A 50,625-nucleotide genomic window follows, 5' to 3' on the forward strand; every position below is an offset into this window, starting at 1 on the left:
CTGCGAAACAGAAGCCCAAGCACAACAGGTACAGCAGCAAGTTAGACAGTCAATTCTTGACCCCAATTTAGACTTGTGGGCAACTGCGGTAACAACTAACGGTATTCATGTTTCAACTTAAAATTTATGACTGACCCTACTCCTACACAAAATCCAGCTGTCCAACCAACCGAAACGCCAACGAGTCCTCTACGCTGTTTGACTGGGGCGTTGATTGCAGGAGGAATGGCATATTGCCTCTACTTGCTCACCGTCTCAATTTCTCAAACTTTTGCCGCTAAGCCTATTTCATCGGATAACGTTACTGCGATCAATATTGCGATCGCTGTTCGTACTCTCGTTGTTGGTATGAGCGCACTGGGAACGTGTATCTTTGGTTTAGTAACTCTTGGTCTTCTTGCCTTAGCTATTCAAATTACCTTTCAACGCCTGACAAACCGCACACCACCAACTCAATAGTATAAGTAGGTAGACATAATTCAACTTGAATAGCAAGGAGTCCCCTACCATATCTGTATTCGGATTGGTGGAGGGAGGCATTGCGCGTAAATTACGAAACGTCCTCCAACTAATATTCGCGCCCCCGGCGGATCAGGAAAGGAAGACAGTTAAGTAATTTACAATTTTCATCTATTGAAATATCCTGAGAGGATAAAGTTTTCCTTTCCCTAATTTTATTTGTTCTTTTTTGCACACCTTAAAAAAATATTTATTTATTCTTTATAATTGATGGTGAATGTTTCATCATTTCTTTAAAAATTATGCTAATAGATGATGACTAATAGCAGATGATAGTAATATAAGAAGCATTGAGTGGTTAACAGGGAAAATTAAGCTGAGATATTAGTAGGTTAACAGATGAAATCAAAGACGGCCAAAATAAACCGATCTTTGCCCCTCGCTAGTTAGAAGTTGAGCAGGGAAAAATTTTTATAAGTAAAATAACTTGACTGTAATCAAAGGGTGCAATAACTATGACGGTTTCCCATTGCCAGACAACAACTAAAAACCAGATGTATCTGCCCCAAATAGAGCAACCAGCAGAACTAATTGAGCAACTTTTGGCGATAGGGACAGCACTTTCGGGCAGTCAAGATTTAGGAGAATTACTAAATCTGATTTTATCTAAGAGTCGGGAGATTACTTGTAGCGATGCGGGAAGCGTTTATTTAATAGATCGAACTGGAGACACTCCCAAGTTGGTATTTAAGGTCGCCCAGAATGATTCTCGATCGAGCGATTCCTTTCGAGAGTTCTGCGTGCCGTTAACTCCAAAAAGTTTGGCGGGGTACGTGGCGCTGACGGGTGAAAGCTTAAATTTGCCAGATGCTTATAATTTACCTCCAGATGTTCCCTACCAGCTGGATCGCAGTTTTGACCGCAGTATTCCCTACCACACGCGCTCAGTGTTGGTGCTGCCAATGCAAGACGCTGAAGGAGAAATTATCGGGGTGCTTCAGCTGATCAATCGCAAAATTAATATTAACGCGGTTGTAACTCCGGAAAATGTGCGGGATGTTACTCAACCTTATTCGGCTTGGGAAGAATACGTTGTGCGAAGTCTTGCTTCTCAGGCGGCGATCTCTATTGAACGCAATCAATTACAAAAGAGTATTGAAAATCTGTTCGAGGGCTTTGTCAGAGCTTCTGTTCAGATTATTGAAGCGCGAGATCCCACAACATCGGGGCATTCTGAGCGAGTTGCAGACTTGGTGGTGCGTCTGGCTCAAGAAACGAGTACAGTCACCACAGGGCCATTGCGGTTGATTTATTTTAGCGATCGCCAAATCCAAGAAATTCGTTATGCAGCACTGTTGCATGACTTTGGCAAAGTAAGTACACCAGAAGCTATTTTAGGCAAGCAGAAAAAACTTTATCCAGCCCAGCTGGAGGTGATTCGTAACCGCTTTGCTGTAGCGCAGCGCACCTTAGAAATGGAATGCGCCCAGAGTAAGTTTAAATATTTAATTGAGCATCCCAGCCACCGCCACAATGATTCCGAAAACGTCTGTTCCCACTGCCAACAACTGCAACAATTAGATAGCCAAGTTGAAGATGCGATCGCTAAACTCAATGAATATTGGCAGCTATTACTAGAAGCAAACGAACCCCATATTCTAGCCCAAGAGCTTCCAGAACGACTCAGAGAGTTGTCTGAATACACCTATCAAGATGTAGATGGTGAGATGAAGCCGCTGATGTCACCTCCAGAATTGTCTCAACTTATGGTGCCTAGAGGTAATTTGACAACCGCAGAGCGCTCGATAATCGAAGCCCACGTCACCCACACCTACGAATTTCTCAAGCGGATTCCCTGGACAAAGCATCTAAAAAATGTTCCTCTGATTGCTGCTTTGCATCACGAAAAACTCGATGGTAGTGGCTATCCCCAAGCCTTAACACAGGCAGAAATTCCCATTCAAACCCAGATTTTGACGATTGCAGATATTTACGATGCACTCACAGCAAGCGATCGCCCTTATAAACGTCGATTGCCTGTTGAAAACGCGATCGCCATTCTCAGAGCAGAAGCAGCTCAAAGCAAAATCAACACCGATCTAGTCACCCTGTTCGAGCAACGCCATGTTTTTGCTGCTTTGGGTCACACCCTCTCAATTGAAGCTCATTCAGCAGCTTAGGGGCGAACACGGCGGTATTCAGCCTGGATCTGGCTCTCACGCCCCGAATCGCCATTTGGCAATTTTTGTCACATTTTCGCCCTAATTACCGAAAACTTGTTAATAACTAATGCCACAGACATCGCGCCTGTGCTACAGACTAATAATAATTGATGACTTTGCAATTCTTATCTTTAACCCAAATTTTCCCCACCTATTCCCCAACGTTTCCACAAAGCCGTTCAACTTTTTCCACAGGTTAAGAGAAGTTTTCCACAGGGTTTAACGGTCGGATCGGGTCTTGCAGTTCTAGTGGGGATTTTTAAAAAGATACTGACTCGCCTGGGATGGACTGAGTTTTAGTAAAGATAGGTAACAAAAAGCGACCGAAAAAGCTGATTCTCTCGTGAATATTTTTTTTGCGTACAGGTGACTGTAACATTTCGCAGCATTGACAGGGTGGGGAAGAGAAGCCGACAATGATGCGACAGTCAGTTGTCCGTAAGAGTTGAAACGTTTCAACTTTCCAACTCTTAGCTGACCACAGACCACAGACCACAGAAAGGAGTTCTATGAACGCAACAATCAGTATCCTGGCAGAAATCCCTGAAGAACTACACGAATCTCTCAAAAACTACCTAGAAACTCATCCTGATTGGGATCACGATCGCGTTTTTGCCGCAGCGCTGTCCCTATTCTTGCTGCAAAATGGTAATGGCAACAGCCCAGAAGCTTCGCAAAGTTATCGCAAAGCAGCACGGGTTTATCTGGAAACCCTTTTCCAGCATACAGTTTGAGAAATAGCGCTGGATCTAACAAAAACTTGTTGATATTGTCGGATTTGACTGTAGAGGACACGATTAATGGCTTATTTCTGGTATAAGGCTTTTCACATTGTCGGCTTTGTGGTCTGGTTTGCAGGCTTGTTTTACCTGGTACGTCTCTTTATCTATCACGTAGAGGCGGGTGAGCAGCCAGAACCTGCCCAAACGATTCTGAAGAATCAGTATCAGATTATGGAAAAACGCCTTTACAAAATCATCACGACACCAGGAATGATAGTGACGGTAGCGATGGCGATTGGTATCGTTACTACTGAACCTGAAGTTCTCAAGCAAACTTGGTTGCATATCAAACTCGGTTTGGTGGTTGTTTTAATTGGCTACCATCATTATTGTGGTCGTCTCCTCAAACAGTTAGCCGAAGATCGATGCACTTGGAGTAGTCAGCAGTTACGGGCTTTGAATGAAGCCCCTACTTTACTGCTAGTTGTAATTGTTTTGCTGGCTGTGTTTAAAAATAGTCTGCCTTTAGATATCACCACTTGGACGGTCGTGGGTTTAATTATTACTATGGCAGCTACTATTCAGTTGTATGCGAAAAAGCGTAAGCGGGATCAAGAAAAACTCCAGAATGAGGTTCCCCAACAAGAGGCGCAACAAACAATATAAAACGAGGGTGCGATCGCTACCGTTTAGTGATTACTAGCAATTGACAATGAACAATAGACAAATGACCGCTGATAACCCAGATGCAACACCCGCATTAGTAATTCCCCAGTTAATTGTTGGTTTGGGGAATCCAGAACCTAAGTATGACAAAACGCGGCACAACATTGGTTTTGATGCGGTTGATGTCCTGGCCCGTTCTTGGCAAATTCCTTTGAGTGAAAATCGCAAGTTCCAGGCGCAGTTTGGCGAAGGGCGCGGATTACACGGAGACAAGATAAGATTACTTAAGCCGCTCACTTACATGAATCTCTCAGGACAGGCAATTCGCGCTTGTGTTGATTGGTATAAGATTCCCCCAGAGTCGGTGCTGGTGATTTACGACGATATGGATTTACCTCTGGGGAAGATTCGCCTGCGCCTTTCGGGTTCGGCGGGCGGACACAACGGGATGAAGTCAGCGATTGCCCATCTCGGTAGTCAAGATTTCCCCCGTCTGCGGATCGGTATTGGCAAAACCAAAGCAGAACAGGACACGGTTGCTCACGTCCTGGGTAAATTTTCCTCTGCTGAAAATCAAGTTTTGTCTGATGTCCTGCAACTGGTAACTCAGTCAGTGGAAGTAAGCCTCAAGCAAGGGGTTGAGAAGGCTATGAGTCTTTTCAATAACCGCTCTGTTATCCCCAATTCGCCTTAGAAAACAATACGGTTCACCAAGAAGTTAAAATCCAAAACCTGTAACTATTCTTCAGTGAACCGTATTGCTTTTTGCCTTAAAAGAAGTCGCCTTAACGAAAACGTCTTGTTTTGCGGCGCGCAGCAGTTGCCTTGCGCTTACGCTTCTCTAGGGGAGTTTCAAAGTGCCGCCGATACCTTGCATCTGCTAATATCCCCGCTTTGGAGACTTGCCGCTTAAAGCGCCGCAGTGCTGATTCTATTCCTTCACTTTCACCTAAAACCACTTGGGTCATTATTGTTGATTCCTCGCTAATGTTGATTGATTGACTGTTAGTGTGAGTGTCACCCACGACCACTTGTTCTATGTTTTAATACCTGGGTCGCGGTTTTTGCTCCCTAGAGAAGCTTAGCGAAGCTGCTCTTAGTAGCCAAAGTCTTGCATTCTTCGGGTAAATCCGGCAGTGCCGTCTCCCGACTTTCCTACATACTTGCAGACCATTTCTGTAGTGTAGGTATTGATTTGAAGCTTTTTGCCTACTTTTTCTTTTACCCCACAAAGCGTTTAGCTCTAGCTTTGTAGCGGGTCTAGGACTTACAGGAGCAGCCCTACCTTATTCAGTCGGTTTTATCCTAAGATATCTCCACCCCCCAAAGGGCGATCGCACTTTAATCCAATCCGCCCTGAATTGCATTAATTTTACCACGAGCGCCCAGCATCCCATTTCACACCACATCTGGTGTTGTCGGCCAATGGCGGGCATATCTTTACACAATTTTGAGTCAACGCCGGGAAGAGAATTTTGGGCCCTCCGGGCCGCCCCGGCTTCCTGCCGGACGACCCCCACCCCCATCTTCACGGGGTTTGGCTTTATTCACTTTCAGGGTGCGGCCCATCCATTCTGCTCCATCTAAAGCTTCAATCGCAGCTTCTTCTTCAGCATCTGTTGCCATTTCAACAAACCCAAAGCCACGCATCCGCCCTGTTTCGCGATCCGTAGGCAATTGAACCCGTTTAACGGTTCCGTAGTCTGTAAATACAGATGTGAGGTCGTCTTGCGTAACTTCGTAGGATAGGTTCCCTACATATATCGACACGGAAATAACTCCAACATTCAATATTTTGAGAGACTCAGTTTCGGAGGTTTGCCTGCCGACACAGATAAATAAACTTGCTGTGCATTAAACAAAGCTTTCCGCCGATCCAGATTCACGAGCGATATTATAGCACAAACTATTTTATTACAATAAACTTAACCTGCCTACTTTGCAGGATTTAACAAAACTGGCGAGCGCTTTCGTGCGCCCGACCGAATAAAAAAATAACAAATCTGATTTTAAATTACATAATGTGGCTCAGACAGGAAACATCAGCATCCCCAAAGTGAAGACTCAAAGCCACATTCATATTTTCTAGAGATTTGACTAACCACGGTACACCATCCCTGGCGTAAGCTTCGTAGTGGTTAAAAAGAATTGAAAATCGCTTTTCTAAATAGGGCTTGACTTTGCGGCACAGTAGCACGATTTTCAAAAGCATACCGATTGTGCAAGTTGCCCCCAGGTTGGTAATCAGATCCACAAACACATAGTGATTCGGTCGCTGCGGACTTTCCACTACTAAGAAGTTCAAAATCTGGCTGCAAGTACGCACGATCAGAAATTCGCTGGGTCTTTGGCAATCGCTACTGGGCAAAGTGTTCTTTAGTTGGGCATACAGTCGGTCATTAAACTGACGTTTGCCATATTCAGGGTCAATAGAAGATGTCAAGTATTCGTATAAATCCCATTTAAAAGCTCTATACGAGGGTGTCTGGCTAGTGTGGGTAATAAAGCTTTGGGATAAATCCCGATAGGTATGGGAGCCTTCGACTTTGCCGACAAATTGCTTGAGAGCAACACCCAGTTCGCGATCGCTTAGTAACGTTGGATTATGTACTGGCTGTATAATTCGCTCAGCTCCGACTGGGGAAGTCTTACGTGACATTTGCGCTCGTCGCACTTGATAAGTCACATACTGAGACAGATCAACTTCAAAATCTCGCTGAATCCGAGACTGAATTGCCCTGACGGTTTGCTGATGTTCGTAAGAACTATCTTCACTCAGCAGGCAATGTTCGTATAAGTATGGATACCTGCGAATTAAGCTACCCAAAGGCTTAGAGCCATTGCCATTCGCCTCTGCCGCTTCAGTCATAACTTGAGCTAGGCGGCGCAGCGTCAGATATTGCTCCGTCTGGTTAAAAATCCTCACCAGTTCTCGGAACCGCCTTGCTGAGCGGGAGCGAACCGTTCCCACACTTGGAGGATGCTCAAATATATCTACCAAATCGGGGATAGACGCTTGGAGTTGCGGGTGCATCTGCCAGCGATTGATCAGAATGTGGCAGCAGCGATTGATAATAAACCGAAATTCCTGCTCAGCCTGCTTGGAACTAGCAATCCTCTCCAGAGCCATCCAAATTTTTGGCTCGGAGTATCCCACTCCATCCATAAATAGCTGACGAAATCGCTCGATCATCCGACTGGGTGACTCTTCTTGTACCCAGTGAAGCAGATGCTCGTAAAGCTGCTGCTCTTCAATGCTAGTTTGTCGATGGTAACAGTCTGTCCAGGTAGTCACGTCAAGAAAGCCCCCCTACGTGCAAATGTTAGGGCTAAGTGTATATTAGTTCCGTTAAGTCAGTGTAGATTGCAAATTGAACTGTGATGTAGTAGACGCTAGATAACAAGAGGCACCCTAAACAAAACCCTGATTTTGGGGGCTATACTCTATACTCCTATAAGCTAAGAGATTTTCGCCCAATTAGAGCATATCTTGACTAACTCTTTAAATGGCTCAGCAAATTTGCGGCAATATTATGAATTTTTTGTGAAGTAACTGTATAGTTTCCGCAAAGCATCAAGTTAACCTCTCAAAAATCTATATCTACGGTAGGTAGACCCAAGAGTGGCTGAATGTGATGTAAGTCACTGATAAAGATGCCTATTTTGTTGTGGTGCTGGGATTGGTGCATGATTAGGATTAATCTCATTGAAGTTTGAATTTAAGCTGTATGTCTTTTCACGTCCTCCTCTCGCAACTGGCTGAAATTATAGCGGCAGGTTCAGTAAACTTATCTGACGATCTCTTAGCGGCAGATGTTGCAGGGATTACAACCGACACACGCACTCTAAAAGCGGGAGAAGTGTTTGTGGCACTGCGTGGAGAGAAGTTTGATGGACATGAATTTGTGGAAACTGCCTTTAGAAAAGGTGCGATCGCTGTCATTACAGACTACAAAATGCCTGGGGCTATTCCGCAATTACACGTAAAAGACACGTTGACAGCATATCAGGCGATCGCTCGGTGGTGGCGATCGCAATTGAAAATACCAGTAATTGGCATAACTGGCTCCTGCGGTAAAACTACTACTAAAGAATTAGTTTCGGCAGTTTTGTCCTCTACCCAAGGGAATATTCATAAAACTTTATTCAATTACAACAATGAAATCGGCGTTCCCAAAACTTTATTAGAAATGTCACCGATTCATGACTATGCCGTAATTGAAATGGCGATGCGGGCAAAAGGTGAAATTGCACTGTTAACACAGATTGCGTGTCCGACAATTGGGGTAATTACTAATGTGGGTACAGCGCATATTGGGCGGCTGGGTTCAAAAGAAGCGATCGCACAAGCAAAATGTGAATTACTCGCTGAAATGCCCTCCAGCAGCATCGCTGTTCTTAACCACGACGACCGCCGCCTCATGGAAACAGCCGCCGGGGTTTGGCAAGGGCAAACCGTTACCTACGGTTTGGAAGGTGGAGACGTGCGCGGCGAGTTAATTGATAACGAGACATTATTGGTTGACGGGATGCGGCTACCTTTACCGTTACCGGGACGACACAATGCGTCTAATTTCCTAGCAGCCTTAGCGGTGGCTAAAATTCTCCAAGTAGACTGGACACCGTTTAAGGCTGGTTTGGCGGTTAATTTGCCTTCTGGGAGGGCGCAGCGCTACAATTTGCCCAACGACGTTGTAATTCTCGATGAAACTTACAATGCTGGCTTAGAATCTATGCTGGCAGCACTGCAATTGTTGGCAGAGACTCCGGGGAAAAGGCATATTGCAGTTTTGGGGACGATGAAGGAATTGGGAGAGCAAAGTCCCGAATTTCACTTCGCAGTTGGAGAGGCGGCGCGAAAGCTAAATCTCGACGCTTTGCTGATTTTGGTAGACGATAAAGAAGCAGAAGCGATCGCGCTTGGTGCTGCACCTTTACCAGCAGAGTGCTTTACAACACATCAAGCTATTGTAGAGCGTTTGAAAGAAATGGTAGAAGAAAGCGATCGCATCCTCTTCAAAGCCTCCCATTCCGTAGCACTCGATCGAGTTGTAAATCAGTTTCGTGCTGAATTTACTGCCTAATTAATATCATCCACCAAAATATCGTAAGGACACCCACAAGGGGTATCCGTCCCAAGCAAGGAGTCAATCTAAAGTGGCTAAGAAATTAGATCAAATCATTGTGGTTGATATTGAATCAACTTGCTGGGAAAAAAAACCACCAGAAGGGCAAGAAAGCGAAATCATCGAAATTGGTATTTGTCCGCTTGATGTCCCTTCTGGAGAAAGACTGGAAAAAGAAAGTATACTCGTGAAACCCGAACGCTCCCAAATAAGTGAATTTTGCACCAATTTAACAACTTTAACCCAAGAGCAAGTTAATCAAGGGCTACCCTTTGCAGAGGCTTGTTCAATTCTAAAAAAAAATACCTAACTCAGCAGCGAGTTTGGGCAAGCTACGGGGACTACGATAGAAACCAATTTCAAAAACAGTGCCAATCTCATTCTATAAAATATCCTTTTGGTTCCAGACACATCAATGTAAAAACACTTTTTAGCCTTATTCATACTTTGCCTGAAGAAGTAGGAATGGACATAGCCCTAGAAATATTGAAATTACCCCTTGAAGGAACTCATCATAGAGGAGGCGATGATGCTTGGAATATAGCCGCTATATTGTCAAGATTAGTATGACAAACAAGAAATGTTAATTAGCATTTTGATACACCACGTTTGAAGAGTTAATTCTTGTTCCCAGGCTCAGCCTAGGAACAAAAATAGACAATTTAAGAAATCATAGGCATAATAGCATTTGCTCCATTACAAAGCACTGCACCCGGTTGGGCTATCCGGGTGAAACTCGATAAAATCCAAAGTTGCCAGCTGTCTATTAAGGATGGCTAATAACTAATAACCAATGGCCTATGACTAATGACTAAGAAAATTATTTGTCTGCTTTTAACCTTGCTGCTGGTAGCCTGCGCTACAACTGCAAGCGACATTACACGAACCGCCCAAGTGAAACCGGGTCTGGGTGCTTTTAAGGTAGCGGCGATTTTTCCCGGAGCTGTGGATGACAAAGCTTGGAATCAATCAGGTTACGAAGGATTAAAGTTAATTGAAAAAGAACTTGGCGCTGAGGTGGCTTATGCTGACAGTGTGCCAGAAGCCGATGCTGAAAAACTTTTTCGTCAATATGCTAAAAAAGGTTTTGATTTTATCATCGGTCATGGTGGAGAATATATCGCCGCCGCTAAAGTCGTATCCGCAGAATTTCCCCGTAATAAATTTGCGGTTATGAGTAGTGATGCTGGCAACAATAAAAATTTTGGCGCTTTGGCGTTTCGGGCTGGTGAATTGGGGTATTTAACGGGAGTGGTATCAGCGCTGAAAACAAAAACTAATAAAGTTGCTTACATTGGCGGCGAAAAATATGAAAGTTTGGAAGAGGAGGCTACCTTATTTGAACGAGGCGTTAAGAAAATTAACCCCTCAGCCGAAGTATTCATCGATTGGGTGGGAAGTTGGACAGATGCAGACAAAGCCAGCCGAATTTCCCAAAAGCTAGTGGCGAAAGGCGTTGATATCATAACGGTCAATGCAGATACTGCTTATAAAGGTGTTATAAAAGTTGCTGCTGAAAATAAAGGGGTTTATGCTATTAGATGGAATCATGCCATTCCTGGGCTTCCAGAGCAACAAAAACCACCCCCAAAAATGATTTTAACCAATGCCATGCAGCAGGTTCCTATGGTAATGCTCGAAGGAGCAACTTTGGTAGAGCAAGGGCGTTGGGAGGGCAAGCAGTATAAATTCGGGTTGCAAGAGGAAACCCAAGATTTGACTCCTTTCTATGGTTCGCTTACTCCAAAACAAGAGGAACTTATAAACTCGCTCAAGGAAGACATCATTACTGGGAAAATCGATGCTACACATTAGTTATTAGTTATTACTTAAATTTAAAGGAATTAGTGGGTGAAAGAGATTTCTAAAGGAGGCACGATGAACCAACAGAATAAAAGCAGTGGTTCACGGCTAGGGGCAAGTTATGAATTGCCTCTACGAATGGATAGGGCTTCGCCTCTCTCTGGTTTTTTTTCTATTGCCAATCAACTTAGATATGGTTTGGTACTGCTAGTAGTTTTAGCTTTATTAATCACATCGGGAATGTTAATTTCCCTGAGCTTCCAGGCTCAAATAGAACAGGTAGAAGTCGCCCAGCAAGAGCGAAGTTTGGTGGCTGCTGGCGAGATTAATGCTTACTTGGATGACTTGCAGCGTAAACTGAGTTACCTTGCTAGAGTGCAAGGCTTGACGGATTTTTCACCGGAAATTCAGCAAACTTTGTTGGAAGCGCTGACGCGCCATAATAGTGCTTATGAAAAAGTGGCGATTTTCAATAAAAATGGTGAGGTTGTTTCTGAGTATTCTCCTTATGATGATTCAAAATTCTCTCACCCGGATGATTACCGCTCATTTGGGCGGGCTTTTAAACAAAGAGAAGACATTGTTAGTCCAGTTAGAATGGACGCTGCTACAAAGCTTCCAGTTGTTACCTTAGCGTTACCAATTCGTAACCGGCAGGATGTAGTAGATGGCGTTTTGATGGCGCGGATTAATTTAAACTTTCTCTGGTTTATTGTATCTCAAATCGATGTTGGTAAAACTGGTTACACTTATGTAATTGATAACCGCAAGTATTTAATTGCTGAGAAAGGGATAGCACCTAATAATTATAAGTTACACGATATTTCAAACTACGGTTTTATCAAAACATTAACAAAATTGAAGGGTGCGAAAACTCTAAAGAATTATCAGGGGTTGAAAGGGGTGGAAGTGGTGGGCGCGATCGCGCCCATTCGCAGTGTACGCTGGAAGGTGGTGGTAGAACTTCCTACGGCTGAAGCTTACGCTCCTGTGCAGAGAATGCTTTTCGTGATGGGTATAGCCTTGAGCGTGGCGATGGTAGTTGCGGCTGAGTTAGGTTGGTTCTTCTCTCGGCAAATTGTATCGCCTTTGCAGCGTTTGACGCAGGCAGCAGCTAAAATTAGCGCGGGAAATTTGGATACCCAGGTGACAGTTAACCGTCACAACGAAATGGGGGTATTAGCAACAACTTTCAATGAAATGACAGCTCAGTTGCGCGGACTGATTAAAGAGTTGCGTAAGGAGCGCAATTTTGTTTCGGCAATTCTGGATACAGCTGGTGCTTTAGTAATTGTGGTTGATAGACAAGGGCGAATTATTCGGTTTAATACAGCTTGTGAAGAAATAACTGATTACTCGTTTGCAGAGGTAAAAGATCAGCCTTTTTGGGATATTTTTCTAATTCCAGAGGAAGCAAAATCTATTAAAGATATTTTCGATCAGTTGCACACTGGTAATTTTCCCAAAACCTACGATAATTATTGGACTACGAGGGATGGAAGGCGGCGGCTAATTAGTTGGTCAACTACTGTTCTACTCGATGCTGATGGTTCAATCAAATATATGATTGGCACCGGAATTGACATTACTGAACGTAAACGCGCGGAAGAGGCGTTGTTACTTTCAGAAGAAAAGTTTTCTAAAGCTTTTCTTTCTAGTCCAGATTCGATTGCTATCAGTACGATCAAAGATGGACGCTATGTAGAAATTAATGAAAGTCTTTTACGAACGACTGGTTACACTCGTGAAGAGCTAATTGGACATACCGCCATTGAATTAAATATATGGAACAATCCGGAAGACCGTCTTAAGATGATAGATATGTTGCAAGAGGCGGGAAATATTCGCAATTTAGAATGTGAGTTTCGCAAAAAGTCTGGTGAGGTGGCTATAGGTTTACTCTCAGCAGAAATTATTAATTTTGGCGATGAATTATGCGTGTTGGCTGTTGTTAACGATATCACCGAACGCAAAGCTGCGGACGCGCAACTACGCGACGCTTTAGAACGCGATCGCTTACTTGGGGTCATTGCTTTGCGGATTCGTCAATCCCTCGATCTCCAGCAAATTTTAGATACTACTGTCAGCGAAGTCCGAAATTTTCTTTCAGCAGATCGGGTTTTTATCAGTCGTATCTATGACGATTTTCAGGTTGTTGCTGAGTCGGTTATTCCGCCGTGGCGACCTATTCAAGAATGGACTCCTAAAAATGAAGAACATTATCAAGCAATTAAGAAAGTTTTTGAAAATAAATCTGTCCATGTTGTCAGAGATACCTCTGAAATAGAGATTTCTTCAGTTGTTGCAGAAGATTTTAATAATTATCAAATTAGAGCTTTCTTGGCTGTACCAATTATTCTGGATGAGGAACCTTGGGGACTGTTGATAGTCGATCAATGTACGTCACCGCGTGACTGGCAACAATCTGAAATTGATTTGCTATCATCATTGGGAACGCAAGTGACTATAGCTATTAAACAAGCAAAACTCTACCAAGAGGTACAGGAGCTAAATGCTCGGTTAGAACGTAAAGTGGAGGAACGTACTGCTCAACTTTCTCAAAAAATGCAGGAACTCAAAGAGCTAAATGAACTCAAAGATGAGTTTTTACACGCAGTTTCTCACGATTTGCGTACCCCGATTATGGGTATGTCTTTAGTCGTAAATAATTTATTAAATAAATCAGGGGAAACAATCCCGATTTCTCGCTCAATTTTAGAGCGAATGATCCAAAGTAGCGATCGCCAACTGAGTTTGATTAACTCTCTCCTCGAAACCCACTCCAGCGAAGTTCGGGGCGTTATCCTCAATTACCAGCTAGTACAACTGGGTAAGCTAACTTCCGCGATCGCTCAAGACATGGAACCACTGCTCCTGAAAAATCAAGCTACCCTGAACAACTTAGTTCCAGCTTCTTTACCAGGCGTGACAGCAGATCCATTGCAGCTGAGGCGGGTATTTGAAAATCTGCTCACCAATGCCCTAAATCATAACCCACCTGGACTCATTCTCACCCTGCAAGCCACAGTTGAGGAAGAAATGGTTCATTGTACCGTTGCTGATAACGGCGTGGGAATGAACCCCGAAGCGTGCGATCACCTGTTCGAGCGTTATGTTCGCGGTTCCCGCGCCCGTTCAACTGGCATCGGTCTAGGGTTATACCTTTGTCGGCAAATCATCACAGCTCATGGCGGACAAATTGGTGCTATTAGCGCCCCCGGAGCCGGAGCAACTTTTTGGTTCACATTACCCCTGTTCGCGTCTTCTACTGAAGAAGTAGGTAATTAGTAGGGGAGAAGCATTCGCGCAGATGGATTATCGGTAAGTTGTAAATTGTTATACGCAAATGCTTTGGCCTTGCAGGTTATGAGTGACTGGCTAAAAATCACCCAATCGGGTGAGTCAGCAGCACGAAGCGCGATCGCGACCTCTTCTATTAACTTGGAAAAGTAGAAGTGTACGTGCAGGAAAATTCCATGTTAAAAAAAAAAGTTGTGACTAATGAAACTGCGCCACTTGCTGCTCATCTGTCACTCATTAAATGCTATCGAGAAAATATGATTTCTAATTTAGAGTATTTACAAGCTTTACGGAATTGTTGCCGAAATGAAGCCGCTTTTGAAGAACTTAAACACCTCCTAACTTTGGCTGGGCAAAGTATTGAGGAAATAGCTATACCAAATCAGCTTCATGAACCAGCCGCGAAGAACCTCACCCCGCCTCCGACTCCCCTCTCCGCTTGTCCAGAGGGACTGGGGGCGCGGTGTTTTAATGATGGGCTAACCGGGTTGGATATCAGTCTGCCATCAACACAAATTAACACAGATTTTCAGTCACAAGTCACTCATTCTTGGGATTTCCTCCCAACAGAAGCCTCAATCTCCCAATCTGTCCCAGAATTAAACAAAATTGCCGCCAACAAGCTCGGAATAATTTTTAAGCTTATAGAGCGTAACGATAACTCTCGATGGTTACTATTTGCCCATGCAAGCTGTGAAGAATTATTAGAATTAACATCCCATTCAGCTCGCTCTAACCTAATTTTGTTTAGGAATCTGGTTCACCCTGAAGATCGGGAATCTTATGAACAATCGCTGATTGATTCGGCGGATAACTTACAGCCGTGGATCTGGGAAGGTCGGGTAATTACCAAATCAGGTAAGCTGAAATGGTTGCAAGGGGCTACCCGCCCTATTGTGCAGGCGAATGGCGATATATTTTGGAATGGTTTGCTGATAGATATTACTGAGCGGAAAGCGTCGGAGGAAGCGCTTTTGCTCTCAGAAGAAAAATTTTCCATAGCCTTTCGTCATAGTCCTGATTGTATCAGTATTACTACATTTAAAGAAGGACGCTATCTGGAGGTTAATGATAACTTTCTGGAGCTTAGTGGTTATCTTCGGGAAGAGGTAATTGGGCATACTGTAGCTGAGATAAATACCTGGGTAAATCCAGAAGAACGTATAAAAATGCTAGAAATATTGCTAGAACAAGGTGCAGTTCACAACCTAGAATGTCAGTTTCGCAAAAAGTGTGGCGAAGTTGTAGCAGCCCTCTTGTCAGCAGAACTTGTTAATATTAACGGCGAGTCATCCGTGCTTGCTGTAGTTACTGATATAACTGAGCGCAAAGCTGCTGAAGCTCTGGTTAGAGTCGCAGCCGAGCGCAATCGCTTACTTTATGAGATTGCTTTAAAAATTAGACGATCGCTGGATCTAAATGAAATTCTTAACACTACTGTAGCGGAAGTCCGACAATTTTTGCAAGCCGATCGCGTCTTCATCAGTTACTTTGATGAAAATGGACACGCACGAGCCGTAGCCGAATCTGTAGATCCCAATTTTAATTCAATTTTGGGATGGGTTACGGATGACATGGCTTTTAGGGAAGTTAAGGAAATTTTTGGTGGCAATTCCATTCGAGTTATCAACGATACAACCCCAATAAACAAATCTCCGTTTCTAGCAGAATACTATCACCGCTGTCAAGTAAAAGCTGGTATTGGCGTACCGATTATGCTAGGTGAAAAACTGTTTGGGTTATTGATTGCCAATCAATGCTCTGCACCTCGTGAATGGCAGCAATTTGAAATCGACTTGATAGATCAACTGGGAATTCAGGTAGCGATCGCTATTCAGCAATCTTGCCTTTTCCAACAGGTACAAACCCTGAATACTAATCTGGAACGCCAAGTAGAAGAACGCACTATTCAGTTACAGCAAAAAATGCAGGAATTGCAAGAGCTAAACCGCATTAAAGATGTTGTTTTACATACAGTTTCTCACGACCTCCGCACATCCGTTCAAGGAACTGTAATGGTTTTTAAAAACTTGCTTGGTTCGCCGGAAGAGAAATTAACCATTTCTCGCTCTATTGTAGAACGAATGATTCAAGGCAACGAGCGCCAACTATGTATGATTAACTCCTTGCTTGAAAGCGATTCTACGGAAGTTCAGGGAGTGGTAATTCAGCAAAACTTTGTTCAACTAAATACAGTTTTACCAGCAATTCTCATAGACTTAGAACCGCTGCTGGCGCAAAATCAAGCAACTCTGACCAATTTGGTAAATCCAAATTTACCATTAGTTATGGCAGATCCAACTCAGCTACAGCGAGTTTTAGAAACCCTCTTCACTACCACCTTAAAACACAATCCACCGGGACTGAATCTGACTCTCAAAGCTACAGTAGAGCATCAGACAATCCGCTGCACCCTGGAAGATGACGGTGTAGGGATGAGCCAGCTAGAGTGCGATCGCTTATTCGATCTCTACGTGCGCGATCCCCAATCTCGCTGCTCAACACGCACTGGTTTAAAACTACATCTGTGTCGGCAAATTATTACTGCTCACGGTGGACAAATTGGCGTAACCAGTCGCCCCAATAGGGGGACAACTTTCTGGTTCACCTTACCCTTGGCAACCGTAGAACGACAAGGCATCTAGCAGCTTTGGGTCATCGATTCTGACGGCAAAAAATGTGGGAACTTTTGAGCGGATAATTTTATCACATATCTAAATAAGATAAATCCATCTGAATCATTAAGCTCCTCACCATGACTTTGACTTCAAGCTCCTCCAAGCGTCTACTTCGGCGGTCAATTGCAGCCATAGCCACCGTAGTCTCAACACTAAATGTCGTAAACCCCAGCCATGCTGCCACTTTTGATCAAAAAGAAGTTGAACAATCTAAATTTATTGCCGTAGCCGCACCTTATGGCACAAATAGTCATCAACTATTGATTTTGGAACAGATATCAGACAAGCAGCAGTGCTGGAGCGAAAACGGCGCCACCCCCGTCATAGTAGATCCGCTGCTGGTGAACTTTGACTTCAGTGGCATTTGCGGACGCAGTACGGACAGCAACGGCTATTCTATCCGGATGGCGGGTACAGATTTGGGACTGAAGTACAGCTTCAACATCGTCAAAAGCGGTAATGACTTTGTGCTAGTTGGGAAAAATTTGAGCGATCGCAACGCCCCCGTCATCGAAATCGGTAGAGCCAATGGCATCAACGACGGCTTCGTGAAAATCAATCTCGATCCGGCTTGGCGGTTTGCCAAAAGAAGCTTCAACGGAAAAACACTAGGTCACGTCTATCTTACTAGCGACCAAGCACCACCCCCCGGATTTGGCGATGTTGCCACACCTCCAAGCGGAATCTCAAGCTTTGGAGACATCGCCACAGATGTCTACGCCAGAGAAATTGAACAAGCAGTATCCCTTGGATTCGTCGCCGGGTTCAAAGAAGACAATACCTTCCGTCCCCAAGTCTCTTTAACTAGAGAACAACTGGTATCTATGGTATTGGAATCATTAACCAAGCTACCCAGTGCTAACGTCACAATTCCCGCGCGAGCATCATCCCGACCATATCCCGATGTCGATGCTACGCGCTGGAGTGCGGCTAAAATTCAATGGGCGCGGGATAACAAAATTGTCAGTGGCTATCAAGACGGCTCATTTAAACCCACCCAACCAGTCACCAGAGCCGAACTATTAGCAGTGCTGCGACGTGCTGCGGAATTTGGGAAAAATATGCGCGGACTCCCCACAGAGCTTGCTGTCAAGAACTCAGCCAAAACCTTCTCAGACACAGAAAAACACTGGGCAGCATCACTGGTTAACCAAATGTCTTCTTATTGTAATGTTGCCTCCCCAGTAAATGAAACTGGCAGCAAGTTTGAGCCAAACTCTCCCACTCGTCGCAACTACGCCGCCGCCGCCACTTTGCGAATGCTTAACTGCGTTAAATCGGAATAAGGGGCTGGAACTGGGAACTTTATCCTCGTTCCCATCCCCTACTGGGAACGAGGTAATAAACCATCCACGCTTCTAGGCTTGCGATCGCTTGTAATATGCAACCGCGTGTAACCATCTTCCGCACTTATATAACCAGTCTCATCTGCTACCGATTCCAACGCCTTTACCACTGTAGTTCCCACACTTGGTAATTGAAATATTTTATCCTTGTTAAGAGGCGTTACTCCTGGGTATGATTTAGGCGAGGCAAAGGCTCCAGCTATTGCGAATTTTGTAAGATATCAATTGCATAAACGCAAATATTTTTTCCCCACAGGGTTGATTCTTTTCCGTAAGTTAAACCAACTTTCATGGCAACTTTTTGAGACGCTATATTTCCCGGATCTATTAACGATATAAGACGGTTACAACCAACTTTTTCAAATCCATAATCCCGACTCGCACAAGCTGCTTCTGTTGCCAAACCTTGCCCCCAGTATTCCTTGGCAAGTAGATAGCCAATTTCAACTTCTTGCTGCCCATCCACCAACTGAAGACTTAATCCGCATCTACCAATAAATTTATTATCGGCTTTGTAAATGGTTGCCCACAAACCGAACCCGTTTTTATCGTAACAATTGATTATCCGCTCAACCCGTTGCTTTGTCTCTTCGTATGTCTGCGTACTGGGATAGAACTTCATAACAACAGGATCGGCGTAAATCGTCGCTAAGTCGTCCGCGTCATCCAAGGTTAAATGCCGCAGAATCAATCGCGGTGTTTCAGCTACAATCATCTGTTTTTTGAGTTGCTGTTATCAACAAAATTATTCCCTAAAGTAACGCCTGTTAACGAGGAAAACAAGAGCGCAACTACTCTTGGAAGGAGAGTAGTTGCGCTCTTGTTCAAATTAAATCTTTCCTCCAAACCCGATTTCTTTTTTGAAACCGGGTTTCTTACTAAGAGCGCAGCGCAACCCAACTTGCTCAGCCTAGACAGGCTAGTAGGGCCGGGGTTGGGGGAGAGGTTTTTGGTGTTAAAAAGATGATCCGGGCTGCGTGAGAAATTCTGCCTCTTGGAGTGTTGACTTTCGACCCAAAATCAGATTTCGATGGGGAAAGCGCCCAAAACGCTCAATTACCTCCAAGTGTCGAACTGCGTAGGAGATAGTGTTAGCACTATCAGGGTCATCGCTCAGTTGGTTAAACAACTCCAGCGACTGACGCTGATGATTCAAATCTTCGCTGTGTTCAAAAGGTAAGTAAACAAACCATCGCTGCACTGGTAGAAGTTGTTTATCAAAATTATTAACTACAGCATACTTTGCCGCTGCAAGTGCTTGCGGGTCTGTGGCGAAGGCTTGGGCAGTACCTCTGAAGATGTTGCGAGGAAATTGATCCAACAAGATAATTAAAGCTAGGCAACTGTGGGGTGAAGACTTCCAGTAATCCAACTGACCCGCAGCTGCTAGTTCGTAGTCTTGTCGGAAGCGAGTTTGTATCTCTTGGTCAAACTCCGGTTTTTTCGTAAACCATAGCTGACGCTGCTTGCCATAACCCGGCTCATCTTCTCGACCAAACCAAAAATCTAAAATATCATTTACTTGTGGCATCAGTTTTTCCAAGATGCTGCTGAGGATAGATGTTAGAAAATATACGCTCTATCGCCCGACAGGGCAGTGAAGGAGGGAGTACAGTTTCAGCTTAACAGTATCTTCATAAAGGATAGAGAACTTTGAGCAAATTTCTCGGTGGAAGAGTATTTATTGATGTCAGTGAAAATTAAACCAGGAAATTTGGGCATCCTAAGTAGGTAGGACGATATAGCTAAATTTGAGTTTAAATTCACAGCGACCAATCCACCTTTAATATATGAATCACATAGATAACCAAGAGCTACTGCAAAAATTTATCCAGCGATCGCCTGCTGCGATCGCCATGTTCGACCACGAAATGCGTTACCTGCTTTGTAGCGATCGCTGGCGGACAGATTTTGGACTAAGCGGGGATATCAGCCAGCGATCGCTCTATGAGACGTTCAGGGAAGTTCCTGAAAGTTGGAACGACCAACTCTTAACCATCGAAAAGGGAGATGAAGAATTTATCAGGCGTTTGGATGGGACTGGGGACTGGGTAAAGTGGGAAGCCCAACCGTGGACGACAAGTGCAGGTGAAATCGGCGGCATCATTATATTTACAGAAATCCTCAGCTCGCGCAAATGGGCAAAATCGGCACTCAGGCAGAGAGAGCAAAACTTCCAGTTGCTAGTCGAAGGCGTAAAAGACTATGCAATTATTAAGCTGGATACCAATGGACACGTTGTCAGCTGGAACGCGGGAGCTGAAAGGATTAAAGGGTATCAGTTAGAAGAAATTGTCGGACAGCATTTTTCCTACTTTTATCCGCCTGAAGATATTGAGCTGGGAAAGCCAAAGCAAAATTTAGAACTAGCAGCAAAACTTGGTCGGTGCGAAAAGGAAGGCTGGCGGGTGCGTAAGGATGGTACGCGGTTTTGGGCAAACGTAGTGATTACAGCTTTGCACGACAGGGAGGGAAATCTGCGCGGCTTCTCGAAAGTAACGCAGGACATCACCGAGCGCAAACAACAAGAAGAGTCTTTACGGTTGCTGGAGAGAGCGATCGCATCTAGTAGCAATGGCATCGCCATCACGGACACCACCCAGCCAGACAACCCGATTATTTATGTCAATCCCCGTTTTGAGCAGATGACTGGATATGCTGCGGCTGAAGTCATTGGTACCAATTGCCGCTTCTTGCAGGGAACAGACACAAATCAACTAGCGATCGCTCAACTTAGAATGGCAATTGCTGAGGGCAGAGAGTGCAGTGTCGTATTACGAAATTATCGCAAAGATGGCAGCCTTTTCTGGAACGAACTCCGGATTTCCCCGGTACGCAATGCCCAAGGCAAACTGACACACTTTATTGGTATCCAAACTGACATCACCTACCGGGTGGAAGCTGAAGCAGCCTTACGGCAACTCTTGCAACGGGAATTACTTTTAGGAGCAATGCAAGAGCGAATTCGGCAATCCTTGAGACTAGAAGATGTCCTCAACACCACTGTAGCGGAAGTGCGACAAGCTCTCCATACCGACCGAGCAGCTATTTACCGCTTTGAGCCAGATGGGAGTGGGACTGTAGTTGTGGAATCGCTGGGTACTGGTGTTTCATCAACATTAGGCATCAATATTCAGGAAAATTACCACTCATGCGATCGCACCAGCTTATGCAATTTTAGTGATACTCTCGCCACCGCATACCTCACAGGTGAGATTCAAGCTATTGAAGATATTTACACAGCGGATTTAGAGCAGCCTCATGTTCAATTGCTAGAGCGGTTTCAAGTCAGAGCCAATCTGGTAGTGCCGATTTTCCAAGAAAGCGTTGCAACATTGAGCAGAGATTCTCGCTGGCATCAGGGAAGGTGGGAAAATGGTTCTACTTCCAACCTTGCAACTGTTAAACCTTCAAACTCCAAATTATGGGGACTGCTAATTGTCCATCATTGTCATGGAACCAGACAATGGCAAAACTGGGAAGTACAATTTCTCAAGCAGCTTAGCGTACAACTAGCGATCGCTATTCAGCAAGCTAACCTTTTCGAGCAGCTGCAAGCTGAACTCGCCCGTACTCAATCCGCGGAAACAGCATTGCGCGTTAGCGAGGAGCGACTACAAGCAATTTTAGATAACTCCACCGCCGTCATCTACGTTAAGGATAGGGAAGGACGATTTATTTTGGTCAACCGTCTATTCCAAACCCTATTCCACCTCGACCGAGAGCAGATAGTCGGCAAAACCAACCACGAAATTTTTCCCGAAGAAGTAGCTGACGCTTTTCATACCACCGACCAACAAGTAATCGCATCTGGAACTCCGATAGAGTTGGAAGAAGTCGCACCTGTCGAAGGTGTTTTACACAGCTACCTTTCAGTCAAGTTTCCCCTACAGGATGCTACTGGTGTCCCTTATGCAGTCTGCGGTATCTCCACCGACATCACCGAACGCCAGCAAGCTCAACAAAGCTTGCGACGCACTAATTCACTTTTGAAGGCGCAGCAAGAAGCAGCACTCGATGGCATTTTGGTGATAGACGAGAACAGAAAAGTCGCCTCGTACAATCGTCGCTTCAAAGAATTGTGGCAAATCCCCGACGAGGTGATGAAGTCTGGGGACGACAGACAACTGCTAGGTTATGTACTCTCAACCTTGGTGCAGCCACAAGAGTTTATTGCAAAAGTCGAGTATTTATATGCTCATCCAACTGAATCTAGCCGCGATGAAATTTCCTTAAATGATGAGCGCATTTTTGACCGTTACTCATCAGCGGTGTTTTCCCCAGAAGGAGACGATTATGGCAGAATTTGGTACTTCCGAGATATCACAAGACGCAAACAAGCTGAAGAGGATTTGCACAAGTCTAACCAGCAAATTAACAAGATATTAGAAAGCATCAACGATGCCTTTCTTTCCTTAGATCGGGAGTGGCGGTTCACCTACATAAATTCACGAGCCGAGCAGCTTTTGTTGAGAACCAAGGATGACTTAATTGGCAAAAATATATGGGATGAATTTCCAGAGGCTGTTAACTCCAACTTCTACTCGCAGTATCACAAAGCTGCTACCGAACAAGTCACGGTTGAGTTTGAGGAATTTTATTCACCATTAAACACCTGGTATCAGGTGCGAGCTTATCCTTATGCCGATGGTTTATCAGTTTATTTCCACGATATCAACGAGCGCAAGCAAGCCGAGACAGTACAGATACAGTTAAACGCATCTATACAGGAAAGGGAAGAAAGATTCCGAACCCTAGTTGCTAATATTCCTGGTGCTGTTTACCGCTGTGCCTGTGATGCTAACTGGACAATGGAGTTTATCAGTGATGCGATCGCCGGAATTTCTGACTATCCGGCTAGTGACTTTATTAACAATCAAGTACGCACCTTTGCCAGTATTATCCATTGCGAAGACGTGGCGATGGTGGAGAAAACTATCTTAGAAGGCGTGTCAGCAAAACAGCCTTACATTATCGAGTATCGGATTATTCGAGCTGATGAAACTGTCGGATGGGTTTATGAAAAAGGTCAGGGAATCTTTAATAAAGAAGGAGAATTAATTCGCCTTGATGGGGCGATTTTTGATATCACTGAGCGCAAAGCTGCTGAGGCAGAATTACGCGATTTAGGATCTGCCCTGGAAAATGCCGTTGAAGGGATCTCGCGCCTAGACACCCAAGGGCGCTACCTAGCTGTCAACCGAGCCTACGCCAGCGCTGCTGGATACCAACCAGAAGAAATGATTGGTATGGAATGGCCCTTAACTGTACATCCTGAAGATGTAGAAAAGATGGTAGCTGCCTATGAACAAATGCTCAAAGATGGCAAGGTAGAAGCTGAAGCCAGGGGTGTGCGTAAAGACGGCTCTATTTTTTATAAGCAATTAGTGATGATCTGTGCTTACGATTCGCAACGGCGTTTTATCGGACATCACTGCTTTATGAAGGACATCACTGAACGCAAAGCCGCTGAGGAAGCCTTGCGCCAAAGTGAAGTGTTACGCGAAAGCGAGGCGAAAACTCGCGCCCTTCTAGACGCTATTCCAGATGCGATGTATCGCATGAACAAAGAGGGCATTTTTCTGGATTTCAAAGCCGCTAAGAACGACCCGATGGAGATGAGTGCTGATGCTGTTGTTGGCAAAAATATTTATGAGATTTTGCCCATGACTGTAGCTCAAGCTGCTTTACACTATAGCGCGATCGCTCTTTCCACCAACAAAGCCCAAGTGTTTGAATATCAAATGCCCAAAGGCAAAAAGATTGAGACTTATGAGGCTAGAGTTGTAGTCAATGGCCCGGATGAAGTGCTGACAATTGTGCGAGATATTACTGAGCGCAAGGAGGTAGAGCGATTGAAAAACGAATTTGTCTCAATTGTTAGCCATGAATTGAGAACGCCCCTAACTTCAGTTCGCGGTTCTTTGAGTCTAATTACTGGCGGCGTGGCGGGTGAAATTCCCCCACAGGCGAAAGCATTGGTAGACATTGCTTATAAAAATAGCGAACGTCTGATCCTGCTGATTAATGACATTTTGGATATCGAAAAGATTGAATCCGGTAAAATGGATTTCCATCTCACGCCCCTGGAGCTGATGCCATTAGTGCAGCAGGCAATAGACGTGAATCGTGGCTATAGCGAACAGTTTGGGGTGCAGTTAGTGTTGGAGCCGCAACTAACTGATGCTAAGGTGAATGTAGATCGCGATCGCGTGATGCAGGTAATCACTAACCTGCTCTCCAACGCCGCCAAATTCTCTCCCCCCAATGGCCAAGTCAAAGTCTGTGTCTCCCGCTTAAACCCAGAAGATAGAAGTCCAGACTTATTGGCAACTGATAATATTTATCCTACCTATTGCCTCCTGGCTCCTACCTCCTTCATTCGCGTTGCCATCACCGACCAAGGAACGGGTATCCCCGAAGAATTTCGCTCCCGGATCTTCAAGAAATTTGCCCAAGCTGATTCCTCAGATACCCGTCAAAAGGGCGGAACTGGCTTGGGTTTGAGCATTTGCAAAGCGATTGTCGAAAAACTCGGCGGACAAATTGGCTTTACCACCACTACCCATGTCGGTAGCACCTTCTATTTCGACTTACCAGAATGGCAGGACGCACTTATGCCAATTGTCCCCAGCTCAAACTCATCTGACAGCTTCCGCATCTTAGTGTGTGAAGACGACCCGGATATTGCCCAATTGCTCTGGCTAATGCTAAAGCAAGAGGGTTTGAGCGCAGACATCGCTTATAGTGCAGCGCAAGCCAAGCAGCTACTGGGCCAAAACCGCTATGCAGCAATGACAGTGGATCTGGCATTACCCGGTCAAGACGGTATTTCATTGATCCGCGAGTTGCGGGAGGCGCAAAACACCCACAGCCTGCCAATTGTCGTGGTTTCTGCCAAGGCGCAGCAAGGGCGGCAGGAATTCAACGGCGGCGGCTTGGCGGTGATAGACTGGCTGGATAAGCCAATCGATCAACAGCGATTGATGGCAGCAGTCCGGCAAGCAGTACGACAACAAACTGGCACTCAGCTACAAATTTTGTATGTAGAGGACGATCCGGATTTAACACAAGTGGTCTCAAAAATTTTGCAGCCCCTAGCCGAAATTGACTCAGCTAAAAATCTTCAGGCGGCAAAACACAAGCTACGGACAAAAACTTACGACCTGGTGATTCTAGACCTAAGTTTACCTGATGGTTCTGGTCTGGAGTTGCTACCTTACCTAAACAATCAGACTCGTGTCCCGATTCCCGCAGTGGTTTTCTCTGCCAATACAGTTGGTATTGAAGCCGCGAATCATGTGGCTGCGGCACTCGTAAAATCTCGCACCTCAAATCAGCAACTGCTGGATACCATCAAATCCTTAATTGGGCGCAGTGACCCGATAAATACCGTTTAGTAACGGTAGCCAGTTACGCTGACAAAATGCCACATTAGAAATGCAAATTAAAAATTGCCAGGAAACTCTTAAATTTTTAATTTGTTTTGTTCAGGACACTCTTTTTTGGAAGTACAACTTAGAGAAACGCTTTGTCTACCCCACCTCTAAACCGGATTTTGTTTGTGGAAGATGACCCAGACATCCAAACTGTTGCCAGCTTGGGTTTGCAGGCTGTCGGCGGTTTTACTGTGCAAATATGTAGTTCTGGCAGTGAAGCAATTCAAGCCGCGCCAACTTTTGCCCCAGATTTGATTCTGCTTGATGTGATGATGCCGGGTATGGACGGTATTAGTACGCTAAAGGCTCTGCGCGAACTAAGAGAAACTTTAACTACTCCTGTGATTTTTTTGACTGCCAAAGTCCAAACTCACGAAGTAGCTTCCTATAAACAACTGGGCGTTTTGGATGTAATTGCAAAGCCGTTTGACCCGATGACTCTTTCTGCAACTCTTAATCGCTTGTGGTCTCAGTACCATGTTTAATTCTGTGAAAAATCCACAAGAACAACTAAACGCCTTACGTATTGCTTACACGCAGCAACTACCAAGTCGAGTTGAGCAGATTGAAGCTACATGGAATCAGCTGCTTGCAAGTTTGGAAAAGAGTATCGCAGTGGGGGAGGGGGAGGGTGGGAGAGTGGGAAAAGATAATTCTAAATTCCTTTTTTCACCTCATCACCCCATCGCCGCCTCACCGCCTCTGCCCCTCGCCGAAGCTTCCTCACTTTTGGTAACGCTGCACAACTTAACACACCGTCTGGCTGGATCTAGTGCTACATTTGGCTTTCTAATATTAGGCAATGCCGCCCGAACTTTGGAACTTGTTTTCAAAGCGATGCTGGAATGTGAGGATTTGCCAACTTCGGAACAGCAAGCACAAATTTTGGTGCTGCTAGAGGTATTGAAACACGCGGCGAGTGAAATTTGTTTACTGTCCACTCAAGAATTGTCGGTAAACCTGCCGCTGACACTTCCTCCCCTACCGGAGTCAGACAATCGGCTGATTTTTCTGGTTGAAGACGATCCGCTTTTGTCACAGGATTTAGTGTTGCAAATCGGTTGTTTTGGTTATGATGTTCGCGCCTTTAACGAGTTTGTTGAACTTCAGGACGCGATCGCTCAAACACCTCCAGCAGCAGTCATCATGGATGTGGTGTTCCCTGAAGACAATTTGGCAGGCCCGAAAACTATCACCCAAATCCAGAAAGGGCGCGAACAACCTTTGCCAGTTGTATTTATCTCTTGCAGAAACGATCTGACGGCGCGTTTGCAGGCGGTGAGGGCAGGTGGGAAGGCATATTTCCCTAAGCCAATTAATATCGGAGAGTTGATTGATGCTTTGGATTCCCTGACGGCACCGCAAACCCCTGAACCGTATCGAATTTTAATTGTTGACGATGATGCGTCTTTGGCTACTTTCTATAGCTTAACTTTAGAGCAGGCGGGGATGATGACGGTCGCGATCGCTGATCCTTTGCAGGTGATGCAGCCTTTGATTGAGTTTAGACCGGATTTGATTTTGATGGATATGTATATGCCTGGTTGCGATGGCTTGGAATTGGCATCGGTGATCCGTCAGCAACCTGCTTATATGGGGATTCCGATTGTGTTTCTCTCGGTTGAGACTGATTTTAATAAGCAGCTGACGGCGATTCAGCTAGGCGGGGACGATTTCTTGACTAAGCCAATTTTGCCACACCATCTGGTGGCGTCAGTGATGCCGCGAGTGCAGCGATCGCGTCTTTTACGTTCTGTGATGGTGCGCGATAGTTTGACGGGGCTACTTAATCATACGACTATCAAAGAGCAATTAAATATTGAAGTGCAACGGGCTAGCCGGGAAAATACCACAGTCGCCTTTGCCATGATTGATATTGATGATTTTAAGTCAGTTAATGATACCTATGGGCATTTGACAGGCGATCGCGTTTTGAAAAGTCTCTCCCGTCTATTGCAGCAGCGTTTGCGTAAAACTGACATTACTGGTCGTTACGGCGGTGAAGAATTTGCTATCATCTTGCCGCATACAGATGGTTTAACAGCAGTCAAGGTACTTAATCGCATCCGAGAAGGCTTTGCCAAAGTTCGGCAACAGTCTGAAGGTGCTGAATTTTCCGTCACTTTTAGCTGTGGTGTTGCTGTTTTTCCCAGCGTGGTTGATGCGACGCAACTCAATGAAGCCGCAGACAAAGCACTCTACGAAGCCAAACGACACGGACGAAATAAAGTTGTTATTGCTAATTGCTAATAGTTAATTGCTATTAGTAATCTCCTTAAATTAACATAGGAATCGGTAGTTTCTTGCCTTTCCACAGTAACTTTTCCAATTCTTCCGGTGGTACAGGACGACAAAACAAATACCCTTGGACTTCATCACAATCATGTTGGCAAAGAAAACTTACTTCTTCTGCCGCTTCTACTCCCTCAGCAATCACTTTTAAATTCAATTTTTGTGACATTTGAATAATTGCCATAGTGATGTTTTTACATCTAGCATCAGTGTTAATATTTCGGATGAAACTCTGGTCTATTTTTAAAGTAGAAAAAGGAAATTTTTTGAGATAACTTAAAGAAGAATATCCAGTCCCAAAATCATCAATAGATATTTCGATTCCTAAAAGCTTCAACTTATTTAATGTCTTGATAGCTGCTGATTCATTTTGGGTTAGTACGCTTTCAGTAATTTCTAATTCCAGAAATTGCGGAGCCAGACCTGTGTTATTTAAGATTTCGACTATACTCTCACCCAAGTTTACTTGATTGAATTGTCTGCATGACAAATTAACTGCTACTCGTAAAGAAGAAAAACCAGCGGTTTGCCATGTTTTAGTTTGAGCGCAAGCCGTTTTCAAAACCCATTCGCCAATGGGCATAATCAAGCCTGTCTCTTCTGCCAATGGTATAAATGTTGCCGGAGAAATTAGCCCCAATTCTGGATGTTTCCAACGTATTAACGCTTCTATCCCAACAATCTTTCCGGTTTTTAATTCGACTTGTGGCTGATAGTATACCTGAAATTCTTCTCGTTCTAAGGCACGACGCAAGCTAGACTCTAGTGCAAATTGATCGACAGAATCAGCCTGCATATCTGACGTGTAAAACTGATAAGTATTTCCCCCTTGCTTTTTAGCCCCAAATGTTGCTAAAGAAGCATTTTTAATTAAAGTGTCAATGTCACCACCATCCGACGGATAGCGCGAGATGCCAATGCTGGCGGTGATAAATACTTCGTGACCCTCCAGCATGAAAGGTTGAGAAATTGTATTTAAAATATCGTGGATAACGCCAACATCTGATTTTGTGTCATCAGTTAGGAGAATAATTGCAAATATATCGGCTTGCAAGTGAGCAACAAAGTCGCCGCCACTAACACACATTGTCAGGCGTTCGGCTACAGACTTAAGTAGCAAGTCGCCTAGTGTATAGCCTAGAGAGTCGTTGACACGGCTAAATCTATCTAAACTAATAGAGAGAATACTGATAGAAGATTGACTTGGTAACTTGTCTCTATGAGCAATCACTTGATGGAACTGTTCTTGTAGTGACAAGCGATTGGGCAAGCCGATCAAATTATTGTAATATACCAGGTGATTGACTTTTTCTTCTGTATGTTTTAATTCAGTTGAGTAATGTTCAAACATTACTGTTTGTTTTTTGAATCTAGCAGCGATCGCGCCCAATAATTCATCTCTAGTAAACGGTTTGGTAAGATAATCATCAGCCCCCAGTTCCATACCCTGACGCAGATCGGATTTGGTAGATTTGGCAGTTAGAAAAATAAAAGGAATCATAGCCGTGGCTGGATTTTGACGCAATTCTCTCAATACACCGTATCCATCCAGTTCCGGCATTGTGACATCACAAATAATTAAGTCTAGTTGGTTTTTTATCGCCAACTCTACCCCGACTTTACCATTTTCTGCGCCTATTACATCGAAATTCTCAGCTGTTAAAAGGGCGCTCATTCCAGCCAACACTGGTTCTTCATCTTCAATAACTAAAATCTTGTTCATTTTTGCTAGTTTCTCCCTGCCCCTGTTAAGTTTTTATTGATATGGCAACTTGACTACAAACTTCGTGCCTAGCCCTAGTTTACTGTTTACACTAATTTCTCCTTGGTGTAATTTGACACATTCTTTAACTATTGCCAGACCCAATCCAGTGCCGGGAATAGTACCGACATTAGTAGCCCGATGGAAGCTTTCAAATAAATGTTGTTGGTCTTCTATGGGAATACCGATGCCCTCATCTTGCACTTCAAAAACTAATTTTTCATTCTGAAAATAATAGGAAAAATTAATTACCCCTCCTTGGGGAGAATATTTCAGGGCATTTGAAAGTAAGTTTGTGAAAATTTGCCGCAAAAGTTGTTCATCTACATAAGTTTGTTGAGAGCAGCTACAGCTTTGAAAAATAATAGCCTGTTGGCTACCTGCTGTTAGTTGCATTTCGCTCGCCAAGTCGCGGCAGAAAACATCTATATCTAGAAATTTTGGACTAAATTCTAGTTTTCCAATTTCGGCTTTCCCGATGATTAAAACATCATTTAGCAGATTCGTCATGTTTTTGATAGCAGTTTGAATGCGTATAAAATACTGGCGTTTTTGCTCCTCATCCCACTTGTGGTGATAGTGTTCTAACAATTCGGTATAAAGCAAAATAGTGCTTAGGGGAGTACGGAACTCATGGGAAACCATTGAGACGAAGCGAGATTTTAGTTCGTTGAGTTCTTTTTCTTTTTCCAGTGAAGAACGAATTTCTGAGTCGGCTTTTTTGCGCTCAGTGATGTCGCGACTTATGCCGCGATAACCTTGCAGTACACCTTGGCTTTCAAAAACAGGCGAACCGCTGCTTTCTAAAACAATTGAGTGACCGTTTTTGTGAATTACAGTTTTTTCTAGATTGGAGAAGGGTTGCTGTGCAGAAACAAAGTAGTTGAGAACTGACTGAAATCGCGTTGCCTCATCCGGCGACATAAAATTGAAAGTAGTCTTACCAAGAATTTCCCCAACTTGATAGCCGGCAATATCAGAGGCTTTTGGGCTGACGTAGGTAAAGACACCATTGCTATCAATTTCCCACACCCAATCGTTGGTTTGTTCGACAAGATTGCGATACTTCTCCTCACTCTCGCGTAGTGCTTGTTCGGCTTGCAGGCGTTCGGTGATGTCAGTAAAGATGGCAATTGACCCAACAACTTGACCGGAAGTATCTTTGATGGCATCTGTACGAAGGGAAATTTGGATGATGCAGCCGCTACGCGATCGCATCTCTACTTCACCTCTCCAAGATTTGCCGCCGTTGACGGTGGCGAACACCTCTTGGTTAACTGCTTTTTGGGTGAACAGTAGCGCTAGACCTCCAGAGACGTCTAATTCATCCAACGAGTAGCCGAATAAGTTGCGAAAAGCTTCATTGATATAGATGGGTTCAGCATTTACACCAGATATCCCAATAGCATCGCTGGATTTTTCCACAGCAGCGCTGATGCGTAAAAGAGTCTGCTGTGCCGACTTGCGTTCGGTGATGTCTTCTGCAAGTCCGGTGATGCGGCAGATTTCTCCGGCGGCGTTCCGGACGGGAAAGGCGCGATCCCAGATCCAGCGAACCGAACCATCGGGGCGCACAATTCGATATTCTTCGTTTAAAGTCCGTTGGGGATTGTTACGAATCAGAGCAACGATGCGATCGCGATCCTCTGGATGGATTGATTCCACCCAATATTTAGGATTGTTATACAAACTCTCGCAGGTGCGCCCCCAAATCTTCTCAAATGCAGAACTAATGTAGATAATCTGGGTTTTATCAGGGTTAGTCATCCAGAACACCTCATCAATATTTTCTGCCAGCTGCCGGAACCGTTCCTCACTCTCCCGCAGCGCCAACTCCGCCAGCCTGCGTTGTTGGTACATAGATATTGCCGTTGCTGCCGCTCTGAGAATATCCACATCTGATGAAGCCCAAGGGCGAGCTTCATGGCAATTATCAAAGCCAATAAAGCCAAAGAACTTATCATTAACAATCATCGGCAAGACTAAAATCGAAAGAATGCCCTGCGGTTCTAAAACCTGACGCTCTGACTCTGGAAATTTTGCCACTACCCCAGAAACGATTTTTCCCCGCGCTAATAGGTTAGCCCAGCGAGGAAAATAGTCGTCATAAGAGAGGTTTTGCAGCAAAGGATTGTCAATTTCGGGGTTGACACCCTCCCCGCACCACTCGGCACGCTGACTCATTCGCAGACAACCCGACTCATCTGTGTGGTTCTCAAACACGTAAATCCGGCTGGCACGCGAAACCGTCCCCAGTGTTTTCAACACCTGTTTGTAGCAGTTTTCTTTGTCGTTGGAAACCAATAACCGACGCCCAATTGTAACCAACGCTGCCCAGTGGCGTTCCCGCTTTGCCAGTGCTTTCTCAGCGGCTTTGCGTAGGGTGATATCCCGACCGACTGCCTGGAATTCGACAAACTGGCCAAATTCGTTAAATATTGCCCGGTTTGTCCATTGCTGAATGCAAATCTCCCTGCTTGGCATTACTACCTGATGTTCGTAACTCACTACTGATTTTTCTGGAGTAAGAAAAGCCATTTCCTGGGTTATCCATTCTTGCTTCTCTTCTAACATGAAGGGAGCAAAAGTTTGCCCGACTAACTCTTCGGGCTGTTTGTTGAAGAAACGACAGTAAGCGTCGTTGACGAAACTTAAGGTTCCGTCAGGCAAAAAGCGACAGATCATTTCTGTTTGATCTTCAACAACTGCACGATATCGCGCCTCACTTTCTTTCAGTGCAACTTCTGCTTGTTTACGTTCAGTAATGTCATGCAAGTAAACGCTTAAGCCATCTTCATAAGGATAGACTTGTACCTGATACCAGGTATTTGATGACCCATAAAATGTCTCAAAATGAATTGTAATATTTTCGGATACAGCTTTGTGATATTGCTTTATCAAGCTAGAGTTAACTACTGGCAACTCGTCCCAGATACATTTGCCAATTAATTCGTCTCTGGTTTTTAATAAGTGCTGCTCGGCTTTTGAGTTTAAGTAAGTGAAGCACCACGATTTATCGAGGGCAAAAAAAGCATCTGTGATACTTTCTAAAATTTTAATAGTCCGCTGATTTGACTTTTCTAATTCTGCTTCGGCTCGCTTGCGTTCAGTGATATCAAAGATTGCCCCGTCGAGCCAAAGTACAGTCCCATCATCACCAAAGAATCCTTGACCTTTATCATAGACCCATCTGATGCTACCATCTGCTCGAATAATCCGATATTCCGCGAGAAACAGTTGTCTCTCTTCCACGGCTTTCAGGACTAACTTTTCACAATTGGCTGTGTCTTCGGGATGAATAATACTGGCGAAAGTGCGAATTTTGTTGTCAATAAAGTCACTAGGCGGATAGCCGGAAATTTCTGCGATCGCATCGCTGATAAACTCCATTGTCCAGTCCGAATCGCAGCCAGAGCGATAAACTACGCCGGGAATATTGGAAACTAAGGAGCGGAACCGCAGTTCGCTTTCCTGCAAAGCAAATTCAGCTTGCTTGCGCTCCGTAATATCGTTCAGCGTACCGGAAGTACCCAAGATCCCATTGTCGTCAGCCAATGTCAGACTTACATAAACCTCAATCCATCTGTAATCACCATCTTTCGTCAAGTACCTAATCTCATGTTTGCAATAGTCTTTCTCTCGATTAATCAATAGTTGAAATAGCTCTAGATTGTGTTGGCGATCGTCAGGATGGATGTAATTTAGAAAATTTGTATCGAGGCTTTCTTCGATGCTGAATCCAGTAATTTCTGTCCATGCAGGATTTAGAAATGCCCATAAACCTGCTGTATCTGTCTGGAAAAATACTTCTTTAACGTTGTCAACAACCGACTTATACTGTCTCTCTCTTGCTAAGAGAGTCTTAAAACTCTGTTGCTCCTCGGACACTTTAACTGATAGGGTTTCATAAGGTTCTTTTAGGTAAGTTGCAGGCGCTTCTACTGTAATTGCTAATTTTTCCTTCGCCTGTGGCCAGCTTGCGTTTGGGGCTATAATCCCGATTTTATCGCTACCTTTTGATCTATCCTGGGTGACGCTGCTCAAATTTTCCCCTTTCGCAGATTTCAAATTGGCAAATGCAGAATTAAGATTTGAAATTTCTTTTTCCAGCACTCGGCAAATACTTTGAGGGGTGATTACTCCCAATATTTGATCCCGATCGCCTACTACAGGCAGATGGTGAATTTGATGTTGTTGCAATAATGAAGATAATATAAAAATATCTGGTAAATTTGATATATTTAGGGTAATAATGGGTGTCGTCATCACCTCAGCAACTTTAACCTTTTCTAAAGACCTTTGTGCTAGGTTAAGCGCTATAATATTATGCTCGCTAAACAACCCAACTAACCGGGACTCCTCCATCACTAAAGCACACCTGCTCGAATCTCCAGACTGAAGACTAGCTATGACTTCTGGTAGAGGGTTGTCACGAGCAACAGTTAACAAGTGACGGTCAATTGCTTGTTCTAAAACTAAAGAACAATTGGGCTGGTTGTGAAGTTGCATAGTAGTAAAGATTAAAATGCCCTGTTTGGGTGTCTTCAGTTTTTCGAGAGGGGAGATAAGATTAAAAAATGTAGTGGATTTTAGCTAATTTTTGTGTTTGCTGCTAGATAAGAAAACGCACAGCTTTTGTCCGCGCAAAAAAGCAGCAGAAAAATAGATATTTTTGGCTTACCTTTGGTAAGCTTACGGGAAAAGATAAAAGAAAAATCTCTATTTAAGAGTAACTTTATAATTTTTACTCATGAATGCCAGCGAAGGATGCGATCGCGATCGCATCCTTCGCTGAAAATAACCCCCAATTACCAATCCAAAATCCAAAATGGTATTATCCGTTACCATCGCCGACGTGGAAGCTGCTGCGGTGCGCCTTGGCGGTATTGCCCACCGTACACCTGTGTTGACCTCAAAAACTGTCAATCAGCGCACCAACTCTCAGGTGTTCTTCAAGTGCGAGAATTTTCAACGCACAGGTTCGTTTAAGTTTCGGGGTGCGTACAATGCAATGGCGCAGTTATCAAAAGCACAAAAGCAAAGCGGCGTTTTGACGTATTCATCGGGAAATCATGCCCAAGCGATCGCGCTTGCTGGACAACTGCTAGGCATTCGCACTACGATTATCATGCCTGATGATGCACCAGCAGTGAAGCAAGCCGCAACTCGCGGTTATGGTGCTGAGGTAATTTTGTACAATCGTCAGGAAACGACGCGGGAAGCTTTGGCGAAAGATATGGTCAGCGATCGCCATCTCACCCTGATTCCCCCCTACGATCATCCTCATGTGATAGCAGGACAAGGTACAACAGCTTTAGAACTAATTCAGGAAGTTGGATTAGACTTAGTGTTAGTTTGTTGCGGTGGCGGTGGTTTATTATCCGGCTGCGCGATCGCTATTAAAGCTTTTTCACCCAATTGTCGAGTCATCGGCGTAGAACCGGAACGCGCCGACGATGCTACGCGATCGTTTCACACCAAAACGCTGCATACTGTTACCAATCCTGACACCATGGCCGATGGCGCACGCACCCCCAGTTTAGGGAAAATTACCTTTCCGCTGGTGTTGCATTATGTTGATGATATGGTGACAGTATCTGAAGAAGCCATCCGCAGCGCCATGTTGTTCTTGTGGCTCCGCTTAAAGATTGTCGTAGAACCCACAGGCGCTTTAGCAGCTGCTGCTTTACTTTCAGGAGTTGTCAAAGATGCAAAGATTGGTGTCATCATCACTGGGGGAAATGTGGACATGACACAAATTGGTAACATTTTCCTAGCCCGCTAAAAGTAACACTAAGAGATAATGCAGGCAACAGTCGAGCAACTTTCTGAGATTCGAGTTTTTGTGGATCTAACTCCTGCGGAATTAGAACATTTACAACCTTACACCCAAGTACAGAAATACAGCAAAGGGGAGATAGTCTTACATGAAGGCGATCGCTTACCTCCTAAACTATACGCCCTGCTGGATGGCTCTTTGCAAATCACCAAAACTGCAACAACAGGCAAAGAAACGATTCTGCGTACCCTACCACCGGGGGAAATTTTCGCTGCACCCGCCTTATTAGGTGATGGAATTTCTCCGGCGATGGTGACAGCTGAGTGTGATTCAATAATTCTTACAGTACAACGAGATGCCCTCTTAGAAGCAATAAGGCAAACTCCAGAAATTTCCCTGCGAATGCTGATGGTTTTCAATTCTCGATTGCAACAACTCCATGACACAGTGCATGGATTGGTTTCTGAAAGGGCAATTGTACGCTTAGCGCGGTTTATTCAGTATTTTGCATCTCAAGGAACCGAATCAACCCCCACTGGCGCATCTTTGAAGGTGAAGCTTTCCTATTATCAAATAGCGCGGAGTATTGGCATCACCTACGAGGAGTGCGTGCGAATGTTCAAGAGTCTGAAGTCGGTTGTGGCTTACGGTCGCGGTGGTAAGATTACAGTGTTGGATGCCGAAAAATTAGAAGCGATCGCTTCCGGCACATCAGAACTCAATGCTTGAGAGAGAAGGCTGATTCAACTCTAGGCAATCCAAAAAAATACCGGGCAAAACTTTCTATTTTGCCCGATATCAAATAGCTCTGCAAACAGTTGTGGTTAAACGGTTTGAGCCTATGCGACCTGGTTTGCCTTCTTCCGTCGCGCCGCCGCCCCAATCGCTCCGGCTACGAACAGCCCCAGAGCGGTAGCAGGTTCAGGTACTGCCGTTGAGTCTATCGGATTTTCGATTTGACCTCGGATCTCACCAGTCGGAAATGTGGTTGAGTGGACATTGAAATAGTACTGACCATCCAAAAAGCGCTGGAACACGGTGGCTGGGGTGACTGTCGCAGGCAGTTCTGCCGATGTCCAGTCACCGACCAAAGTACCACTGTTCACGTTTGCCGTAGCCAAGGATGCAACGCCGTCTAGCCGATGCACTACCGGGCCCGCAACTCCACGGCTTCCTAGATGAATATGCGCGTCGCGGAAAAGTCCGGTGAAGTTCTGGAAAGAAACTTCATAGTTAAATGTCCATTGCTCAGGTTCACCTGTCAATGTTGCTAAAAATGATCCCGTCGCCGGACTATTGTTGGGGACAGGAATTTCCTGCGCTCCACTTAAAGGGCCTGAAAATGTGAATGACGCTGCTTGGGCTGCCAGTGGAGCAGAAGCAATCAGGGCTGAACTCAGCACTGCCGTTGTCCAAAACTGTCTCATATATCGTCCTTTGTTAGTGAAGGTCAAAAACTGAATTCAGTGCAACTGCTGACGTACTCTGGTGAAGTACTCTCGCTAGAAACACCAGTCTTACCATTGATGTTACAGTTTGTTACGGTTTTAGATCGACCAGCTACGTGTTTTTGAGTAAAGATTGTATGAAGTTATTGAACTACCACTGGGATTTATACTGAGAATCCAAAAGCTTCTACGGTTCTAGATTCAGTATCGTTAGGTTTACGTTGCAATTTAGATGATCTGTAGAGGATGTGTGACCCAGGTATCATCATGTACGTTCGCAAATTAAATGTCGCGATTCGCAGTTCGCGACATTTAATTTGCGAACGTAGAATATTATAGAGCTGCGGCAGCAATTTTGAAGTTTATGAAGCTGCGCCAGCAATTTGAATAATAATAGTTGTAGATAGTGTCCCAAATTTAGGGGGGGTTGAAAGGATCGCCTGCTTTGTAATTAAAGTCGCTGGACGACATTAATTTGTTAACGGTTGTCAGAACTAATTCAACGACACGAATTTGTTAAAAACTACATTAAGCGACATTAATGTGTTAATCACGACATTAATCTGTTAATCGACAACGACATTAATTTGCGAACAGATGCTCAAAGGGGAATAACGACATTAATTTGCGAATTGCGACATTTAATTTGCGAACGTACAAAAACTAATGGAGGTTAGCGGACTCGAACCGCTGACATCCTGCTTGCAAAGCAGATTACTGTTATCCTTCAAAGCTTTTCCGTGTAAAGCGTTGACACTTTTACGCCAAATCTTGTGTACCAATTCTCTGTACCATCAGAGCCAAAAGCCTTGTAATTTGGTCAACCAAATTTAAGGAGTTGGGGCTGTAGCCGTGGAGCGATCCAACAAAATCTCTACTGTGCGCTCCTCGCCTAATAGTCCATTGTTAGCTATTTTTTGCGCCGCAAGGTAACTATCTACGCTGTTCGCCACCACATACCCAGCTTCCACGCAAGCGTCAAACGCCTCTTCAAAGAAATTTTCTGCAAATGTCCTTAAATATTTATTATCAATAGACTCTATTGCCTCTTCAAACTTTAAAGCAAAGCTCCAAGGCTTACTTCTCTCTTCTACAGCTCTATCTATATACTCTTTTTTTAGTCCGCCCGCAGCTAACATCTTTGCAAACTCAGAATTTGGTTGCCTCCACAGCTTTCTGTAATTGATATAAGCCCAAGTCAATAAAACTTGTACCCCTTGAGTCGCTGTTTGGCGTATCAGTTGAGCAACGTTATCGGCAATCTCTTCGAGCGCCTCTTCGCCAACTTCATTTAGAACGTGCAAACCAAGCGGTTCATTGAATGCAAAGATTATTGCACCTGGCAACGCACCGCACGCTAGCCAACCTACAGCATTACCAAGGGTATTCCCAAGGCTACCCGCTAAACTTGTATAAAGAGCCTCTATTTTTTTGTCAGCAGCCTCCTCTGACATATTAAAATCGAAGTTCCATAAAAACTGACCTGTAGATATTACTAATCCCCACAAACCGCTAAGAGTAAAACTTGCAAAACTAAAAAGAGCTTTAGCAACGCCGTTTATTAAACTGTTGTTAAACTTTCCAACAGCGCCGATAATTTTTCCTAATATTCCTCCGCCATCACCGCTGTCTGCCTTCCCCGACATGGCGTTCACAGCAAATCGTCGGACACCATCCGCCGTAATCTCCTTTCTCGCTAAACGTCCGGCAGCCTTGCTTAAATCTATTAGTGATGCCATGAATTTTTTTTACTTTGTATCGCTAGTATCTTTTCCAATTTCACGAATCCGAGGGCGGCGTGAATAATCCTTGCCATAAGGCTCGGTGCTATTAGTTATTCCCGGTTCAGTGGTAAATCCTATCTCTGCATCATCTATGAATCTATCAAAATTATCTTTACCATCAGCGTCCTTTTCGTTGCCGTTTAACTTGTCATTGGTGGCAGCATGACCTTTAACCATATCTATTAATTGGGCTTTAATATCTCCCTTTTGGTCAAACTTCCTAAAAAAGACAGATTTTATAATTGAAGCGGAATCAAGTAGCGGCATAAAGACATCTTTCATATCTCGTTGCTCTTTTAACTCCGTCACCGACACTTCAACAGTAGTGTCACGCAATAAATCCGGCAATGTTTCAGCACCCACTGAAAAAGATAACGGTATAGATTTCTTAACCTCTTGTGTACCACATCCCATATAATCCAAAACTGTAGTGAGCTGGTGAAAGTTCTTAAAGTCTTGTTGCTTAATTTGTCCTGACTCTATTAATGTCTTCGTACAAATATTTATTAAAGTCTCGGAGTTAACAGAAGTCTGAATTAACAACAGCATCATCTCTGCAATGCCTTCCGCTATATTCGGTATTTTAATACCCTTGGGCTGGTCGCCTGGTGTGGTCGGGTCACTGTCTTTGATTTGGATTGGAATTTCAAATTGTCCCGTGATTTCCTCAAATCGCTCCATGAAATATCCCAGAAGCTGAACCAAATTTCTTTTATAAACAGGTTGATTAGGTATCAAATTACCCAAGAAACCTTCATCTCGTGAAATAAAAGATTCTGGCAATTCGGCGGGCAATTCTTCTATACCAATAATTTTAGCAACGTTTTCAACTCGTTGAAATGTCGTAGGAATACTATCTGCAATTGATTTTACAGATATTGTTTTACCTTGTTTTCCTGGTATTTTTTCGTCAGCATCAAAGTATTCTAAGACGACCGGAAATTCTCCTACATTTTCTTCTAGCTTTGTTACTCTTTTATCTATTTGAACTACCTTGCTATAAATAAGGCGTAAAGGCGCATCATTACTAGCTTGGTTTCCACTATTGTTTGGACAACAAGACATACAACATCTCCTATCGGGTGGCGGCGGTGGTGGTAAAGGTCGCCTTAAACCCGTAGGAAATGCGGCGATCATAGTAATGGACATTGTAGTATTTTTTGTATTGCTATTTTTAAGAACTATTTCTAAAAAGTTTTTAATTGTTTTTCCCCTGCCTTGAATCATTCCATGCGTAAATACTCCCCCTATAACAGGTAAAGAGCTTGTAGGGCCATAGCCGCTTAAAATTCCCCCTTCTGGAAAATCTCCATTAGTAAATTCATCATCTTGAAATCTATTTAGTGGTTTTACGTCAGTTACAAAAGTCCGTAATTCATTTACTTGAAATTCTTCATTATTTCTCTTTTGAAATATATTATTATTTTCCCATCTATAATACATTTGATGTTTGTCGAACCTTGCTCCCCCAGGATTCCCAAAAATATCTGAGCTATATCTAAAGCTAAAAGAGTTATTTAATGTAGCGGTTACTCTGATTAATATTCCTTCTTTATCCCTGTACTGGGTGACACCTCCAGAAGCACTGATGCCCTTTTGCAATCCGTCATATCCATATTCATCTTTATCAAGAACTATTGATGACCTATTACCAAAAATCACAACATAATCGGTTTCATTGTCTAAATCATAAATAGTAGATGGTGGCAAATCGGGGGGAGCTGGGATTTTATCAAATAAATCTTTAGGTTTAATACAATTAATATTAGGCTTAACTATTTGTACTGGTGGGAGTTGAATAAATCCCACAGTCGGAGTAATGCTAATTCCCACCACATTACCGCACTCATCTATCACTACTTCCGGGTCTAGGGCAATAGGTTCAATACTTAAAGGCGCACCGCCACAATAGATACTACTAGGGTATCTGTTACAGTCCCTTGGATCTGCTGCTGTATCAGGAGTGGCATATAGTCCAGTATTGCCAATGGGGACAAGTCCTTTTTGGATTTCTGCTGTACCAACTAATTGAGGTAGCCCCCACCGCTTTTTTAATTCGGGCATTTCTACTTTCCGGTAGGGCGGTCTGGGTGGCACTCGCTCTACTGGTGGTTGCAGTATAGTATCTTTTCCTAAATTAGGTCTTACTCTATCTTGTACTCGGTCGTTAATTCTATCCCCAGGAGTATCCTTAATAGTGTCTCTTATAGTGTCTTGAATACCATTAACTTTGTCTTGTGGGTTATTGTATTTATTCAGCCAAGATTCATCATCTGGTATTTCTACAATTGTTCTCGGTCTATCGTAAAGAGAATCGCCGCGTACCGTCTGCATTTTTACCATAATTAAAATATTAAGTTCTCAGGTTTGTGCTGTAATTATGCCGTCTAATAACTCCATAAGAATTATTATTTAATCCCCGATACCGCCGCAACATAACGGCTCTATCGGTCGGCGTAACTATAGACCAAGGTATTTTAAAATCAGCTAAATCAGGAGCAAATTGCACATATTCAAACGGATTAATTAAAGCCATTACCAGCACTCCATTCCTACTAAATTTATTGTTCCGTCATGTTGCGGAAAACAGACTACGGATACTGTACCGAAATATGGATAATTATCGGTATTATATTCGTAAGCATCTTTCCCTCCTAAAAATATTCCTCTGCCTTGTTCGGCAGTATTGCCAAAATTAAGGAAGCAAGGATTAGTATCCGGGTTTTTAATAGTAAATTGTTTACGCTCTGCATTTGGACGCAATAATACAGAACTTGTCGATGTTACTGGATGACTAAACGGATTAGAAAATTCTATAGGTTTTAATCGTGCCGTAGCTGTTACCCACTCGGTAACATAGCTACCGTAAATTACCACTTTGTCTTTATCTGTTAGCAGTCCGTGTCCCACATCACTTATTGATACTCCTATCCGTGATCTGACACCAATTTCAGCAGCAAGGTTGTCTGTCAACAGATCCATTGCGTTATGAATTGTAAAAGGATAATTTAATACATTGATCAAACTTACTGATCCAATTGGCATCCACGGAGTATCATCTACTCCCCAGTGTAAATTTAATTGCTTTCTTGTGCCTTTCCATTCTCTTATAAGTGTTTTAGCTAACCTATCGGTATCAGTATCTGTTAATTCAAACTCTGGCAGAGGTACTTCAGCAGTAGACCGTATTTCACTATAAACTTTAAGATTTTTTAAAAAGGTATTTACCGTAATAGCTTCTAGTCCCCTATTTTTATATTTTTCAAAGTCATCAAAATTTTCTATAAGGGTATGTATGTAGTTGCTATTAGCCTGTAACTGATACCCTATATTCTTTACTTCACTGTGGGTATAAATTGCCATGTTGCTCTTTAAGTAAAAATTCTCTCTCTTTTTGTATCTGAATCAGGATTTCTGATTCAGTCATACTTAATTCCGCACAAAGTCGGCTTAAAAGGTTGTACCGGGGAAAATATCCGTAATATCCCCGATGCGTTTTTTTGATTCTCCGCATAGCTCGTTTGGAGTTGGTTGAGAGGAGTGAATAAACTTCAAGCTGCATTAAAAATTTAAAATTCCCGTTTTTATAACCCATAGGGTCTTCACGTTGGACTCAGCCTAAAAACATTCTATATCAAGGGTTTGGGGACTTGACACTTTTTTTAAGAAATATCATCATGAAATCGTACTGATATCAAACTGAATCAACATGGCAGCACTTACCGGAGCTGATTTAAAGGCCGACACCGCAGAAGGCTTGGCATTGGAATCACTGATGCAATTGCAAGCAATAGAGCGTACAACTGCTCGAAATCCTGACAACCGTAACTTTGTTACGGGAACTTACAACTCGGACACCGGAATTTATTCTGGTACATTTTCTTTTCCAGTAGCTCAAACAATTGATCCGGCTACTGGAAACCTTGTTCTAGCGGCTACGCCGTATTTGACTTAATAATTCGTAATTCACGTTTGACAAGAGGAGACACAAGGAAAATAAAGTATGCCTTATGGGGAGAGACGACTTGTTGGAGTAGGGCTTAAGGGGTTTGCTGGCTTAACTTATGGGTTCCGTACAGACGTTGCAGATGCAACCTCTACAGCACTGGGACATCAAGTTATTTTGGCGTCAGGGGGAGGCTATAAGCCTGGAACCGTTTTTGGAGCCAACAGCCCAAAACCACCAAGGGCTAGAAAATTTTTTGGCACTGCAAACAAAGGCTATGAGGAAAGCTTTGTTAATGCAGATTCCATTGCTGCTGCCAGGACGGCAGGTTGGGACATTAGAGCGGGTACAATTCGAGCATTTAGAGGAGCCTCCGGCTTTTCTCGGTTAGTTTTCGTCCCCTATCGCCCATTTGGTGCTACAGATGGGATTAACTATGGATGGAATATGCCTCTGTTTCAATACAACAAGCTAACAGCAACCGATAAAGGTGCGTTAGGGATAGAGGATGTAACGGATGCTAATTACACTACCGTGCTTTATGGCATCAATAATCCTAGACCGAAACGAGCGAATAAACGCATTTCAACCACGGATGGCGCAGTGATTAGCATGACCACTTTTGTAGCTTCTACTAAAGAAGATACGGTAGGAGATGCTGGTAGTGGTTGGAAGCTTGTCGGAGGTGGTGGCGGTGGCATACCGTTCGGACTCTGATAATTTTCTCGTGTACCCAGGAGATCCCGATTTTGAATCAGTATTGGGATCTATCCTTCCTTTCGATTGGAGGGAAGAGGCTTGGAAGTCTTGCGGAGATTATTGCTTTGTTGCAGATTCTGAGTCTGGGTTGTTACGGACTGCCACCCCAGCCGAAACCAGAGAATATTTGGAGGGGGGAGAGTATGAGGAAAGGTTGGCTAGTATCGGCGATGAAATGTAAATAAATGCCAACCTCAAACGATGCTTTAGGCGTATGGAATGATTTAGGCACCCTTTATCCTACAGAAGGAGAATGGATAAAATTTCCTGTGCAAGCTGTTGGCGGCAATGATTTAGTAAGGATATCTTTTATCTATCCTACTGATGCCATTATTAGTAGTTGGTCTTGGCTGCGTTGCATCTATACCACTGCTGATGTGTCACCAGTGTCGCAAGCTGTAAAGGTTTATCCCAAAGCGGTACCTATGTTGATCAATATGCCTATATTTCAAGATTTGCGGGATAGGGAGGTGACGTTTAGAAATTTTGAAATACTAAAAATGGTGCGTAGTCCCAGGTATTCAGGGATAATCACTGATTGTCTTTGGGGCGTAAAGCTGGAGGAGTTATGGGGGTAAGATGACGCGAATAATACTTAAGGGTAGAACTCAGCTTCTTAAATCCCAGATACCCTTTTTAATGGGAATCAATCAGCTAATAGAAGATAGAGACATCGGGCAGTTTTTGGGCTATCCAATAGAAGACTTTGTACGGATGAAACGCCGTACACCTTTATCTTTAGACGTAGTTTTTTATAGTGTGGCAAAGCCGCCTTGGAGGGCTAGGAAAGCATCAGACAGATTTGTCAGAGCGTCTTATTCAATCCCAGATATCAACCGCGCTGCTTTGGATTGGGCAAAAATTAAAACCGCTTGTGGTGGTTCTAACGGTTATATGTGGGGACGTTTTCGTGCCACGGCAAATCTATCTAACGGAGGACAGATGCAGGTACACGGTGGTAGCGACCAGGAGGCTGAGGAAAGGCTGAAAACCCTACAATCCCTTAGCGCGACGGAGATAGTTACTTTGTCGGTGACTGAAGAAAAAAATGTAGGGAAAAGAGCTAAAGATAAGAAATTATACAAGGAAACCACAAGAGTATATCCTGCGTATTTTTCGCTGACTAATACCGAGAAAGTAGTTACAGAATCCAATTTGGCTACTTTAGAGGGTGAGTATTACAGTATGCAGGGAAGGATAAATTTGTGGACTGAGCAACCCCCACCTAATATGAGTGAAATATTCACCGAGGTTTTGAGGGTGCGAGGGGCTAATAACAATACGTAGTAAGGATTGAATACGATGCCTATTTCCAGCGGTGGAGGTGGTTCTTCTCCCTTAAACATTTTCGATAGTGCCAATAACACTAAACTCCCTCTTTTGGCTAATACTGCGGTGCAAGTTTTACCTGCCAATCCGAACCGCAAGTATGCAGCAATAGTAGTAAGCAGTGATGCTGAGATAACTATTGCACTGGGTGGACAAACTGATAGCAATACTGGTGTTGTAACAGGGGTAGTAATAGGAGAAGGCATTCCTTTATTAGGTAGAGGAAAATCGTATGAGATAACCTCTATAAACCTTTATACTGGGCAAGTTTCTGCTATTTGTTCGGTGGCAGCCAGCTTATCTATAGTAGAGGGTACTTAATTGCCAATCGAAAATGATGTAGCTTTAATCCCTGCGCTAGAAGACTGGCGATTAGCAACTTTAAGTAATGGCTGGATAAATGTTGGGGGGGTTTTTGCTCCGACCGCCTATTATAAAGATCCGCTGGGAATTGTCCATTTACGGGGGCTAGTGTCCAGCGGCACAGGAATTATTTTTACTTTACCCGTAGGGTACCGACCTACGGGCTACCGCTTAATATTTCCAGTGCTTGCACTCAATGCGATTGCTAGGATCGATGTACTTCTTAATGGTTCTGTAAACTTTGTTACTGGGACTAATTCAAACGTTAGTCTCGACGGGATAACTTTTCGGTAAAATTTACGCCACTTAACCTCATAGGCGGTAATGGAAAGTAGTAGCAAATCTGATTGTCCAATAGATTGCCCGAATAGAAATAAGTCTGCGGTCGGAAAAGGCTATTCAATTTTGGCTTTAATGGCAACGGTGCCGTCAGTTTTAATAGTTGCTTGCTTATTTTCCTTGCGGCTGGACTATCAATGTCAGGGTAGTAACGGTTGTATTACCAAAATTGAGTGGCAAGGGTGGCAGGGCGTGCCGCTGGAAGCGATCGCATCCGCCCTCGGAACAGGACTCGCAATCTATGCCACACGAGACGCACTGGCTGAGAAGGTGGGAAATTTACTTAATAAATAATTTAAGAATGTGTCTAATAGGAGCTGGATAGATGGAATCAGAAGATGGATTCGCCGACTCATCCGCCGAGAACACAGACACCCGTCGCCAGTCATCCTTGAGCGATTCAGCTTCCCTGCCTGCGGGGTTCTCCGCTTGGAGCGAGATACCACCGGAAGCGTTGATACGTGGCGAATCATTCCACGACAGGGGGAGAATGATTTTTTGGTTGCCATTGACTCATTCCGCCGAGTTAAGCACCAAATTGATAATGAGGAAAAGCTTCGTCGTAAAAAATCTGGCTCTTCGCCAGGGCGACACACACTTACCGACGAAGCTAAACGTCTCCTACTCTGGCAACCTAACAAGGTTGTTACTCATCTTTTCTGGGTTCAGAAAATCTCCCGCTTCCCGATTAACGGGCGCATCAAATTGGAGTGTATTGGGATTTGGGCGTTTGATTTGGAAGGGATTCTCTCAGGTTGGACAGGGCATGATCGCTATCCTCAAGCGATTTGTCGGAGGGCAGTAAAATCAATTGCCAGTTTGCCCGATCCGGATTTTTCTATCAACGTTTTAGATCCGGATGCGTGGCTTTCAGCAATGACCAAAGCGGCGAAGGCTTTTTTAGGGCAGCTTCACCATATTTAAACTATGACTTCATCAATTGCTCAATATACTTCTTGTTCAACATCGGGTGTTCGCCCGTTGGACTATCAGCTGATTCATCAAATCAACCGCATTGCACCAGGTCTGTTAGTCGATTTTTCCCATTTGAATGTGGCTTGTGGCGCAGGGTGCCACTCATTTTTGCAAGCGCCTGCTGTGGAGGCTCTAGAAAAGGCGATTGCTATTCGCCGTAAGAAGATGATTGTTAATAGTGCTTATAGATCGCTAGCACAACAGGCAATACTTTACACCCACCATAAGAATCGACGGTGTGGAATTACTGCCGCAGCCGTCCCAGGACGAAGTAATCATAATACTGGACTGGCTTTAGATATTGAGGACGCTCAGGGATGGAAACCCTATTTAGAGCGATACGGCTGGGATTGGATTGGCTCGTTTGACCCCATGCACTTTGATTTTGAGGGCGCAGGTTGCAAGAATCTAGCATGGTTGTCAATTAAGGCTTTTCAACAGCTCTGGAACTACAACCATCCAGAGCGGCGAATTATTGAGGATGGAGAGTGGGGAAAGCAAACCGAAATAGCACTTTTATCTACTTCCTGCGACGGGTTTTATGCAGTCCCCGGCTTTGACAGGTTGGAGGATGCCTCTGACCTTCCAACTGTTGGCAGGAGTTTGAGGGAGGGGAGCAGCGGTGAAGATGTCCGCAAAATCCAAATAAAGTTAGGGATTAAGCCTGATGGGGTTTTTGGGAAAGCTACCACTGCGACGGTTATCAAATTTCAACGTGAGCAGGGACTGGTAGCTGACGGTGTTTTGGGGATGCGATCGCTACAGGCATTGAATGAGCTTAAATAAATGCCTAACCTAACGCGGTAGTTAGGCACTCCAAGAATAAAAAGCCCCTATTAATATTAAGGGGCTTCGTTTTTAATTCAGTTCTGGGGAATTGAATTTTTCAGTTTGTTTGTGAACTCTGCACCGTTCCTCTCCAGCCATGATTGGTTCCCCGCAGGCTGGGCAGTTATTAGGGAATTTATCGGGATCTGGTAGCCGTCCTGTGCCGTCGCAGGTGGGACATTCCATGTCGTACTGCTGATGTACTCCTGGCACTGCTGCAATATGCCTTTGTCCTGAGCCATTGCATTCTGGGCAAGCTTTCATATTATTTATCTTCTTTTTATTCACGATTGGTTTCCTGTTAGGGAAAATTTTACATTCCTTCAATCTTCGGTGAGGCGAACTCCACAGCACAAACCAAAACCAAACCCTAGCAGCATCCCTTTATTGATTTCTTTGGGCTGGATCAATAGGGTGAAAAAGCCAAATGTGCAAGACGTTGCGATAGTCCCTATCACGATATTTTTGATTCTTCTGCGGGTTCTAATTCTCATTGTTGCCTCCATCTGCCCAGATAATCAGTCCTCTTACGTCCAACTCATCCAAGCTGGCGCGATTGATTTCTTCCACTGTTTCGTCCGGAAGCGATCGCACAATTATCTCGATCAACCAGTAAATAAAGTTACTCATCACCGCCTCCTAATTTTTCGATCCAGGCAGAGGCGCTGTTTATCAACTGCTGCTCTGTCCAGTCCCACATTCCCTCGCACTGCTTAGCCAAGTAATTCATGTTCTCACTGGTGAGCAGTGAGCCTGAAAAATTTATCTCATTTCTGCGCCCGCCCTGTCTGTCGTCCACCTCGACTAAGGCGGCGATCGCTAGTAGCAATTTGTCTCGTTTTGTGAGATTTAATTTGTCACTCATCGTCCCCTCCTGCCAGTTCCTTGAACTGCAAATATGCCTGTTTCCAACCCACCTTGTTTTTTTCGCAACCCCAAAGCGACTGGATTATCAAAGTTTGGCTTAGTCCCGCTCCCTTCATCTGCTTTATCAGCTGTAGCGCCTGGGAACGTGGAATTTGTGCTGGTGTAATAGTATCTGGGGTATCACGCCTGGTATCGCTGGAACTGCCTGTATTATCAAGGGTTTCAGAGCTTGCAGTATCGCTGGTATCAGGTTCGGTATCATTGGTATCGATACCAGTATCGGTTCCGGTATCGCTGTTTTTAGGGTCTTTTTCACTGATACCAGTATCGGTTCCGGTATCGATACTGGTATCACTCAACAGGAATTCAAGACGCTCTCGTACATTAGTTTGATAGGCGAAAGAACCATCAACCCATCCTTGTTTATGAGTCTTGATTTCTCCTCTATCTATGTAAGCTAAGGGGATATCGATAGCTGCTGAATTGAGAGGTTGCAAGCTGCGTGGAGCGTTCCCGTTTTTGCGAAAGATATCGTGATGTCCGTGTGTGGGATGTTCTACTTGTTCGTCCTCAACAACGCACGGATAAGCGCAATCTTTAATGTCTGAAAACTCTTTTTTAGCTAAGCGTCCTAAGTAAATTTTTTGGTAGTTCTCCCGCAAGGATGAGTCAATACCAGCAGCTTCAACATTTGGGCTATGCAAGACGAATACAGCCAACTTGTTAAACTTGCGTGGTTTAGTGCTAAACAACCTAATAAAGTCGTCTGCCAGCCCTTTATAATCACCAGATTTATTGAGGCGATCGAAGCGAATCTCCATCCATTCGTCGCAGATTACCAGGAAAGGAGATTCGTCGCCATCATCCAGTACGTCTAATAAAATCCTCATTTGTTTGTAGATTGCTGGCATCTTAGTGATGACGTAAGCATTGCCCCAATCAGTTTTACCGTGCGGGTCGAACACAATGATTCCGTACCCGTTGAATCCATTGGCAACGTACATTGCGATGCAGGTTTTAGCAGTACCCGAATCTCCAATAATCATTAGCCCTTTGGATTCGTTAATGATTCTGCTGCGGTCGAAGGACGGTAAAGTTTGAGTAGTCAAGCTAACCTCAGTAAGCGCTGGCGAATGTGACGAGTCAAGCGGTAATTCTTGTGGTTGTGGCTTAAATATTGCGCTCGCCTGCTCCACCAAATTTGAATTACTCGACACATCGCTTGCAATTGGAGGTAATTCAATTGGCTTGTGAGCTTCCAAAAAATCTTCAGCATCCGCAGTAAGGATGTAGTCATTCTCCTGCGCCCAGGTGATTTGTTGCAGTGCTTCGTCCGTGCCAACTTGATTAGCAAACTGCCGTAGCGAATTACCTTTAAGTACATGAGCGACGCATCCATACTCACTAATTGCCTGCTCATTCCGGTTAGCAGCGGCAGTTTTTCGCCACGCTTCATAAAATCCCCATCCAGCTACGAGTAACCCAGTGGGAGGGAAGGCAGTTATTGAAGCCGCGAACAGCCCTCCAACTATGCCGCCGATAATAAGGTATTGGCTCCCGGTTTCTTCAACGGAATCGTGTGCTATTTCCTGCCAATGCTGAGCAGGAAGTTGTTTCTTGTTCGGATTAAAACTCGACATAAATTTATTTCATTTAATGGTCGATACAACCGCTGGGAATTGCACCCAGCTTTTGGCTTCAAACCTACGATTGCGGAGTATGAGCTGAGCGCATGAAGTATGCGATTTGACCCAGCCAAAAAAGCAGGCGAACAATACCTTCAATGGCAAACAAGGTTAGCAACAACATCACAATGTTCTGCCAGTCCAGTCGCCCATACTGCCCTGTGGACATCAAGAACACAAAGTTCCTAAAACCACCAGGTGCCGGGGGGTAAACCAACAAGCAAATGCAGAAGTCGATGGCATACACAAACAGCGCGGCGGTACGAGCGCGGGCGATGGTCAGGCTGGGAAATTGGTTGTACCAAGCCTTCAGTGCCGCTAGGGTTGGCTCGTCGTCCTCCGTGATATCAAATTTCTCGGAGCTATCGGAGTGTGTGATCAAGGTTCGCATGAACGCCCGGTCACGTCGCAACACAATGGGCAGCACTTCCACGGTTTGGATGATCATCCAAAGAATGACTCCAATAAACCAATGCAGGATAGAGCCAATCATGGCGGCGATACCGTTGACCAACGGAATGCGGGCGATAAACTGCACCAAGGCTGAATCTATTGTTTCTGACATTGCAATTCGGGCGATCGCGGCGTAGGGGTGAATAGATCTCTTGCGGAATTACGATTATTTGGCTATTTTTAGCTCATAATTATAAATTCCTGCAATTAGGTTTACTCGCAATCCAAATCGCTTCCTTCGATTTCTATAACGGC

At 44.1% G+C, this 50,625-nt stretch carries 45 protein-coding genes, 1 tRNA gene and 1 pseudogene (1 of these 47 only partly in view); 28 read left to right on the forward strand and 19 right to left on the reverse strand.

Annotated elements, in window-relative coordinates:
* From ispE to pth, 6 genes are all read left to right on the forward strand, one after another.
* Window positions 1-121 carry the end of a 4-(cytidine 5'-diphospho)-2-C-methyl-D-erythritol kinase gene (gene ispE / locus H6F74_RS05450; protein WP_190437418.1) on the forward strand. Its footprint begins 824 nt before the window's first position, so the window shows 121 of its 945 coding nt (coding positions 825-945); the start codon falls outside the window, past its left edge; its stop codon occupies window positions 119-121.
* 5 nt (window positions 122-126) lie between these two features.
* A complete protein-coding gene (locus H6F74_RS05455; RefSeq protein WP_190437421.1) occupies window positions 127-459 on the forward strand; it encodes a DUF3082 domain-containing protein in 333 nt (110 codons plus the stop codon).
* 554 nt (window positions 460-1,013) lie between these two features.
* On the forward strand, window positions 1,014-2,639 hold the full coding sequence (locus tag H6F74_RS05460; protein ID WP_347269479.1) for an HD domain-containing phosphohydrolase: 1,626 nt from the start codon (window positions 1,014-1,016) through the stop codon (window positions 2,637-2,639).
* Between the two features lie 551 nt (window positions 2,640-3,190).
* Window positions 3,191-3,415 carry a DUF2811 domain-containing protein gene (locus H6F74_RS05465; protein ID WP_190427856.1) on the forward strand — a complete coding sequence of 75 codons (225 nt, stop codon included), beginning with the start codon at window positions 3,191-3,193 and terminating at the stop codon, window positions 3,413-3,415.
* A gap of 66 nt (window positions 3,416-3,481) precedes the next feature.
* The gene (hemJ, locus tag H6F74_RS05470; protein ID WP_190437436.1) at window positions 3,482-4,069 is read left to right on the forward strand and encodes a protoporphyrinogen oxidase HemJ; all 588 of its coding nucleotides are present in this window, start codon (window positions 3,482-3,484) and stop codon (window positions 4,067-4,069) included.
* Window positions 4,070-4,115: 46 nt separating this feature from the next.
* Window positions 4,116-4,763 (forward strand): aminoacyl-tRNA hydrolase, encoded by a 648-nt coding sequence (gene pth, locus H6F74_RS05475; RefSeq protein ID WP_242017595.1) that lies wholly within the window; start codon window positions 4,116-4,118, stop codon window positions 4,761-4,763.
* Window positions 4,764-4,854: 91 nt separating this feature from the next.
* Here pth and rpsU read toward each other — a convergent pair whose 3' ends face one another.
* The 3 genes from rpsU to H6F74_RS05490 all read right to left on the reverse strand — a co-directional run bounded on the left by rpsU (window position 4,855) and on the right by H6F74_RS05490 (window position 7,364).
* Complete coding sequence (gene rpsU, locus H6F74_RS05480; RefSeq protein ID WP_190437439.1) at window positions 4,855-5,037, reverse strand: 30S ribosomal protein S21; 183 nt, start codon at window positions 5,035-5,037, stop codon at window positions 4,855-4,857.
* Window positions 5,038-5,524: 487 nt separating this feature from the next.
* Window positions 5,525-5,839 carry an RNA-binding protein gene (locus tag H6F74_RS05485; RefSeq protein ID WP_190437441.1) on the reverse strand — a complete coding sequence of 105 codons (315 nt, stop codon included), beginning with the start codon at window positions 5,837-5,839 and terminating at the stop codon, window positions 5,525-5,527.
* Window positions 5,840-6,083: 244 nt separating this feature from the next.
* The gene (locus tag H6F74_RS05490) at window positions 6,084-7,364 is read right to left on the reverse strand and encodes a hypothetical protein (protein ID WP_190437444.1); all 1,281 of its coding nucleotides are present in this window, start codon (window positions 7,362-7,364) and stop codon (window positions 6,084-6,086) included.
* Window positions 7,365-7,797: 433 nt separating this feature from the next.
* Here H6F74_RS05490 and murF point away from each other — a divergent pair, with 433 nt between their 5' ends.
* From murF to H6F74_RS05520, 6 genes and pseudogenes are all read left to right on the forward strand, one after another.
* On the forward strand, window positions 7,798-9,153 hold the full coding sequence (murF, locus tag H6F74_RS05495) for a UDP-N-acetylmuramoyl-tripeptide--D-alanyl-D-alanine ligase (RefSeq protein WP_190437447.1): 1,356 nt from the start codon (window positions 7,798-7,800) through the stop codon (window positions 9,151-9,153).
* A gap of 73 nt (window positions 9,154-9,226) precedes the next feature.
* Window positions 9,227-9,765: pseudogene (locus H6F74_RS30870) on the forward strand (3'-5' exonuclease).
* A gap of 237 nt (window positions 9,766-10,002) precedes the next feature.
* Complete coding sequence (locus tag H6F74_RS05505; RefSeq protein WP_190437450.1) at window positions 10,003-11,010, forward strand: BMP family protein; 1,008 nt, start codon at window positions 10,003-10,005, stop codon at window positions 11,008-11,010.
* 36 nt (window positions 11,011-11,046) lie between these two features.
* Window positions 11,047-14,286: a PAS domain S-box protein gene (locus H6F74_RS05510; protein ID WP_190437453.1), complete on the forward strand. Its 3,240-nt coding sequence runs from the start codon at window positions 11,047-11,049 to the stop codon at window positions 14,284-14,286.
* A gap of 188 nt (window positions 14,287-14,474) precedes the next feature.
* Window positions 14,475-16,943 (forward strand): PAS domain S-box protein, encoded by a 2,469-nt coding sequence (locus H6F74_RS05515; protein WP_199300864.1) that lies wholly within the window; start codon window positions 14,475-14,477, stop codon window positions 16,941-16,943.
* 110 nt (window positions 16,944-17,053) lie between these two features.
* On the forward strand, window positions 17,054-18,262 hold the full coding sequence (locus tag H6F74_RS05520; RefSeq protein ID WP_190437456.1) for a DUF3747 domain-containing protein: 1,209 nt from the start codon (window positions 17,054-17,056) through the stop codon (window positions 18,260-18,262).
* A 38-nt stretch (window positions 18,263-18,300) separates the two neighbouring features.
* Here H6F74_RS05520 and H6F74_RS29200 read toward each other — a convergent pair whose 3' ends face one another.
* The 3 genes from H6F74_RS29200 to H6F74_RS05535 form a co-directional block, all read right to left on the reverse strand.
* Window positions 18,301-18,444, reverse strand: a complete 144-nt coding sequence (locus H6F74_RS29200; RefSeq protein WP_199300866.1) for an S-adenosylmethionine:tRNA ribosyltransferase-isomerase — start codon at window positions 18,442-18,444, stop codon at window positions 18,301-18,303.
* 77 nt (window positions 18,445-18,521) lie between these two features.
* Window positions 18,522-19,037: a GNAT family N-acetyltransferase gene (locus H6F74_RS05530; protein ID WP_190437458.1), complete on the reverse strand. Its 516-nt coding sequence runs from the start codon at window positions 19,035-19,037 to the stop codon at window positions 18,522-18,524.
* Window positions 19,038-19,277: 240 nt separating this feature from the next.
* Window positions 19,278-19,853 (reverse strand): DUF924 family protein, encoded by a 576-nt coding sequence (locus H6F74_RS05535; RefSeq protein ID WP_190437461.1) that lies wholly within the window; start codon window positions 19,851-19,853, stop codon window positions 19,278-19,280.
* Window positions 19,854-20,112: 259 nt separating this feature from the next.
* On the opposite strand from H6F74_RS05535, the gene H6F74_RS05540 reads away from it, so the two are divergent.
* From H6F74_RS05540 to H6F74_RS05550, 3 genes are all read left to right on the forward strand, one after another.
* Entirely contained in the window at window positions 20,113-25,722 is a 5,610-nt protein-coding gene (locus tag H6F74_RS05540) for a PAS domain S-box protein (RefSeq protein ID WP_190437464.1), read from the forward strand.
* A 131-nt stretch (window positions 25,723-25,853) separates the two neighbouring features.
* Window positions 25,854-26,246 carry a response regulator gene (locus H6F74_RS05545; RefSeq protein WP_190427841.1) on the forward strand — a complete coding sequence of 131 codons (393 nt, stop codon included), beginning with the start codon at window positions 25,854-25,856 and terminating at the stop codon, window positions 26,244-26,246.
* Window positions 26,247-26,250: 4 nt separating this feature from the next.
* Window positions 26,251-28,011 (forward strand): diguanylate cyclase, encoded by a 1,761-nt coding sequence (locus tag H6F74_RS05550; protein WP_190437474.1) that lies wholly within the window; start codon window positions 26,251-26,253, stop codon window positions 28,009-28,011.
* Between the two features lie 25 nt (window positions 28,012-28,036).
* Here H6F74_RS05550 and H6F74_RS05555 read toward each other — a convergent pair whose 3' ends face one another.
* On the reverse strand, window positions 28,037-29,776 hold the full coding sequence (locus tag H6F74_RS05555) for a GGDEF domain-containing response regulator (protein WP_190437478.1): 1,740 nt from the start codon (window positions 29,774-29,776) through the stop codon (window positions 28,037-28,039).
* A 33-nt stretch (window positions 29,777-29,809) separates the two neighbouring features.
* The gene (locus tag H6F74_RS05560; RefSeq protein ID WP_190437482.1) at window positions 29,810-34,324 is read right to left on the reverse strand and encodes a PAS domain S-box protein; all 4,515 of its coding nucleotides are present in this window, start codon (window positions 34,322-34,324) and stop codon (window positions 29,810-29,812) included.
* A gap of 319 nt (window positions 34,325-34,643) precedes the next feature.
* Here H6F74_RS05560 and H6F74_RS05565 point away from each other — a divergent pair, with 319 nt between their 5' ends.
* Complete coding sequence (locus H6F74_RS05565) at window positions 34,644-35,600, forward strand: threo-3-hydroxy-L-aspartate ammonia-lyase (RefSeq protein WP_190437485.1); 957 nt, start codon at window positions 34,644-34,646, stop codon at window positions 35,598-35,600.
* A gap of 18 nt (window positions 35,601-35,618) precedes the next feature.
* Entirely contained in the window at window positions 35,619-36,323 is a 705-nt protein-coding gene (locus H6F74_RS05570; protein WP_190437488.1) for a Crp/Fnr family transcriptional regulator, read from the forward strand.
* 110 nt (window positions 36,324-36,433) lie between these two features.
* Here H6F74_RS05570 and H6F74_RS05575 read toward each other — a convergent pair whose 3' ends face one another.
* The 6 genes from H6F74_RS05575 to H6F74_RS05600 all read right to left on the reverse strand — a co-directional run bounded on the left by H6F74_RS05575 (window position 36,434) and on the right by H6F74_RS05600 (window position 42,189).
* Window positions 36,434-37,021, reverse strand: coding sequence for a CHRD domain-containing protein (locus tag H6F74_RS05575; RefSeq protein ID WP_190437491.1), 588 nt, complete (start codon window positions 37,019-37,021; stop codon window positions 36,434-36,436).
* Window positions 37,022-37,709: 688 nt separating this feature from the next.
* Window positions 37,710-37,782 (reverse strand) — tRNA-Ser (locus H6F74_RS05580).
* Window positions 37,783-37,872: 90 nt separating this feature from the next.
* The gene (locus H6F74_RS05585) at window positions 37,873-38,781 is read right to left on the reverse strand and encodes a hypothetical protein (protein ID WP_190437493.1); all 909 of its coding nucleotides are present in this window, start codon (window positions 38,779-38,781) and stop codon (window positions 37,873-37,875) included.
* A gap of 9 nt (window positions 38,782-38,790) precedes the next feature.
* Entirely contained in the window at window positions 38,791-41,169 is a 2,379-nt protein-coding gene (locus H6F74_RS05590) for a hypothetical protein (RefSeq protein WP_190437496.1), read from the reverse strand.
* A 10-nt stretch (window positions 41,170-41,179) separates the two neighbouring features.
* On the reverse strand, window positions 41,180-41,362 hold the full coding sequence (locus H6F74_RS05595) for a hypothetical protein (protein ID WP_190437499.1): 183 nt from the start codon (window positions 41,360-41,362) through the stop codon (window positions 41,180-41,182).
* The gene (locus H6F74_RS05600) at window positions 41,362-42,189 is read right to left on the reverse strand and encodes a hypothetical protein (RefSeq protein WP_190437500.1); all 828 of its coding nucleotides are present in this window, start codon (window positions 42,187-42,189) and stop codon (window positions 41,362-41,364) included. The genes H6F74_RS05595 and H6F74_RS05600 overlap by 1 nt, the downstream gene beginning before the upstream one ends.
* A 346-nt stretch (window positions 42,190-42,535) precedes the next feature.
* Between H6F74_RS05600 and H6F74_RS05605 the strand changes: the two genes are divergently transcribed.
* From H6F74_RS05605 to H6F74_RS05650, 10 genes are all read left to right on the forward strand, one after another.
* Window positions 42,536-42,781 (forward strand): hypothetical protein, encoded by a 246-nt coding sequence (locus H6F74_RS05605; RefSeq protein ID WP_190437502.1) that lies wholly within the window; start codon window positions 42,536-42,538, stop codon window positions 42,779-42,781.
* Window positions 42,782-42,829: 48 nt separating this feature from the next.
* Window positions 42,830-43,489, forward strand: a complete 660-nt coding sequence (locus tag H6F74_RS05610) for a hypothetical protein (protein ID WP_190437503.1) — start codon at window positions 42,830-42,832, stop codon at window positions 43,487-43,489.
* Window positions 43,467-43,712, forward strand: a complete 246-nt coding sequence (locus H6F74_RS05615) for a hypothetical protein (protein ID WP_190437505.1) — start codon at window positions 43,467-43,469, stop codon at window positions 43,710-43,712. The genes H6F74_RS05610 and H6F74_RS05615 overlap by 23 nt, the downstream gene beginning before the upstream one ends.
* 4 nt (window positions 43,713-43,716) lie before the next feature.
* Window positions 43,717-44,109: a hypothetical protein gene (locus H6F74_RS05620; protein ID WP_190437508.1), complete on the forward strand. Its 393-nt coding sequence runs from the start codon at window positions 43,717-43,719 to the stop codon at window positions 44,107-44,109.
* A gap of 61 nt (window positions 44,110-44,170) precedes the next feature.
* Window positions 44,171-44,818: a hypothetical protein gene (locus H6F74_RS05625; protein ID WP_206756290.1), complete on the forward strand. Its 648-nt coding sequence runs from the start codon at window positions 44,171-44,173 to the stop codon at window positions 44,816-44,818.
* A 15-nt stretch (window positions 44,819-44,833) separates the two neighbouring features.
* A complete protein-coding gene (locus tag H6F74_RS05630) occupies window positions 44,834-45,181 on the forward strand; it encodes a hypothetical protein (RefSeq protein ID WP_190437514.1) in 348 nt (115 codons plus the stop codon).
* Window positions 45,182-45,517 (forward strand): hypothetical protein, encoded by a 336-nt coding sequence (locus H6F74_RS05635; RefSeq protein WP_190437516.1) that lies wholly within the window; start codon window positions 45,182-45,184, stop codon window positions 45,515-45,517. It abuts the gene before it with no gap.
* A 30-nt stretch (window positions 45,518-45,547) separates the two neighbouring features.
* Window positions 45,548-45,856: a hypothetical protein gene (locus H6F74_RS05640; RefSeq protein ID WP_190437518.1), complete on the forward strand. Its 309-nt coding sequence runs from the start codon at window positions 45,548-45,550 to the stop codon at window positions 45,854-45,856.
* Window positions 45,857-45,865: 9 nt separating this feature from the next.
* Window positions 45,866-46,486, forward strand: a complete 621-nt coding sequence (locus H6F74_RS05645; protein ID WP_190437521.1) for a hypothetical protein — start codon at window positions 45,866-45,868, stop codon at window positions 46,484-46,486.
* A 3-nt stretch (window positions 46,487-46,489) separates the two neighbouring features.
* Complete coding sequence (locus H6F74_RS05650) at window positions 46,490-47,323, forward strand: peptidoglycan-binding protein (RefSeq protein WP_190437523.1); 834 nt, start codon at window positions 46,490-46,492, stop codon at window positions 47,321-47,323.
* Between the two features lie 72 nt (window positions 47,324-47,395).
* Here the strand turns inward: H6F74_RS05650 and H6F74_RS05655 are convergent, their stop codons facing one another.
* The 5 genes from H6F74_RS05655 to H6F74_RS29205 form a co-directional block, all read right to left on the reverse strand.
* A complete protein-coding gene (locus tag H6F74_RS05655) occupies window positions 47,396-47,629 on the reverse strand; it encodes a zinc finger domain-containing protein (RefSeq protein WP_190437526.1) in 234 nt (77 codons plus the stop codon).
* A 219-nt stretch (window positions 47,630-47,848) separates the two neighbouring features.
* Entirely contained in the window at window positions 47,849-47,995 is a 147-nt protein-coding gene (locus H6F74_RS05660; protein WP_190437529.1) for a hypothetical protein, read from the reverse strand.
* Window positions 47,988-48,230, reverse strand: a complete 243-nt coding sequence (locus H6F74_RS05665) for a hypothetical protein (protein ID WP_190437532.1) — start codon at window positions 48,228-48,230, stop codon at window positions 47,988-47,990. The genes H6F74_RS05660 and H6F74_RS05665 overlap by 8 nt, the downstream gene beginning before the upstream one ends.
* Window positions 48,223-49,872, reverse strand: a complete 1,650-nt coding sequence (locus H6F74_RS05670; RefSeq protein ID WP_190437536.1) for a hypothetical protein — start codon at window positions 49,870-49,872, stop codon at window positions 48,223-48,225. Before H6F74_RS05670 ends, H6F74_RS05665 begins: the two co-directional genes overlap by 8 nt.
* A 64-nt stretch (window positions 49,873-49,936) precedes the next feature.
* Window positions 49,937-50,308: a hypothetical protein gene (locus H6F74_RS29205; RefSeq protein WP_199300868.1), complete on the reverse strand. Its 372-nt coding sequence runs from the start codon at window positions 50,306-50,308 to the stop codon at window positions 49,937-49,939.
* Between H6F74_RS29205 and H6F74_RS29210 the strand changes: the two genes are divergently transcribed.
* A complete protein-coding gene (locus H6F74_RS29210; RefSeq protein WP_199300870.1) occupies window positions 50,307-50,507 on the forward strand; it encodes a hypothetical protein in 201 nt (66 codons plus the stop codon). The two genes, H6F74_RS29205 and H6F74_RS29210, sit on opposite strands and share 2 nt — an antisense overlap.
* Window positions 50,508-50,625 lie beyond the last annotated feature (118 nt).

The sequence above is a fragment of the Trichocoleus sp. FACHB-90 genome (assembly GCF_014695505.1).
Taxonomy (GTDB): Bacteria; Cyanobacteriota; Cyanobacteriia; order Cyanobacteriales; family FACHB-T130; genus Funiculus; species Funiculus sociatus.

Coding starts and splice junctions, on each gene's coding strand:
- H6F74_RS05455 (WP_190437421.1), top strand. CDS start 127: ATGACTGACCCTACTCCTACACAAAATCCAGCTGTCCAACCAACCGAA.
- H6F74_RS05460 (WP_347269479.1), top strand. CDS start 1,014: ATGTATCTGCCCCAAATAGAGCAACCAGCAGAACTAATTGAGCAACTT.
- H6F74_RS05465 (WP_190427856.1), top strand. CDS start 3,191: ATGAACGCAACAATCAGTATCCTGGCAGAAATCCCTGAAGAACTACAC.
- hemJ (WP_190437436.1), top strand. CDS start 3,482: ATGGCTTATTTCTGGTATAAGGCTTTTCACATTGTCGGCTTTGTGGTC.
- pth (WP_242017595.1), top strand. CDS start 4,116: ATGAACAATAGACAAATGACCGCTGATAACCCAGATGCAACACCCGCA.
- rpsU (WP_190437439.1), bottom strand. CDS start 5,037: ATGACCCAAGTGGTTTTAGGTGAAAGTGAAGGAATAGAATCAGCACTG.
- murF (WP_190437447.1), top strand. CDS start 7,798: ATGTCTTTTCACGTCCTCCTCTCGCAACTGGCTGAAATTATAGCGGCA.
- H6F74_RS05505 (WP_190437450.1), top strand. CDS start 10,003: ATGACTAAGAAAATTATTTGTCTGCTTTTAACCTTGCTGCTGGTAGCC.
- H6F74_RS05515 (WP_199300864.1), top strand. CDS start 14,475: ATGTTAAAAAAAAAAGTTGTGACTAATGAAACTGCGCCACTTGCTGCT.
- H6F74_RS05520 (WP_190437456.1), top strand. CDS start 17,054: ATGACTTTGACTTCAAGCTCCTCCAAGCGTCTACTTCGGCGGTCAATT.
- H6F74_RS05530 (WP_190437458.1), bottom strand. CDS start 19,037: ATGATTGTAGCTGAAACACCGCGATTGATTCTGCGGCATTTAACCTTG.
- H6F74_RS05535 (WP_190437461.1), bottom strand. CDS start 19,853: ATGCCACAAGTAAATGATATTTTAGATTTTTGGTTTGGTCGAGAAGAT.
- H6F74_RS05540 (WP_190437464.1), top strand. CDS start 20,113: ATGAATCACATAGATAACCAAGAGCTACTGCAAAAATTTATCCAGCGA.
- H6F74_RS05555 (WP_190437478.1), bottom strand. CDS start 29,776: ATGAACAAGATTTTAGTTATTGAAGATGAAGAACCAGTGTTGGCTGGA.
- H6F74_RS05560 (WP_190437482.1), bottom strand. CDS start 34,324: ATGCAACTTCACAACCAGCCCAATTGTTCTTTAGTTTTAGAACAAGCA.
- H6F74_RS05565 (WP_190437485.1), top strand. CDS start 34,644: ATGGTATTATCCGTTACCATCGCCGACGTGGAAGCTGCTGCGGTGCGC.
- H6F74_RS05570 (WP_190437488.1), top strand. CDS start 35,619: ATGCAGGCAACAGTCGAGCAACTTTCTGAGATTCGAGTTTTTGTGGAT.
- H6F74_RS05575 (WP_190437491.1), bottom strand. CDS start 37,021: ATGAGACAGTTTTGGACAACGGCAGTGCTGAGTTCAGCCCTGATTGCT.
- H6F74_RS05585 (WP_190437493.1), bottom strand. CDS start 38,781: ATGGCATCACTAATAGATTTAAGCAAGGCTGCCGGACGTTTAGCGAGA.
- H6F74_RS05590 (WP_190437496.1), bottom strand. CDS start 41,169: ATGGTAAAAATGCAGACGGTACGCGGCGATTCTCTTTACGATAGACCG.
- H6F74_RS05595 (WP_190437499.1), bottom strand. CDS start 41,362: ATGGCTTTAATTAATCCGTTTGAATATGTGCAATTTGCTCCTGATTTA.
- H6F74_RS05600 (WP_190437500.1), bottom strand. CDS start 42,189: ATGGCAATTTATACCCACAGTGAAGTAAAGAATATAGGGTATCAGTTA.
- H6F74_RS05605 (WP_190437502.1), top strand. CDS start 42,536: ATGGCAGCACTTACCGGAGCTGATTTAAAGGCCGACACCGCAGAAGGC.
- H6F74_RS05610 (WP_190437503.1), top strand. CDS start 42,830: ATGCCTTATGGGGAGAGACGACTTGTTGGAGTAGGGCTTAAGGGGTTT.
- H6F74_RS05620 (WP_190437508.1), top strand. CDS start 43,717: ATGCCAACCTCAAACGATGCTTTAGGCGTATGGAATGATTTAGGCACC.
- H6F74_RS05625 (WP_206756290.1), top strand. CDS start 44,171: ATGGGAATCAATCAGCTAATAGAAGATAGAGACATCGGGCAGTTTTTG.
- H6F74_RS05630 (WP_190437514.1), top strand. CDS start 44,834: ATGCCTATTTCCAGCGGTGGAGGTGGTTCTTCTCCCTTAAACATTTTC.
- H6F74_RS05640 (WP_190437518.1), top strand. CDS start 45,548: ATGGAAAGTAGTAGCAAATCTGATTGTCCAATAGATTGCCCGAATAGA.
- H6F74_RS05650 (WP_190437523.1), top strand. CDS start 46,490: ATGACTTCATCAATTGCTCAATATACTTCTTGTTCAACATCGGGTGTT.
- H6F74_RS05655 (WP_190437526.1), bottom strand. CDS start 47,629: ATGAAAGCTTGCCCAGAATGCAATGGCTCAGGACAAAGGCATATTGCA.
- H6F74_RS05660 (WP_190437529.1), bottom strand. CDS start 47,995: ATGAGTAACTTTATTTACTGGTTGATCGAGATAATTGTGCGATCGCTT.
- H6F74_RS05665 (WP_190437532.1), bottom strand. CDS start 48,230: ATGAGTGACAAATTAAATCTCACAAAACGAGACAAATTGCTACTAGCG.
- H6F74_RS05670 (WP_190437536.1), bottom strand. CDS start 49,872: ATGTCGAGTTTTAATCCGAACAAGAAACAACTTCCTGCTCAGCATTGG.
- H6F74_RS29210 (WP_199300870.1), top strand. CDS start 50,307: ATGAACGCCCGGTCACGTCGCAACACAATGGGCAGCACTTCCACGGTT.
- H6F74_RS29205 (WP_199300868.1), bottom strand. CDS start 50,308: ATGCGAACCTTGATCACACACTCCGATAGCTCCGAGAAATTTGATATC.